Source organism: Tenacibaculum ascidiaceicola (assembly GCF_047470925.1).
GTDB classification, from domain to species: domain Bacteria; phylum Bacteroidota; class Bacteroidia; order Flavobacteriales; family Flavobacteriaceae; genus Polaribacter; species Polaribacter discolor.
This window is the reverse complement of record NZ_JAZKJP010000012.1, coordinates 57672-115342: the sequence shown is the minus strand read 5'-3', so window position 1 is coordinate 115342 and position 57671 is coordinate 57672. Positions and strand designations below refer to the sequence as shown.

Genomic DNA, 57671 nt, shown 5'->3' with positions numbered 1-57671 from the left:
GTTCTGAAGCCGAATTATTTCTTTTAAAGTGGATAAAGAAAACATCTTTTTTTCTTTTAAAGTTAGCAGGTTTAAATTTATCATATCCAGTTTTTGGTTCAACAGCTTCTATTAATTCTATTTCTTCTTTCACCATAAGAGTTACTTTTTTTCCACTAAAAGTAATTAAAAAAAAGCCAATTTTTCCGTCACTGTGTTTAAAAGCTTTATATACTTTCTTGTTCAAGAAAACTTCTCTATTTAGCGCATTTTCATTAGGTAAAAATGATTTTATACTATTACCTGTCCTTATTTCAAAATAATCCCTATGGGCATTATACCTACCAGTTAACAAATCGTCCTTAAAGTCTGAAATTTTAAGAGGTAAATATTCATCAGTTATAAAAGGAGTTCCTTTTATCTTGGAATAATCAAAACTATTGAATGTGCTCAAAGTACTAACACCTCTGTTATTGTAGACGTCACCATCTTGCTGAGCAACAAGATTACAAGTGATAAAAAAACTAAATACTAAAAAAGAAAATTTTTTTTTAAATTTCATAATAATTTATTTAGATAAATAATAATAGATGTACAAAGTACAAATTATTTATGAATTTCCACAGAGTGAGGGTAAGGAATTTCAATTCCAGCTTTATCTAAGGCAATTTTAGTGTTTTCAGTTATATCAAAGTATACAGCCCAATAATCTTCTGTTTTAGACCAAGGTCTCACCGCAAAGTTCACAGAGCTATCTGCTAATTCAGATACATTTACTGTAGGTGCAGGGTCTTTTAATACTTTAGGGTGAGATGTAATAACATTCATTAGTATTTCTTTAGTTTGTTTAATATCTGCATCATATGAAACACCAAAAGTTAAATCCACTCTACGAGTTCCTTCCGAAGAATAATTAACAATATTTCCATTAGATAAAGAACCGTTAGGAATAATTATTTCTTTATTAGATAATCCTGTAAGCTTGGTAGTAAAGATTTCAATCTCCTTTACAACACCAATTTCTCCTTGAGCTTCAATTAAATCTCCAACTTTAAAAGGTTTAAAAAGCATAATTAAAACACCACCAGCAAAATTACCTAATGAGCCCTGTAAGGCTAAACCAACAGCTAAACCAGCAGAAGCTAAGATGGCAGCAAAAGAAGTAGTTTCAACACCTAGCTTAGCTATTACCGTAATAATTAAAATGATCTTTAAAGACCAGTTTAAAAGGTTTACTAAGAATTTTTGTAATGTAATATCTACATCTCTTTTAGACATTACTTTTTTAGCTGCTCTAAGAATTAAGTTAATAATATAAGAACCTACAATGTAAATAATAATAGCAACAATAGCTTTTGGAGCATATGTAACTATCAGTTCTTGAAATTTTTCTAAATACTTTTCCATTTCTTATGGTAAATTTTAGTTGTTAATAAATGATTTTAGTTAGTAGTGGTTAGGTTTTATAGCATTAAACTGATTAATCCTAATAAAGCAGGTATAGACTGAATGACAAAAATACGAGGTTTTTTTGTAGAAAAAGAACCATAAAGTCCAGCAATAAAAACACAAGCCATAAAAAATATACCAACATCAATTTTTTGTGATATAATAGACCAAATTAAACCAGCCGCAAGAAAACCGTTATATAAACCTTGGTTGGCAGCCATAACCTTAGTTTCTTCAGCAAAAGATTTAGATTTTAAACCAAAAGTTTTTATTCCTTTAGGTTTAGACCATAATAACATTTCTAGTATAAGAATATATAAATGAATAAAAGCTACAAAGCCTAAAAGGATGTATTGTGTAGTGTTCATAATAATTTAAAGATAAAATATGCGGCTTAGATAATTATCAAAACCGCACATAGTAAGTAGTTAGTTTATATTAAGGTTAGTTTACTTCAAAGGTTACTTTAAGGTTTACTCTAAATTCAGTTACCTCATCATCATTGACAACGACACTTTGTGATTGTACAAAGGCAGATTTAATACCCTTTACTGATTTTGAAGCTTGTTTAATAGCTTTTCTTGTGGCATCTTCCCAACTTTTCTCAGAATTAGCTAAAATTTCAATAACTTTCATTACTGCCATAATAATTTTTTTTAAAGATTAATACATGTAAATATAAGGTTTTTAAACTTTTTTATATAGATAAATAGATTTTAAAAAACCTTCAATGTTAATTTAATGTTACGTAAACGTTTTAAATATGTAAATTTTTTGTATATTTGTGTTAACAGGTATTAACTTTAAAAGATTTAGATTATGAAAAAATTAATAATAGCAGCTTACGTGTTATCAGTATCGTTTTTACAAGCTCAAGATGTAGAACCAAAATATGAAGTTGAAGGTAATTTGGTAAAAGCCACTTATTTTTATGAAGATGGTACTATTAAAGAGCAAGGTTTTTTCAAAGATAAAAAGTTAACCGGTACTTGGACTTCTTTTGATAAGAAAGGAAATAAAGTGGCTATTGGTCATTATGAAGCAGGAAAAAAAGTAGGTAAATGGTTTATGTGGAAAGAAGATGGATTGAAAGAAATCGATTTTAAAGATAATGCCATAGCAAGCGTACAAACTTGGAAGGAAGAGACCAAAATGGCAGTGAAATAAGTTAATATTTTGCAGAATAAGAGAATTAAACCGAGTATTTTAAATACTCGGTTTTTTTATTTTCTGCCAAAATCAGCAGGGATTTCGCCCCAAGCTTTAGTTTCCCACTTTAATAATGGGTTTTTAAATGAGTTTTGTTGTAACCAGGTTTCAGCACGTTTAATTAAGTCTAAGATCTCTTTATTAGAGCTGTCAAATGTAATGTTGGTTCTACATTGCTTCTTTTTAACCCAACTCATGGCTATCTTTGAATCCGAATAAATAGGGAGAGAATTCATGTTTTTACTTTTTAACAAAGCAAGTCCATGTACAAGGGCTAAGAACTCACCAATATTATTAGTACCATTCTTAAATGGTCCCATTTTAAATATTTCTTTTTTATTATGAGTTAAAACACCTCTGTATTCCATTAAACCAGGGTTTCCAGCACATGCAGCATCAACAGAAATACTTTCTAGAATAGGAGAGCCGTATTTGGCTTTTTCTTCTGCGGAAAGGCTTATTTTTTTAGTGTCTTTTCCCTTATAGTCGTTATAGCTTTTTTTTAAAGCTAATTCAGCTTCATTTTTATCAGCAAATGCTTTGTATTGTGCACCTGTAAAACCATCAATTTGCTTTTTACATGCCGCCCAAGACGAAAAAACACCTGTTTTTTTTCCTTTCCAGACTACATAATATTTTTTCTTTTTACTCATTCTGTAATATTACCTCTTCAATAATCTTAGGAAAATGTTCATACTCTAATTCATGAACTTTTTGAGCTATAGTTTCTGGAGTGTCTTCTGAAGAAATAGGCGTTTTAGCTTGGAAAATAATTGCTCCTTCATCATAATTTTCATTTACATAATGAATGGTAATACCAGTTTCAGTTTCATTGTTTTCTTTTACAGCATTGTGTACATTCATGCCATACATTCCTTTTCCTCCATATTTTGGTAATAGAGCAGGGTGTATGTTTATTATTTTATTTGGAAAAGCGTCAACAATTTTAGAAGGAATACGCCATAAAAAGCCCGCTAATACAATAATATCAGCTTCAGCGAGTAAAAAATTTAACACAGTATCATCTTTAGAAAAACTCTCTCTGTCAAATAATGAAGCATCAATATTTAATTTTTCACAACGATCAAAAACTTTGGCATGCTGGTTGTTAGAAAGCACATGAGTAACAATCGCAGTTTTAGTAGAATTGAAGTATTTTATGATGTTTTCGGCGTTAGAACCAGAACCAGAAGCAAAAATTACGATGCGTTTCATGTTAAAATTTAGTTGTTTTGTTACTACAAAAAAAAGAATAATTATTAACAATGGTGGTGTTTGTAGCAAAATATTCAGGTATTTTTTTTATTTTAGACATCACATTTTTGAGCAAAAGTTAGAATTAATAGCTAAGATTTGTATTTTTGCCTCGATTTTAAATTTTAAAACAAACAAATTATGTCAGACATTGCATCAAGAGTAAAAGCAATTATCGTAGACAAATTAGGAGTAGACGATAACGAAGTAACTAACGAAGCAAGCTTCACAAACGATTTAGGAGCAGATTCTTTAGATACAGTTGAGTTAATCATGGAATTCGAAAAAGAATTTGATATTCAAATTCCAGATGATCAAGCAGAGAATATTGGTACTGTAGGTCAAGCGATTAGCTATATTGAAGACGCAAAAAAATAAGATTATATGCAATTAAAACGAGTTGTAGTAACTGGACTTGGCGCATTAACGCCAATAGGAAACAATAAAGAAGAGTATTGGAATAGCTTGGTTAACGGAGTTAGCGGAGCAGCACCTATAACGTATTTTGATGCTGCCAAGTTCAAAACTCGTTTCGCATGTGAGCTTAAAGATTTCAACGCGACCGATTTTATTAATAGAAAAGAGGCGCGTAAAATGGATAGATTTACGCAGTACGCAATGGTTGCTTCTGATGAAGCAATTGCTGATGCGAAGTTAAACCTTGATGACGTTGATAAATTAAGAGTTGGCGTTATTTGGGGAGCAGGTATTGGAGGGCTAGAAACATTTCAAAATGAGATGTTAAACTATGCTGAAGGAGATGGGTCTCCTCGTTTCAATCCGTTCTTTATCCCAAAAATGATTGCAGATATTGCTCCTGGAAATATTTCTATTAAAAATGGATTTATGGGGCCAAATTATACTACGGTATCTGCTTGTGCATCATCAGCTAATGCAATGATTGATGCTTTAAATTATATTCGACTAGGTCATTGTGATGTAGTTGTAACTGGTGGTAGTGAAGCTGCTGTTACAATTGCTGGTATGGGTGGTTTTAATGCTATGCATGCCTTATCTACTAGAAATGAAAGTCCGGAAACAGCTTCAAGACCTTTTGATGCTGAACGTGATGGATTCGTTTTAGGAGAAGGAGCAGGTGCAATAGTCTTAGAAGAATATGAACATGCTAAAGCTCGTGGAGCTAAAATTTATGCAGAAGTTATTGGTGGAGGATTATCTTCAGATGCTTACCACATGACAGCACCGCATCCTGATGGAATTGGTGTAATTGCAGTAATGAAAAACTGTCTTGAAAACGCTGGAATAAAACCAGAAGACGTAGACCATATCAACACTCACGGTACTTCAACCCCCCTAGGAGATGTTGCAGAATTAAAAGCAATCTCTGAGGTTTTTGGAGATCATGCTAAAAACATTAATATCAACTCAACAAAGTCTATGACAGGACATTTGTTAGGTGCTGCTGGTGCTATTGAAGCAATTGCTTCTTTATTAGCAATGGAGCACGGTGTTGTTCCCCCAACAATTAATCACACTAACGTTGATGAAAACATCAACCCAGAGTTAAATTTAACATTAAATAAAGCTCAAAAAAGAGAGATTAAAGTTGCCATGAGCAATACATTTGGTTTTGGTGGTCATAATGCTTGTGTAGCCTTTAGAAAACTAGATTAATCTTTTATGAACTTTCTTCGTAGAATTGTTAAACCCCAAAACAAAGCGGATGAAAACTTCTACTACGAATTAAAAGAACTGCTTAATTTTAAACCAATTAAGTTATCGTATTATAAAAAAGCTTTTACGCATAGATCTTTAAAATTGGTAGATAGTAATGGGCGTCCTATTAACTACGAACGTTTAGAGTTTTTAGGAGATGCCATTTTAGGTACTGTAATTGCTTCTTACCTATTTAAAAAAGTACCTGAAGGGGACGAAGGGTATTTAACTCAAATGCGATCTAAAATTGTAAGTAGAGAGCATTTAAATAACTTAGGAAAAGATCTTGAGTTAATTAGGTTTGTGAAAAGTAATATTTCTAAAGAACATGTTAGTAATAATATTCATGGGAATATTTTTGAAGCTTTAATAGGAGCAATATACTTAGATAGAGGCTACAATTATTGTCATCAGTTTATTTATGAACAAGTAATAATGCCTTATGTGGATATTGAGCGATTAGAAGGTAAAATATCTAGCTACAAAGGTTTTGTTATAGAATGGTGCCAAAAGCAGAAAAAGAAGTACAAGTTTGAATCATACGAAGATTCAGGTAACCAAAGTAAAAAACACTTCAGTGTACGTGTTAGTATTGATGGAAACATCATAGCTAAAGGTAGAGCAACATCTAAGAAAAAGGCAGAAGAAATTGCTGCTAAAAGAGTATATTTTGCTATGCAAAATCAAATGCTAAAATCTTAACACGTAAACAAAAACGTTTTCGTAAATTTTACATAGTATTTTCTATACATTCATTAATTTAGCAAAAACAAATAATTGTTTATATGCCAATTTATGAGGTGAATATAAATGAATTTTCCAATGATGATTATACATTAATTGGAATTCATACTACTTTAAACGAGTATAAATTAGCATATCTATTAAACGAACATTTACAAATTAAGTTTAATAGAGCAGGTTACGATTTAGACTTTATTAAAAAAGGTAGTCAATCATCATATACAGTATATGAATATACTAATGCAAAACTATGTCAAGATTGGTTTTTAATAGCAAATGTATTTAAGTCAACTCTTGAAGCAGAATCAATAAGTCTTTTTAATCAAAGTGATTCAATTACACGCTTGATACCAGAAAAGAAAAAAGTTGATTTTTTTTTAAAGTTAGAAGGAGATTTTGATTACGAATCAATTGTAAAAATTATAGAAGTAATAAAACAAATCCCTCAAATAATAACCTCTTATGAAATAGAGGTAAACTCATTAAAATCGAAAGATTTTTTAATTTTTTAATTATATGCCACACAACAAGAAAACAAAAATTGTAGCAACATTAGGTCCAGCAACAAACACGAAAGAAATTTTAGCTGATATGGCTGCAGCTGGTGTAAATGTTTTTAGAATTAATTTTTCACATGCCGATTATGAAATAGTAAAAGAGCGTGTACGCCAAATACGTGAAATAAATGAAGAAAGAGGCTATAATGTAGCCATTTTAGCAGATTTACAAGGTCCAAAGCTAAGAGTTGGTGTAATGCAAGAAGGAGTAGAATTAAAAGCGGGAGATACCTTTACTTTTACTACTGAGAAATGTGAAGGAACACAAGAAAAAGCATATATGACTTACCAGCGTTTTCCAAAAGACGTAAAGGTAGGAGAGAAGATTTTAGTTGATGATGGCAAGTTACTATTTGAAGTAACAGCAACTGATAAAGAAAGTGAAGTTGTTACTAAAGTAGTTGTTGGTGGAGCTTTAAAATCGAAAAAAGGAGTTAATCTGCCAAATACTAAGATTTCGTTACCAGCTTTAACAGAAAAGGATAAAAAAGATGTAGTTTTTGCACTAGAGCAAGAAGTAGACTGGATTGCTCTTTCATTTGTAAGAACTCCTGAAGACTTGCGTATTTTGCGTGATATAATTAAACAGAAATCACGATATAGAGTTCCAGTAATAGCAAAAATAGAAAAACCAGAAGCTGTTGAAAATATTGATGCTTTAATCCCGTATTGTGATGGGTTAATGGTAGCACGTGGAGATTTAGGAGTAGAGGTACCTATGCAAGATGTGCCTTTAATTCAAAAGATGTTGGTTCGTAGAGCGAAACAGGCAAGAATTCCTGTAATTATTGCTACACAAATGATGGAAACTATGATTGAAAACTCTGTACCAACAAGAGCAGAGGTAAATGATGTAGCAAACTCTATTATGGATGGAGCAGATGCTGTAATGCTTTCAGGAGAAACTTCTGTAGGGAAGCATCCTGTAAGAGTTATTCAAAAAATGACTGAAATTATTGGTAGTGTTGAGTTTTCAGATTTAATTGAAGTTCCACAAGAACCACCTCATATTCGTACGAAAAGATTTATAACCAAATCGGTATGTCATCATGCAGCGTTAATGGCTGATGATATCGATGCGGCAGCAATCTCAACTTTAACAAATAGTGGGTACACAGCCTTTCAAATTTCTGCATGGAGACCAAAATCACATGTATTAGCATTTTCATCAGAAAAGAGAATTCTAGGAAAGTTAAATCTTTTATGGGGTGTAAGAGCTTATTTCTACGATAGAGAATTAAGTACTGATGATACTATTGAAGATATTAATGAAATAGCTAAAGAAAAAGGATATGTAAAATCGGGAGATTTTATAATTAACCTTTCTTCAATGCCTGTAAAAGCAAAAGGTATGGTAAACACGTTACGTGTTTCTCATATTGACTAAATAAAGACAACAAAAAATAAACAAGCTCAACTTTTAAAGTTGAGCTTGTTTATTTTATAGTTTAAGTTTTCTTGTACAAATAATAGCATCATTAACCACAAAAGGCATTGGCATCATTATTTCACTTCTAGGTCGTATGGTAAACTTAGGATGCGATAATAAATCGTTTGATATCTCATTAATTACAATATCAGGCTCGGTGTTTTTATCAATTGTAAAAGAAATAGTCAAGTCTTTATCAGTATTTGCCATTTGATAAATTAACAAGGTTCCTTTATCAGCAACAAAAGCCTTTCCTTTATCGTATAAAGTTCCGTTAACAGTAAAATTAGTTAACTCTATTTGAGTGTTTGTATATAACTCGTATTTATCAATGTTACGAGTAGGAGTGATTGTAAAAGAAATACTTCGCTGGTTATTAATAATTGTATCTTGATTAATTTTGATGTTAGAAATATGGATATTTTTATTTTCAGCTTTTTGATAATAATTAAAAGAAGTGTTGTATTTACTTTTTCCTGCAATTAAATCAGCCCCACCTTGTTTAGAATCATCGCTAAAATACTGTTTTGTGTACCCGTCCAATGTTTTATTGTGACTTGCCCAATATGAAGTGTTAGTATCAGAATTTTGAATAAAAACTAAGCTATTAGGCTTTTTCTTTTCAATTGAAAAACCGCTGTTAAAAGTTGCATAACCAAAAAATAATAACGCAAGAAAACCAGTTAATGTTTGCCATCCGTTTTTAGTTTTTTCTTGATAAAAAACAGGAAGCATTAATCCGAAAATAAACACCAAAAGTATGGCAGAAATAAATAATGTTTTTAAACCTAAGGCTACAGGAAATAATTGAATCATAGGAGCAATCATATATACTGTTGGAATAGATATAATTGCAAATAGCGTAGCTCTAGATGCCTTATTTATATTCATGAACAGTAAGATTGCTAAAATAAATAAAGAAGCAAAAACAGGAATAATAAAGAAGCCGGCTCCTGGTAAATTCATGTAAATTATAACATTTATAAACAATCCAAAAGTTATAGGAGCGACTAGTAAATCGATAGCTTTAGCTTCTTTTAGTTTATTATATACTTTAAAAAGAATCCAAAGATTTAAAAGTACAAAAGCAATAATGTATTGATATCCATTATAGGTAAAACCATGAAGCATGTCGATATATTGTGGATGGATAATCAACAACAGTTGCCATAATCCGTATGAAATACCTATACATAATACTAAAGACAGTATGTAAGGAATAAAACCTTTTAATACACTTATTACTGTCATCTTCTTCTTATATATGCCTACTACAATCAGCGCTATAAATAACAAAAAGGCAATGATTAGCATTGGTAGCACCCAAGAAAATGGATATGTTAACAACTTAGTAAAAGGAAAGTTTACATAAATATAATCTGTATCGCTATTTAAGTTCGTTAAATCAGCATTTGTAAAGTAATTTAATGAAGTGGTAAAGTAATCAGCTTGATGTAATAATGTTTCTCTATTTAATCTTTCGTATGAATCTTGTTCAGTATGGTAATCAAAATGATCATCAATAAAGGCAAAATTAAATCCGTTAATATTGCCTTTTTCTCTAAAAACAGTTAAATCGGTATCGTTAGGAAGCTTTTTATATACACCATACATTAAAGAATTGGCAGCTGGGTAATTTGGGTTAGCATTTAAAAATTCGGTTAATAATGTTTTATTTTTTCCGTTAGTCTCCATCAACATATAACTTGAACCACCGCTACCACGAGCTTCAAAGTTCAGTACTAACCCAACGTCTTTTGCCCATGGATGATTTTCAACAAAAGCTTGTGCTCCTAAAAGACCTAACTCTTCAGCATCTGAAAAAAGTATAATAATATCGTTTTTAGGCGCTTTATTTGTTGCAAGGTAAGCTCTTATACCTTCTAAAATAGTTACTACACCAGAGCCAGCGTCACTTGCTCCTAGTGATGAGTGAGGGTTGGAATCGTAGTGAGTTAGAAGTAATAAGGCTTTTCCGTTTTCGGTACCCTTAATTCTAGTAATTATATTTTCAGTAGTAGTAGCTGCTCTCCATTTTTTATTAATAGCAGTTTGATATTGAATTTCTGGCTCTAAATTTAGTTTCTTTAACTCCTTAACCAGGTAATCTTGTACTTTTTTGTGTTCTTCAGATCCAGTATGATGCGGCTTTTGAGAAATGTTTTTTAAATGATACAGTGCATTATCAATTGAAAATTCGGTAGCACTAATTTCTTTTTTTGAAGAGGTTACACTGGGTATTATATCGTTAAAGCTCCAATAAACAGTTAAAATAATGATGAGAACTGCAAGGTAATTTCTTGATGATTTCATAGTTGGATTTTAGTACTTATAAAAGTAAGTAATTTATTTTTTAAGAAGAGTAAATTGTAATCGATTAAAAATCAGTATATTTAAGAGTAAATTTTAGTATTATGGCAATTAAAAGTTTTCAAGGAAAAAGGACGAATACACCTCAAGAAGAGGGTGTACCGATCTTGGTATCAGATTACATGACAAAAAAATTAATAACATTTAGAGAAGAACAACCTATTGAAGATGCAATAGATATACTTATAAAGCATAAAATATCTGGTGGACCTGTTGTTAATGAAAAAAATGAATTAATAGGAATTATTTCTGAAGGAGATTGTATAAAGCAAATATCAGAAAATAGGTATTATAACTCAACAATTGGTAAGAGTAACACGGTTGGAAAAGCCATGGTTAGAGAAGTTGAGACAATTGATGCAAATATGAATATTTTAGATGCTGCTAATAAATTTTTAAAATCACGTAGAAGACGTTTCCCTATAGTTCAAAATGGTAAGTTAGCAGGACAAATTAGTCAAAAAGATGTACTAATTGCAGCCATGAAGTTAAAAGGGAATACGTGGAAGTAATTAATCTTGTTTAACCAGTAAATAAATTTCGTTTTCTAGCTCTAAATATCCTTGGTCATACACATAAAAATAGGTACTTCCTGCTTTTGTAGTGTAAAGAGACGTGATGAATTTAAAATCAAAACCTCTATCAAATAACTTACGACGAGTTACTTTAGTTTTACCAGAAGTATTCAACTCAGAAAGAATTTTATAATTCTTTCGTAAGCGGTTGTTGGTATTTCTAATTAGGTTTTTACTCTCCTTGTTAACTTTGTTATTATATGCATTTCTACAATAATCAGAACAAAACTTTTTATCAACCCTACCAATAACTCTATCTCCACATTCTAAGCATTTTTTATCGTTCATAGTCTAATTTTTTAAGTTCGTACCAGTTAACATCAATTCCCTTATAATCAAATTCATTTATAAAGTGTAGCCCTATTTTTTGTAGAATTTTGTTAGAACCAATATTTTCTACATCGGCAGCACCATAAATAAAATCATAATTCATTTTTTTAAAACCAAAGTCTAAACAAGCAAAAGCAGATTCTGAAGCATAACCTTTACCCCAAAAGCGTGGAATTAAACGATAACCAATGTCAATAAAATTGATAAAGCCGTTCAAGGTTTCTTTTTCTCCTTGATTAAGCTTTAATCCAGACCAACCAATAAAGTCACCAGAAGCTTTTTCTATACAAGCAAACCTACCAATGCCCCTCTCTTTATACTGTTCTTGTATAAAAGCGATACTATCTTCAGCTTGTTTGTGTGTCGTAATAGGATTGTTTCCTAAATATTTATGGACCTCTGGGTTAGAATCTAACTCAAACATACCTTCCAAATCACTTTCTTGGAATTCTCTTAAAATTAGCCGTTCGGTTTCTAAATAAAATTTCATTTTGAAAGTAGGATTAATTATGTATTTTCATTAAACCATTTCTATATCGATAATCATTTGTTTGATAATACGATATTATTTCTTCTAATTGAGTTTTGTTTTCGTTACTAGGGGTTAAGGTGTTTGTAGACTTGTCATAGTTATAATAGTATGATTTTTTTTGATCTCCTAAAATAGTCAATTGATTACCTTTTAATAAACCGAGCTTTCTATAATTACCAATAAATACTCTTTGTTCTTTTGTGTCAATCGTATTTATATCTTTTCCATAAAAATTAGAACTGTAATTCCAGCCTAAATAACCGAAAAGAGTAGGGAAAAAATCTATCTGTGATGCTTGTTTTTCTATTGAAAGAGAAGAAGTATTTGGGAGGTTATAAATTAATGCAGGTATGTGGTATTTTCCTACATTTAATTCCCATTTACCAGCAGAACTAGCACAATGGTCGGCCATTATTGCAATAACAGTATTGTTAAACCAAGGTTTTGATTTTATAGAATTAATAAATTTACCAATAGCAAAGTCAGTATATTTTACTGCCCCATTTCTACCTGTTCCAGAAGGAATATCTATTTTGTTGTCAGGATAAGTATAGGGTCTATGGTTTGAGGTTGTCATAATAAAGTTAAAGAAAGGTTTTTTAGATGCATGACTTTTGTCTGCTTGTATAATTACCTGTTTATATATATCTTCATCACAAACACCCCAAGCGTTTTCAAATTGAACATCTTTGGTGTCAATATTTGTTCTTTTAGCAGTAAACATATCACCAAACAAATAACCTCTTCCTCTATCTACTATATCAAAACCATTATTTCCAAAAAAAGTATTCATGTTGTCAAAATAACCATCACCACCATAAAAAAAAGTTTTAGAATACCCTTTTTCTTCAAAGATAGAACCAATATTGTACAAATTAGCATTGTCAACTCGTTTAACAATACTTCTTCCAGGAGAAGGAGGAACAGACAATGCAATTGCTTCCATACCTCTTACTGTTCTAGTTCCGGTAGCATATATGTTTTCAAAGTATACGCTTTTACTTAATAAAGAGTCTAAATTAGGTGTAATGTTATTTTTATTACCAAAGTGTTTTAAAAAATTAGCACTAAAGCTTTCTAAACAAATAAAGATTACATTTGGTTTTATAGTGGGGTTGTAACTTTTTACATTTCGTGCAATTACAAATGCTTCTTTTGAGGTTAAACTATCGTTTTTAGTGATTAATTCTTTTTTAAGTTTTTTAAAAGATAAAGCCAAATCTTGTGTTTTATAAAAATCAGTATAACTTAATTCGTTGTTTCTAAAGGCAGAAAAAAAAGAATAAATTCCGGCCTTTGAGATTTCGTTTTCATACCTGTTTTTAGACCACTCAGCCATGTTGTTTTTGATAAAAAAAACAAAAATCAAAGGTATTAATAGACCTAAGTATAGTATTATTTGCTGTTTAGAGTTTTTCTTAGAGTTGAAAGAACTTTTAAAAGCCGTAAGCTTTTTTAGTATGTAATATTGTATAAATAGCAAAAGAAATATAATGGCTAAAAGTAAGGGGATAGGATACGATTCATTAATATTTTGTATTACTTCGTAGGTATATATTAAATAATCTACGGCAATGAAATTAAATCTATTCTGAAACTCTTCCCAAAAGGTTATCTCAGCAAAAAATGAAAAAGTTAAAATAAGGGTTGATATAAAATAGAAGGCATAAGTAGCTACTCTATCAAAAGTACTTCCAATCCATTTGTCTGGATATACTATTAGATATATAAGATAACTAAATGAGAAAAATGAGATGACGCCTATATCAAAAAAGGAACCAATAATAATTGTTTTAAGTAAGTTAATTATTGAAAAGTCTATTTCAGAAAATGACCAAAAATAAAAAACCAATCTCAAAATAAAAGATATAGAAAGAAACTGTAGTACAAAAAATATGAGTACAGAAAGACGATTGTTAGTTGCTTTTTTAAACATGATATAGAATTATATTGGGTAGTGTAACTTTTTAATAATTAGAGAGAAACAAATGTAAATTTAATTTAAAAAAAATAGTAGTAATAATATTTTTTTTACACTTATTAAGTCAAATATAAACGATTACATTCAATTACAAACGAAAACAAATGATTACTAACCGATTTTAATTTGCATACTGTTTCATCTTTGCAGTGTTAATTCGATTGAATGACAAAGTCTTAACTGTTTAACAATAAAAATAAATATTATGAACGCACTAAAAAACAGAGTACAGTTAATTGGAAACTTAGGAAATACCCCAGAAATCATCACTTTGGAAAGTGGGAAAAAACTTGCAAAGTTTTCTATTGCAACTAATGAAACGTATAAAAATGCTCAAGGCGAAAAAGTAACCGATACACAATGGCACAATGTAGTTGCTTGGAATAAAACAGCAGAAATTGTTGAAAAATACTTAGAAAAAGGAAAAGAAGTTATGATAGAAGGTAAGTTAACTTCTCGCTCTTTCGACGATAAAGAAGGTAATAAACGTTATATAGCAGAAGTAATTTGTAACGAATTACTAATGTTAGGAAACAAATAAGTGGGTAAGTTGCTGAAAAAGAATTTAAAAAGAATCTTATTTTTTTAAGATTCTTTTTTTGTGAAAAGAAAAAAAAACTTACTTTTGCCAGCTAACTACCCCCGGCCAAATTTCTTAGAATACTATACTACAGTTTTTTAATTTATGTAATTATTTATATGAGAAAGTATTTTTTAGTGGTTTTTTTGTTGTCATTTTTTAATTTTTATGCTCAACAAGAAGTATGTGAATCTCCTGATGAGTCTGTATTGGATGTTAATAGTATAACAAAATGTACTATTGAGCCTGTAAAAAATTCAAAGAAAAAAGGAGATCGACAAATTAAAGTTAAAATTTCTGCAAGTAAAAGGTATCTTAAGAAGAGAGTTGTTAAGAAAAAAGCGGCTCAAGCCCTAAGTTCAGTTAGCACTTTGAAAGTTAACGATGTTTCAGCTTCTGAAGAGGTTAAGATAGAAAAAGTAAAAGAAGTTAAGGAAGAAATAGGTTATAAAGATAACTTAACAAGAATTACTGAGAAATTATCAAAAGAAGAACTATCAAAAGCAAAAAAGCTTTACTACGTAGAAAAAGTACCATCTTTTGATAAATGTAAAAACTCAAAGAAAAAAGAAAGGCTTGATTGTTTTAACTTAGAAATGGTTAAGCATATTAATAAACATTTCCGTTACCCAGGAGAAGCAGTAAGAAATCATATTGAAGGAGAAGTATGGATTCGATTTGTGATAGACCGAGATGGTTATGTAACTAATATCAAAACTTTAGGTCCTGACGGAGGAGAAATCCTTAATGAAGAAGCAAGAAGAGTAGTATCTAAGCTACCACGCTTTGAGCCAGGTAAAAATAAAGGAAAACGTGTACCTGTAAAGTATGGTTTTCCAATTAACTTTTCATTAGAAGAATAAAAATCAATTAAATTTAAAATGTTAAAAAAACAATTAGTAATGATTGTTTTTACCTTAGCTGCTATAACAAGTTATGCGCAGGTAAAAATATCAGGTTCGGTATATGACGAATATTTAGAGCCGTTTTACAATGCAAAAATTTCAAGTGGTGATAATTTTGCAATTTCGGACGAAGAAGGAAATTTTACAATCGTTTTATCAAGTAACACGTTACCTCAAACATTAGTAGTATCTGCCTTTGGTTTTAAAACAGAAGAGGTGTCAGTGATATCTTTTGAAAAAAGGGTAAACGTAGTTCTAAAAGAAAACTTGTTATTAGATCAAGTAATTATTTCAGCCTCAAGGGTTCCTGAAAGAATTATAGAATCTCCAGTAACAGTTGAAAGATTAGGTCTTGCTGATATAAGAAAGAACACTTCTAACTCTTTTTACGATGGGTTAACTAATTTAAAAGGAATTAACTCAAGGGAAGGTAGTTATGGTTTTAAATCAATAAATACGAGAGGATTTGCTGATTTTGCTAACACACGTTTTGTTCAAATGATTGACGGAATGGATACAGCAGCACAGGCTTTGAGTTATAGTACAGGGAATTTTTCTGGAGTTTCTGAATTAGATATTCAAAGTGTTGAAATTTTACCAGGAGCATCTTCTGCATTATATGGAGCCAATGCCTATAATGGTATCATGCTTATGAATACTAAAAACCCTTTTTATCATACTGGAATAACAACTATGTTCAAAAGTGGTTATACAAGTCAAGAGGCTGGAGGAAATAATCCTTTTTATGATGTTGCAGTAAGAATGGGATATAAGTTTAACGAGGTTTTTGCCGCAAAAGTTAACTTTTCATACTATGAAGCTGAAGAATGGCATGCTAATGACTTAAGAAATAAAGAAATTGATACCAATGAATTAATAGACGGGACAATAAACTCAACTGTTAATTATAATGGGGTTAATACTTATGGAGATGAGAGTTACCGTGACTTAAACTTCTATGACAGTGATAATATAGCTTGGGGTACACTTTTAAGAAGAACAGGGTATACAGAAGCTGAGCTTGTTAGAAATAATTTTAAATCGAAAAATGCTAGATTTTCAGGGTCTTTATATTTTAGACCTTTTAAAGATGAATCATTAGAGATTCAACTTACCTCAAGATTATCATTACGAGATAACCTTTTTCAAGGAACAAGTAGGTTAGCTCAACGTAATTACTTTATTGGACAACATAAATTAGAAGTAAAGGGTAATGACTTTTACATAAGAGGTTATTATACAAGTAATGATTCTGGAAACTCTTATGATTTAACAAGAACAGGAAACGCGTTAAATGATGTAGTTAAGTCAATGAGGGTTTACACTGATGAATTTTATGACCAAAGATATGTACAAGGAAAATCATTAGAGGAAGCAAGAGCGTATGCAGATAGAGATAGGTTAGTACCAAATACTAGTGGGTTTAATAGAGAGTTTAATAGAATAACAGGAACATTGATATCTGATGGAGGAAGTAAACTTTATGAGAAAAGTTCTTATACCCATTTAGATGGTAACTATAACTTTAAAAGATTGTTAAACGATTGGGCAGATGTACAAATTGGAGCTTCTTACCGTGAATATAACCCAAACTCTAAAGGAACTTTATTTAATGATAAAGAAGAAAAAGTTAGTATAGAGGAGTATGGAGTTTATACACAAATTCAAAAAAAGTTTTTTGAAGAAAGATTAAAGTTGACAGGGTCTATTCGTTATGATGAATCAGATAATTTTGAAGGGAATTACTCTCCTAGATTAGCTGTAAATTATGCGTTAGGGGAAGAGAAGAATCATGTTTTAAGAGCATCATACCAAACAGGTTTCCGTAACCCAAGTATACAAGAACAATATATGTTTTTTGATTCTCAAGTAAAAACTAATGTAGGAGCAATAGGAGATAATTTAAGTCGTATTTCTTATCCAGATAGTTTCTTTATAAGATGGGATGATCAACAAAACCAATACGTTTACGATACTAGAACAGTAACAGGAGGTGAGATTCTTGAAAACTCATTATTAACCAGAAGTGTTTATTATGATGAAGCTACATATAATGGAGGCACCTATATCGAATCTCAATATGATGAGTTAGTACCTGAAGTAGTAAAAACAATTGAGTTAGGATATAGAAGTATGTTCCGTTTAAATAACGAAACAAATGTAGATGTAGATATAAATGCTTTTTACAGTACACATGATAATTTTGTGTTTTTCCAAGACGTAACAGTACCTAATGCAGGTAAAGTATACCCTTATGGAAATAGAAAAGCAACGGAAGCTGAGCTAGAAGAACCACAAAACAAGTATGGATTTATTAGAGATGGTGTAGTTATATTAGATGAGGAAGCTAATCAGGCTTTTAGTTCAGGATTAGTAAGAGATTTTACAATAACTACAAATGCAAACTCACAAGTAGAGTCTTACGGTTTTGGCTTAGGAATGCACACTAAATTATTTAGCAATTTTGATTTTGGTCTTAACTATAACTTTATTGACTTTAAATATGAGGATAAAGATTATGGTTTATTTGAACCTAACTTTAACACACCAAAACATACAGTAAAGGCTCAGTTTGGTAACGAAAACCTTTTTAATAATTTTGGTTTTGGAGTAAGTGCAAGATGGCAAGATAAATACAGATGGGTTTCTACCTTTGTAAAAGGAAATGTTGCTGAAAGAACAGTAATTGATGCACAGTTAAACTATAGAATTCCATCAATTAAGTCTAGAATTAAAGTTGGAGGAACAAACTTATTTGGAAAAGAGTATTATGTTGCTCCAGGATCAGGAAAAATAGGTCAATTATACTATATATCTTGGATTATCAATAACTAAGATATTTTATTATTCTTAATAAATTATAAAGATAAAAGCAGTATAAAGTTTAAACTTTATACTGCTTTTTGAATTAAGAGACAAATGTTAAAAGTTTAATTTTAGTAAGAAATTGGGAGTTGTACCTAATGAATAACGTGCATATTTATTAGCACTATTATTTTCTACCCTATAATAATTATTAAGAGTATTTCGGGTATTAAATAAGTTCCATACTGAAACTCCAACATCTACATTTATCTTATCGGTTATTTGCTTTTTGTACATAGCAGAAGCGTCAGCTCTTAAGTAATTATCAATTTTACTGCTATTAGCTGTATCAAAATTAATCTTATCATTAGTAATTTCACTTCCAAAAATAGGCTGAGTTGTAGGTTTTCCAGAAGTATAATTTAACCCCAAAGAAATATTGAAATACTCGTTAGAATAAGTACTTCCTAATGTAACAGTGTGAGTGATATCAAAATTACTAGGAAATTTTTTCTCTACTAAATTATCAAAAGAATACGTGTTTTTAATAAAAGAATAACTTAACCAAGTGTTCAGATTTTTAAAGTTTTTTCTCAATAAAAAATCAATCCCTAGAGCGTTATAACTCCCTTTATTTTTACTAAACTCATATTTAGTGGTGAAACTTTGACTTTGAGTGGTAATGCCGTCAATAGCCTTGTAATAACCTGTAGCGTCGAGAAGCCATTGTTTCTTTTTATAAGTAAAACCTACAGAGGCTTGTTTACTTCTTATTATAGGAATACTATCATTGTCAGATAGCTGCCATCTACGTTTTTCAATTCCTAAGAAATCATTTTGAAAATTTATTATTTGAGAAACATTTTGATGTTTAAATTCTCCTAAAACTTCTACAGAAAAAGTATCATTTATTTTCTTATGAATATTTAACCGGGGTTCTATGAAAGTTTCTTTAAACTTCTCAATATAATTAACACGTACTCCTGGTTTTATTATAATATTGGCATTTGAGTTTTGATATTGTGTTTGTCCAAACACAGCATGTTCTCTAATAACGTTGGAATATAGTCTTACAAACCTGGGGTTATCAACATCATTAAGGTTGGTAATTTGTGTTTCAGTAAAACTATAACCACTATTGTATTTCCAGCTATTATTGGTATAGTTACCTTCTAGTTTTATGCCTGTTTCAGAAACAATATTCTCTTGTAAAAAACGCTGACTATCTAAAATATTTGCATTAATAGCTTGAAGTGTATAATCAGTCTCATAAATATTTAAGGTTGTGCTAAATTTAGAGTTCCATTTTCGGCGATAATTAATACCACTAGCAATACTTTTTTGTGATAAACTACTTTGTTTGGTTTCTATTGAGTTGCTTACAACAGCTGTTTCATCAAAAGTTAGGCTGTTATCAATTAAAATAAAATTTACCCGAATAAAGTCTTTATCGCTGGGAGTATATAACCATCGTAAAGAAGTGTCGTAAAAATTAAACTCTTGGTTTGAGTTGGTAACATTTTTCTCGTTGTTTTCTATTTCGGTACTTTGTGTAACACGTTTAAAGTAATTGTGATATGTTGGGGTTTTTATCCAGTCGTCAATGGATCTTCTAGCAGCAAGTTGAAGTGAAGACTTTTTACCTAGTGGGATATCGGTAAAAATATTAGCATTTATAAAATTAATACTAAAACTTCCTGTAAAAGCTGTTTGTAATATATCTTCAGTTTTCATGTGTATGGTGCCTGAAACACCATTAGAATAAGACGCAGAAGTACCATTAGTAATCACTTGAACATTTTGTGTGATCTTTGGATTAAAACTAGAAATTAACCCAAAAAAGTGTCCTGTTTGATACATTTTTATATCATCCCATAAAATAAGGTTTTGATCATGAGAACCACCTCTTATAGTTATGTTTGAAACTGTTTCATCAACACTTTGAATGCCCGGTAAAGCTTGAACAGTTTGTAGTACATCAGTTTCTATCAATCCTGGAAGTAGTGTGAATTTAGAAAAATCAATAACGGTATTACCATTAATGGTTTTATCAATCCCTTTTACTAAATATCCGTTAATGGTAACATCAGGAATTAGTTCTTGATGTTCTCTCAAATACAATACGTTACAGTTTTTAGAAAACAAGTCACTTGATAATTTTTTAATTGTGTGATATCCAATAAACCGAATGCTTACTGTTTCTGAAGTTCTCCTAACTTTAAGCTCAAAAAAACCATTATTATCAGTTGTTGTATAGTTAGTTTCAGCTTTAATAGTAGCTCCAATTAAAGCAGTATTTGTAGTAGCATCCTTTAAATAACCACAAATTTTTACTGAAGATGAAACTGCAATTATTTGAGTGTTTAAACGTGTAAAAATAAGATCTGTTTGATCTTCTAATTCTTTAAGTTTTTCTTTTAGACTCAATTTTTTAGGAATAGAAGACACCAATATATTATTGATTGAATTACTATTATAATTGAATTGAATATTGTGTGTATTGGCAATTTGTTTTAATACTTTTTTAAGAGGTATTTTCTCTGTAACTATTTGTGCTTGAAAGCCAAAAGAAAAAGACCAGAAGAATATTAAAAAAAAGAAAAAATTATTGTTATTCATTCCAAATAATGATCTGTTTCTTATTTTTAATTTCGTAAGATAAATTAAAAGGATGAGTAATAGATTTTAGTGCGCTGTCTAGGTTGTTGTTTGTAAATGCGCCTGTAAACTTCATTTGATCATCACCTGTAAGGTTAATATGTATTTTGACGTTATATTGCTGTTCGAGTTCAAAAACGACATCAGTAAACAATACATCTTCAAAAATACTCATGTTTTTTAGCCATTTTGGTTGAGCTAAAACAGTTTGAGTATGCTGTTCAGTTCCTCTAACTATAATAAGTTCTTTTCCAGCTGGTAGTTTTGTAATTTTATTTTTATAATTAACCTTTACTAGTCCTTCGTAACAAGAAACTTTAAAAATGCTATCTCTATCAAGTACATTAAATTCAGTTCCTAAAACACTAACAATTCCATTAGAAGTTTTAACATCGAAACGCATCCCTTTTTCTACATCAAAGTATGCTTCACCATTTAATAGTAAGCTCCTTTGCTTTTTCCATGTACTAGCATTGTATTTAAGACTAGAAAGCTCATTTAATTCTACAATAGAATTATCAGGTAGCACAACGGTTTTGTTTTCACTATATTTAGTTTGAAAATACTCAGACTTTTTATTATTAAAAAAGTAGAAAACACCTAAGCTAATAATAACGATTGCTGCAATTTTATAAATTAGTGTCAACCAGCTTGCTGAGGTTATAGTTTTTTTATCAGATAAACGATTTTCTAAAACTTCAAAAGCTGGGATGGAAATATGTTTATCAGCTTTAAAGCGCTGACTTTCTTCAATAATTTCTTCATAGAGCTTAGCTTCCTTTAGTGCGTTAAAGGCTGCTTGTTCTTCTTTAGTTAACTCGTTACGTAACCATTTTTGTATTAAATAATCCTTCTCCATGAGTGATTGCCTGTATTAATAAAACACTTTACTTTGAGAAAATCCCAAAACTTTTATTTAAAATCGCCTAATTGATCTTTTAATTTTTTAAATGCCGAATAAATCCTATGTTCGGCAACCTTTTTGGTAACCCCCAAAATTTCTCCTATTTCTTTATGAGTCTTACCTTCTATTTTACTCAACATAAAAGCTGCACGTTCTTCTTCCTTTAAATTTGATAGTGCTTTTTCATAACGCTGTAAAAACTCTTTTTTACGAAGTATAAACTCAGGTGACTCGTTGGTGTAATCCTTTGGTTTTATTTCTTGATGTTTAAAAACCACCTTCTGATGTTTTACCGCATTTAACATTAAGTTATTAGCTACAGTATAAAGAAAAGATTTGGCTTTTTCAGGAAGTACTTTTGCACAGTTTTCCCATAACTTTATAAAAGCATCCTGAGTTTTGTCGCTAGGGTTTAAAGTATTTCCATATTTATAGTAAAGGAAATTACTCAATTCTTGGGCATACTTTTCATAAAGTAACGAAAACCTTTTTTTATCACAAATGTTATTATGTAGAGGCTTAGACAAATTAAAATAAGTTTTTTAGGTTTAGAAAGGTATAAAAAAAAATTTTCGGGATATTAAAGAAGTTAGTTGTTTTATAATAAAGGCAATTGCAATAATAAGTTAAACTAAAACAAATAAATTACCCTGAAATTATGAAACTTTTAAAATCCACCCTATTAGTATTAAGTATTATACTATTTCTATCTTCATGTAGAACAGAAGAGATTCAAATTATAGATCCACCAATACAAAATGCCCTTGCAGCAAACTCTAAAGTAGCTAACTTAATGAAAAGTACCGTTACAAAAGATGGTTCTGACGATAATATTATAGATGGTGCTAGTTGTTTAAGCGTAAAATTACCAGTAACAGTTACCGTAAATTCAAAAGAAATAACGGTAAATGATGAAGATGGTTATGAAGAAATTGAAGATCTTTTTGATCTTTTTGATGATGATGTTGATTCTATTGTTATTTCTTATCCTATTGAAGTAATACTAAGTGATTATACTGTAAAAACGGTTAATTCTGACGAAGAATTAGAAGCTTTAGCACAAAACTGTAAAGGAGATAATGAAGAAGATGATGATATTGAATGTCTAGATTTTTACTACCCACTTACAGCATCTGTATTCGATTCTAATTACGAACTAGTACTTACAATCAAAGTTAATAATGATGAAGAGATGCATGAGTTAATTGAAGATTTAGAAGACTACACTGCTGTAACCATTAATTTCCCTTTTAAAGTGATTTTAAATGGTGATACTTATGTGTATATAAACAATATGCAAGAATTAGAAGAAGCTATTGAAGCAGCAAAAAACAGTTGTGACGAAGATGATGATAATGATTATAATGATGATGATTGTGATGATTGTTCTATAGAAGCAGTAAAAGAAATATTTGCAAATTGTAATGAATGGATAGTAGAGAAATTATACATCAACGAGCAATATCTTACAGAGGAGTTTAAAATGTTTGTTTTTTCTTTCACAGAAAATGGTGTAATTAAAGTAAATAATAACGGAAATATTTCAGAAGGAACCTGGGAAGCATCAGGTAGTGAAAACGATATTAAATTTACAATAAATATCCCCGATTATCCAGATTTCAATGCAATGTGGTACTTACATGAAGTCAAAGAAGATTCAGGGGAAGTAAGTATACGTTTATTACTTGAAGGAAACCATCTTCGTTTTAAAAGTCAATGCTCTATTGTAAAAGATGAATTAAGTGATATTTTATTAGCTGATGGAAGTGTATGGGCAGTTGAAAGCTATAAAAATAATGGAGTAGACGAAACAGAAAATTATGCAAATTATCAACTTTATTTTTATTCAGATAATATTGTTAAAGCAAAAAAAGATGGAGTTATTATTGAAGGTACCTGGGAAGTATCGAGTGATGCTAATGTGTTAGCATTAAATTTTTCTGATGCTCCTGTAAATGAATTTAATAAAGAATGGGCAGTTGCTACAACTTCTGAAACAGAGGTGGTTTTAGAAGCAAATGATAGAAGGTTGGTTATAAAACGTGTCAATTAAAGGAAGCCATATTCCTTTTGTTGATTTTGATTGGGAAAAACGAGCTAATTAATTAGCTCGTTTTTTTATTTAATAATTCATACTTAATTGAATACGTTTTCTTGTAGCATCAACTTCTAATACTTTAACTTGAACGTGTTGATGCAAGCTTACATGCTCATTTACATCTTTAACAAAAGTATCAGATAGATTAGAAACATGCACTAAACCACTTTCTTTAATTCCAATATCAACAAAACAACCAAAATTGGTAATGTTGTTTACAATGCCTGGAAGTATCATACCTTCTTTTACATCATCAATCGTTTTAATATGTTCGTTAAAGCTAAAAGCTTTGGCTTTTTCACGAGGATCTAACCCTGGTTTTTCCAATTCTTTTACAATATCCTGTAGTGTAGGTAGTCCGTAAGAATCAGTTACGTATTGTTGTAATTTAATTTGTTTTAATGCAGAAGAGTTTCCAATTAAATCATCTACTTTTTTACCAGCATCTTTTGCTATTTGTTTTACTAATGCATAGCGTTCAGGGTGTACTGCTGAATCATCTAAAGAATTGTCACTATTTTTTACCCTAAGAAACCCAGCTGATTGTTCAAAAGCTTTTCCTCCCAAGCGAGGCACTTTTTTAATAGCGGTTCTGTTAGTAAAAGCACCATGTTCATTTCGGTAATTCACGATGTTTTCTGCTAGCTTAGGACCAATACCTGAAACATAACTCAATAAAGAAGCACTAGCTGTATTAACATTTACACCAACTTTGTTTACACAGTGTTCAACTACGGTATCTAACGATTTTTTTAGTTGTGTTTGATCTACATCGTGTTGATATTGCCCAACGCCGATTGATTTAGCTTCAATTTTAACCAATTCAGCTAAAGGATCAGCTAATCGACGTCCGATTGAAACTGCACCACGAACTGTTACATCATAATTAGGAAATTCATCTCGTGCAATTTTTGAAGCAGAATAAATAGAAGCTCCTGCTTCACTTACTACAAATACTTCTACAGGATTTTTAAAATACACACGTTTCACTAATTGCTCTGTTTCTCTGGAAGCAGTTCCATTACCAATCGCAATAGCTTCGATTTTATAAGCATCGGCTAAAGAGCTAATTTTATTCATTGCTTCTTTAGATTGATGTTGAGGAGCATGAGGGAAAATAGTTTCGTTATGTAGTAAATCTCCTTGAGCACTTAAACACACTACTTTACAACCTGTTCTAAATCCAGGGTCAATGGCTAAAATTCGTTTTTCACCCAAAGGTGACCCTAATAGTAATTGTTGTAAGTTTTTAGTAAATACTTTGATAGCACTTTCGTCAGCTTTCTCTTTGGCAAGAGACAAAGCTTCATTAGATAAAGCAGGAAAAAGTAAACGTTTATAAGCGTCAGCAATTGCTATTTCAATTTGTTCAGCACATTCGTTGTGTGAGCGAATAATTCTGTCTTCTATTTTTTGAAGCGTTCGTTCATCATCAATAATAATCTTAACACGAATAAAACCTTCTTTTTCGGCACGTAAAATAGCTAATAATCGGTGAGAAGGAATACGACTTAGGTTTTCTTCCCAATCAAAATAATCTTTAAATTTTTGAGCTGCTTCCTCGTCTTTTTTAGTTTTGATAATCTTGGTTGCAATGGTAGCAAAACGTTCTAATTGGTAACGAATGTTATTACGGATATCAGTTCGTTCATTAATCCATTCCGCAATAATATGACGAGCGCCTTCTAAAGCTTTTTCTTCAGATTCAACTTCGTTATTTATATATTTTGAAGCCGTGTAGTCTAAATCGTTTACACGTTGACTCATAATCATTTTCGCCAAAGGTTCTAAGCCATTTTTACGAGCGGTTTCTGCTTTAGTTTTACGTTTCTTTTTATAGGGAAGGTAAATGTCTTCTAAAGTGGTTAAATCTTCAGTTTTTTCAATTTTAGCTTTCAACTCGTCTGTTAAAGCATCTTGTTCTTCAATAGCTTTTAAAATGGCTGCCTTTCGTTTTTCTAAGGCTTCAAATTGCTCTTTAAGTTGAACTATTTGTCCAATTTCAACTTCATCTAAATTACCTGTTTTTTCTTTTCGGTAACGGGCTATAAAAGGAACTGTACAATCCTCGTTTAATAATTCAATCGTATTTTGAATTGATTTTTGTGAAATTTGAGTACGAGAGGTTATATATGAGATGAGTTGCATTGAAAGTTATTTTAAATAAAAAAAACTCGCATGAATAGCGAGGTTTCAAATATAGTAAAAGGTTAATTTATCTTGTGAATTTTCTTAAGTGATATGTTTTGTCACTAGGGGTATAATCACTTCTGATATAAAAATCTTTATATTTAAAAATAGTGTAACCAATATCACTTTTTTTAGGAGTGCTTTTTATTTTTTGACAAGTCTCTCTGTCTTATTTATTAGAATCAATATTTAATATTTTTTTAGCTACAATATATTTTCCGTCTTGGGTAATCCCTTCTATAAAAAGAAGGATGTTTGTATTAGCAGGGTTGTGTATTTTAAAACTTAAATTTCCTTCATTGTCTAACATAACATTAGGAATCCAGTTTATTACACCATATTCTTTGTAAAAAGAAGTGTTGTAAGTCGTGTATTTAGGAGTGTAAAACTTTTTGTTACTTGAAAAGGTTAATGGAAAATCAAACTTCCTATTATTGTCAATTTTTCTTTTTATGTTTGAAGTTTTTCGAGTGTAAATTTTTAAAACTCCATTAGATCCACGCATGCCCTCACCAAATCCATGTCGATTTGCAATCAGATAATCTATGTCATCCATACTGAAATGATGTAAAAAGTCAAGATTTGACTGAATCACATCGTCTAAGTAAACGGTTGGAGGAGCGGAGCTGAAAGATGATTTTCCTGAACTTTTACTTAAAATAAATTGCCCCATATATTCAGTAACTGTAAAACCCATTACATATGAAGTGATATAGTTAGATAATCTTAAATTAAACCTTCTATGAGAGTCATCTATTAAATAAATATCACCCCAATTTTTAGATTGAATCTTATCGATTCTTTGTTGTCTTAAATTTACATTAATAATGGCTTCGTCTAGGTTTTGATATTCATCAAGATTAGAGTATGAAAAAGGGCTAGTCTTAAACTCATAAGAATAATAACTGTTTTTGGGAGGTAAAGATGTTTTTAAATAGTTATTAATTAAAGGAATTTTATTAGGAGAAAATTGAACATATAAATTAGGTTTAATTAGTTTCCCCTTTTTATTTAGTACACTTAATTTTAAAGATTCTTCTTCTAATGGATACAAGCCGTCTTCAATAAAATACTTTTTATTTTCTTGGATGTTTATAATACTTGGATTACTAAGCTTTAATGGAGAAATAAAAAATTCAGAGTTATTAATATTGTTTTTATTTACTTTAATGGTAATACCATTTTCAAAAGCAAATCGACTTGAAGTGTTGTTTTCAAAAATAGAGTTCCAATCATAACTACTCCAACCTTGAGTGAGGAGTAAATTGTCTAAATGATATTTCTTTTTTCTATTAATATTAGTGAAATAATACCCCGCATTTTCTACATATCCTTTAACATATGGTTGTAGGTGTGTGTAAGAAATTATATTATGGTTTTTTTGATAAGCTTTAGTTTCTTTTGGTAGTACAGATACACTTAGGTGTAAATCGTTTTTAGTATTGTAAGATGGTTGAGAAAAGGGAACGTTAATTTGTAAAGAATCTTCTTTTCTTGAAAACTTAGCCTCCTCTAAACTTAACGTTTCAATACCTTTATAATTAAAAAATAGACGTTCTAAAATAGGATTGTTGTTCTCGTCAAAAAGAGTAAAAATATTTATACCAGGAAGTAAGTTTTTTTGATCAATTATTTTAATAAAACCAGTTTTGTTAAATTTAACTACACCTTCTTTTATAATATCTCCATTATGTATAATTAATTTAAAAGGTTTGTTTTTAATGTTTTTTAATGTTTCTTGATTTGTATTTAATTCTACAAGAACTTTGTTGTTTACTTGGCTTAGTTTAATCGAAACTCCTTTGCTTTTAGCTCCTGTAATAGTGTGTTTGTATTCTTTATCTAAATGAGTAATTTTAACTATGTAATTTTGTTTCGTCTTTGGAAGTAAAGAAAAATTACAAATACCTACAAAATTTGTTTTAAAAGTGGCAATAGAGGTGTTGTTAGAATCGTATACTTCGCCTACAACATTCGGAATACCATATCCGTTATTATCCTTTATAGTAACTCCTACTTTGGTTTTTATATTATTAACAAAGTGACCTCCTTCGGGTAAAAATTGGGCATCTATTGAGTTGGAAAGAGTACTTCTTTTTAAGTAAGATTTTTTTTCTGGATCTATAACTTTAAAAGATTCAATAAAAGCATTGGGCTCATTAAAGTTTTTCATCCAGTTTGTATATGCTTTAAAAGTATATTTTCCACTAGAAAAAAGACTGTCGATTCCAAACGAGTTATATGCAATTCCTCGATTAACTTTAATTAATTTGCTCTTAATAATTTGGTTGTTTTCATCTGTAATAACACAATACAGGTTTTTAGTTAAGAGTGAAGGTGTTTTTTTAGCTTTATCAATTATATAACTACAAAATCCCAAAGTTTCTCCTTTTATGTAGGTAGATTTATTAAGTTGAGAATAGGCTAGTTCTCTATATTCAGAAGCATAGTTTTGAAAATTATTGATTATTAAATTGCTTTTTTGTTTTTGTGCAAAGGAGAAGGTTTTAATAAAAAGGAGATTAATAAATAAAAATAATTTAAAGATTTTGATTAGCTTTTTTTTGTAGAATATGACTTCAGTTTTCATGTAATTTTTTTAGCAATGAATTCAGAATTCTTCAAAAATGATGCCTTAAATTAAGTGTGTTATAAGATAAATTTGAAATTTAATGAAGCTGTAGCTTTAAAATGCTTTATGATAGATAAGTAAGGGGTTAAAATTTCTTTAATAAAGATATAAAAAAAACAAAACCTCACTTTTTAGCAAGGTTTTGTATATGTAAATAAAAAGAGATTTCGTTTTTAAGCAATAAACTCTCCGTTGTTTACCTTTTCTGAAGGTTGCACAAAGGCTAATTTACCATCAGGAGTATCTGTCATTAAAATCATTCCTTGGCTTTCTACACCACGTAATTTTCTTGGAGCTAAATTACATAGTACAGATACTTGCTGCCCCACGATATCTTCCGGTTTAAAGCTTTCAGCAATTCCAGAAACAATAGTACGTGTGTCAATGCCTACATCTACGGTAAGTTTTAGTAGTTTTTTTGTTTTAGCTACTTTTTCAGCTGCAACAATAGTCCCTATTCGAATATCCATTTTAGTAAAATCATCAAATTCAATAGTATCCTTTTGAGGTTCTACTACCTTATTCTCAGCTTCGTTAGCTTTTTTTGTAGCTTCTAATTTATCTAACTGTGCTTGAATTGCAGTGTCTTCAATTTTAGAAAACAATAATTCAGCTTTATTAATTTGATGATCAGCAGGTAATAAAATATCTTTTTCAGCAATATCATTCCAAGAAAGATTGTCGTCAATATTTAAAATTGACTTTAATTTACCTGAGGTAAACGGTAAAAACGGTTCTGATACTACTGCTAAACCTGCTGCGATTTGCAAGGCAATATTCATAATGGTTTTGGTTCGCTCTTCATCAACCTTAATTACCTTCCATGGTTCCTCATCAGCTAAATATTTGTTACCTAAGCGAGCTAAATTCATCATTTCTTGAGAAGCCTCTCTAAAACGATAACGTTCTATAGATTTAGCAATTATATCAGGGAACTGTTTTAATTGTTCTAAGGTATCTTTATCAACTTCTGATAAATCACCAGCTTCAGGAATTACTCCGTTGTAGTATTTGTTTGTTAATACTACCACACGATTGATGAAATTTCCAAAAATAGCAACTAACTCGTTATTGTTTTTTGCTTGAAAATCTTTCCAAGTAAAATCGTTGTCTTTATTTTCAGGAGCATTGGCTGTTAAGGTATAACGCAATACATCTTGCTGATTAGGAAACTCTTCTAAATATTCATGTAACCAAACCGCCCAGTTTTTAGAAGTCGATAGCTTATTTCCTTCTAAATTTAAGAACTCATTTGCAGGTACATTATCTGGTAGAATAAAGTCGCCATGTGCCTTTAGCATTGCAGGGAAAATGATACAGTGAAATACAATATTATCTTTACCAATAAAGTGGACTAATTTAGTGTCGTCTTTTTTCCAATAATCTTCCCAGTTTTTACCTTCTCGTTCTGCCCATTCTTTAGTAGAAGAGATGTAACCAATAGGAGCGTCGAACCATACATATAATACTTTTCCATCAGCACCTTCCACAGGTACAGGAATACCCCAATCTAAATCACGGGTTACCGCACGCGGACGTAAACCGTCATCAATCCAAGATTTACATTGTCCTAATACATTTGGTTTCCAGTCATTTTTATGGCTTTCTAAAATCCATTCACGTAAAAAAGCTTCATGTTTATCTAATGGTAAAAACCAGTGTTTAGTTTCTTTTAAGGTAGGAACATTTCCAGTAATAGCTGATTTAGGATTAATTAAATCAGTAGCATTATGACTTGTACCACATTTTTCACATTGGTCTCCATAACTTTCTTCGTTTCCACACTTAGGGCATGTACCAATCACAAAACGATCTGCTAAAAACTGATTTGCTTCTTCGTCATATAGTTGTTGGGTAACTTCTTCAGTAAACTCACCATCGTTGTATAACTTCGTGAAGAAATCAGAAGCTGTTTTATGATGGATTTCAGCCGAGGTACGAGAATAGTTATCGAAAGAAATACCGAAATCTTCAAATGATTTTTTGATAATTCCGTTATACTTATCAATAATATCTTGTGGAGAAACACCTTCTTTTTTAGCACGCATAGGTATCGCAACTCCGTGTTCATCAGAACCACAAATATATGCTACGTCTTTTCCTTTTTGACGCAGATAACGCGCATAAATATCTCCAGGAACATATACACCTGCTAAATGTCCAATATGGATTGGTCCATTTGTATAAGGTAATGCTGCTGTAATTGTATATCTTTTTGGTGTACTCATGTTTTTTTCTACTAAAATTAAAGCGCAAAAGTACGAAAAAGCAATTTTTTATACTGTTATAAATTAGGTACATTTGATGGATTTTAAACCTTTAAGATCAAGAAAAGAGACTTGTTTATGGAAAAAAGAATTTTCATCTTATTTTTTTTACTGATAATTACATCAGTCTATGCGCAAAATGAAATTATGAAGTTAACCACACCACCATACTTGCAAAAAGGAGATACTATTGCAATTCTTGCTCCTGCTGGAATTTTAAAAAACCGTAAACCTACTATTGATAAAGCTAAAAAATTAGCAGAAAGCTGGGGGTTGAGAGTAGTATATGGTAAATATATGTTTAATCAGAATGATCATTTTGCTGGTACTGATGAAGAGCGATGTCAAGATTTTCAAGATGCATTGGATAATCCTAGTATTAAGGCAATTTGGAGTGCACGTGGAGGATATGGTTCTGTGAGAATTTTGGACAAGTTAGATTTTACTGAGTTTAAAAAGCATCCTAAATGGGTTATTGGTTATTCTGATATTACAGCGTTTCATAATCATATTCATAACTTAGGAGTGGAAACCTTACATGCTATGATGGCTACAAGTATGGAAGAGAGTTCTGAAGATATAGTAGAAACTATTGCAACTTTTAAAAAAGCATTATTTGGAGAAAAATTACGTTATGAGATTCCTGCTTCAAAAAAGAATAGGATAGGAGAGGTTTCAGGAGAGTTAGTTGGAGGTAACATAGCTATTTTGGCTTCTATGTTAGGCTCAGACAGTCAACTTTCCACAGATGGAAAAATTTTGTTTATAGAAGAAATAGGTGAATATAAATATTCAATCGATAGAATGTTGCAAAGCTTAAAACGGGCTGGATATTTCACAAAAGTTAAAGCGATTGTTGTTGGTGATATGACTAAAATTAAGAGAAATACAACACCATGGGGAAGCTCGATAGAACAGTTAATTTTAGAGGTTGTTCCTAAAGATATTCCTGTGCTATTTAATTTTCCTGCAGGTCACGAACCAGATAATAGAGCATTGATAATGGGTAGAGAAGTTAAATTATCGATAAGTAAGGATAAGCAGTGTTTGTTAGAGTTTAATTAGTTGTTTTTTGTTTTACATGTGTTTATTCCTAATAACTTATATAAAGGACAAAAGTTTACCAAACTAGTAACTAAAAGTATAATTGCTAGTACAAGTAAGATATTACCAAAAATTCCTGTAATAAATTCAAAGTAAGACAGCGCAGCTATAATTAGAGCGATTAAAGTTCTAATAGCTTTATCGGTGTTTCCCATGTTTTTTTTCATGATAAAAAGATTTAAGGTTACTCAAATATAAGTTTTTAAATGGCACAACACAATGAACTTGGTAAGAAAGGAGAGCAATTAGCAATGGATTATCTTGTTGAGAATGGGTATACTATTGTTGAAAAAAACTACCGATTTCAAAAAGCTGAGGTTGATATTATTGCTCAAAAGGAAGAAACTTTAGCTGTTGTAGAAGTTAAAACAAGATCAACAGCTTACTTTGGAAACCCACAAGATTTTGTAAATCCGAAGAAAATAAAACTATTAGTAACTGCTATTGATGATTATGTTACAAAAAATGATTTAGATGTAGAGATTCGGTTTGATATTATTGCTGTTGTTAAACAACGAAGCGAGTTTGTAATAAAACATATTGAAGATGCATTTTTGTACTTTTAAAAAGAAAAGCCCAACAAATTTGTTGGGCTTTTCTTTATATTGTTGTTAAAAGTAAATTATTTGTTGTCACCATTAAAATACTTTTCTACATCTTCTTCATGATCAGGCATTGCAATAATGTTCTTATCTTTATCTAATATAAAATAAGAAGGTGTACCAAGTAAGTTATACTTTTTAACTGTTTCGTTATCGAATTTATATTCAGGATGCGTTCCAATAGCATTATGCCATCCAGGTAAGTTTTTAACAAACTCATCCCATTCGTTTTCTTCATTTTCAATACCAAAAGAAACTACAGATACTTCTTTATGAGTCTGCATAAACTTATAAAGTTCAGGAATTTCTTTTACACAGTGTGGACAACCAGTACTCCAGAATACTAGTAAATACTTATTACCATCGTTTAATGTTGATAATTTATATTCTTGACCATCTTCTTCCCAAGAAAAATCAGGAGCTACTCTACCTACAGTTGCAAGTAATATATCCAGTTTTTCCTTCTTAAAATCGGCGTCTTGATCTTTTGCAGGAAGTTTGTCGTAATATTCAGCAAACATCCAATCCACAGCAGGTCCGTTACGCTTATCAGTAAGTGCACTAATTAAATAATCAATTACTGCTTTTTCTAATTTGTCAGAAGAAATTTTCTTCATAACGTTGGTAATAGATTCCTTAATAAGTTTTTGTTGAACTTTTTTATCTTCAGAATAGTTTAAATAGAAAACATAATCGTTAATTCTATCAATTAAAAAAGAAGAGTTGTATAAATCATCGCTTTTAAAGTCAATGTACTCAAAAAAGTTTTCACTAGTAGCAGATAAATAATCTTGTAAATTATTGTGAGGATTGTATGAATTATATCGGCGTGAAGCTTTTATAAAACTATTTACTAACATTCCTTGAGATTTATTTTCATAAATCTCTTGCACGTCTTCAAGTTCTTTAAGCTCTTTTTTATAAGCTTTTTTCGCATCTCTTGATTCTGTTTCTATATAAGAAGCTTGTAAAGAATCTATCTTTTTTTGTACAGCGTTATATGCTTGTAAGTATTCACTATATAGTTTGTTTTCTCTAGAGCTGGTAAAAAGAACTGATTGATCAGGGTATCTTGGGTTGAAAACGAATTCAACATTTTCTTTATTGAAGAAAAAATCAACAAAGCCAGCACCAGTATTTCTATAAGTAGCTCTGTAGGCTCCAGAAGTTGCTGTGTTAGGTAGTTCAAAACTAAACTTTCCTAAAACTTGTTTTTCACCACTTATTGCAACAGTGTCAAACTTAATTGTAGTATTCGCAAGGAACTTTTGCTTTGCACCTTCAATTTTATATAAAATAACCCAGTCTCCTTTATCTGGAGGGGTCATAGTACCTTTAACAGTGTACTGAGCATTTACAAGTGATGTGGTGAATATTAATAGAGCCAGTAATTTTTTCATCATAATATTTTAAAGGGTTATTAATAAGGTTTTAAAACTAGTCATTTACGAACTTCTATCCAAGAAGTGTACCACTTTTATTTTTTCTTACGTATTTTACAAACGATTTTTTAATTATTTGAAAACATGAACTTTAAAGAACAAATATTTTGGGTAACTGGCGCTTCTTCAGGAATTGGTAAATCTCTAGCTGTTGCGTTATCTAATTATGGAGCAAAGTTAATTATATCTTCAAGAAATGAAAGCTTTTTAAGAGAAGTGAAAAAACTTTGTAAAGTTCCTGAAAAAGTTATGATTCTGCCTCTAGATTTAGAAGATTATGAAAACCTTACAAATAAGGTAACCGAAGCTATTTCATTTTTTGGGAGAGTTGATGTTTTAGTAAATAACGGAGGGATAAGTCAACGATCGTTAGTAAAAGATACTTCAATAAAAGTAGATAAACGTTTAATGGATATTAATTATTTAGGAACAGTGTCATTAACAAAAGCTTTACTACCTCATTTTATTGAAAATAAATCGGGACACTTTGTTGTAACTACAAGTATTGTTGGAAAAATAGGAACTCCATTACGTTCTACTTACGCTGCTACCAAACATGCTTTGCATGGTTTTTTTGATAGTTTGAGAGCAGAGCATTACGAAGATAATATTGCTGTTACGTTAGTTTGCCCAGGGTTTGTAACTACGAATGTGTCAAAAAATGCACTGACAGGAAATGGTACTCCACAAAATACTATGGATACAGCCACAGCAAATGGAATACATCCAGATAGGTTTGCCGAGACGATGTTAAAAGCTATAAAAAATAGAAAAGAAGAAGTTTATATTGCAGGAGCAAAGGAAAAACTAGGTGTATATACCAAGCGCTTTTTTCCTAAGTTGTTATCAAAAATGATTAGGAAGTTAAGTGTTACCTAATCAAAAAAGTTAATTACTTCAAAATAATTAATGATAGCTTCTTTCATTAAAACCGATTGTTCACCAGGTCTTAAGTTAGGTAATTCAGTTAGTGTTTTATAATGGGGCCATCCATCATTATCAAAAAAATCGAATTCATAGTATCCGTATGGTTCTAATAATTTACAAATAGCAATATGCATAAGGTTGACTTTTTCATCCTTTTTAAACTTACGATGTCCTTGCCCTAATTCTTGAACACCAATTAAGTAGATGATTCCGTCAATATTCAGTTCATCTCCATCTGCAAATTGTTGTGATAACTGAGTTATTACAAAATCCCATTTTTCTTTTAAATTGGTTTCTTTTGTCATTTGTGTTTTTTGAAAAAGCAAAGATACAAATGAGTTATGTATATTTGAGCATAGATTTTATAGTAGAACGCTTTTATATTTATGAATACTTTTGATATTATTATTGCTGCATTACTACTTTTTGGCTTTGTAAGAGGTTTAATGAAAGGGTTGTTTGTAGAGGTTGCTTCTTTAGTTGCTTTGGTTGCAGGAGTTTATGGAGCTATCCATTTTTCATACTTTATTGGAGATTGGTTAAAAGACAGTGTTACTTGGGATGAAAAGTATATTTCTTTAGCGGCTTTTGCAGGAACTTTTGTGGTAATAATTGTAGCGATAGCACTATTAGGAAAAATTTTAACCAAAATAGCTGATTTTGCTGCTTTAGGAATTTTGAACAAAATTTTAGGTGGTGTTTTCGGAGCTTTAAAAATCGGATTAATTTTAAGTGTAATTTTTATTTTCTTCGGAAAAATGAATGATACTATTCCATTTGTAAAGGAGGAAAGCCTAGAAGAGTCTATTTTATTTAAACCGGTAAAAAAGATTGCTCCAACAATTTTTCCTTCAATTATAAAAGACGAGGATGAGCAAGAGGATAATAATAGTGAAGAGGTAAATCTAACAATATAAAAAAAGCGGATAATTTTTTATCCGCTTTTTTTAGTCTAAATGATAAATTTCCATAATATCTTCTAAAATATGCTCAAAATCGATATTTAAATCGATGAGGTTACCTGTTTTAATATCAAAAACCCAACCATGTACTTTTAAACCTCTATCTCTGTAAGCTTTTTGTACAGCGGCAGTTTTAATGAGGTTAACACATTGCTCTTGCACGTTTAAATCTACCAAACGATCGTAGCGGGCATTTTCGTCTTTTATCTTATTTAATTCATCTTTGTGTAAGCGATATACATCTCTAATGTAACGTAACCATGGGTTTAATAGGCCTAAATCAGCAGATTGCATTGCGGCTTTAACTCCACCACAAGAATAGTGACCACAAACAACAATATGGTTTACTTTTAAATGTTCAACAGCATATTCAATTACTGAAGCGGAATTTAAATCAATTGCAGGTACCATATTAGCAATGTTTCTATGTACAAAAACTTCACCAGGACTTGAACCCATCAAATCTTCTGCGGAAACTCTACTATCAGAACAACCTATATATAACAAGTCAGGACTTTGTCCTTCATTTAATTTTTTAAAGTAATCTTTATTGGTAGAGAGTTTGTTTTTTACCCACTCTTTATTGTTTTCAAAAATTTTAGATAGATTCATTAGTATTAAAATTGTTTGTTAGAAGAATCTTTTACTCTTGCTTTTTTTGTTTAAGCAAGACAACTTCCGAAGTTAATAAAAAAAGAGAACCTAAAACTAAATTTAGATTCTCTTTATAATAATTATAGGTTGTACTCTTTATTCATAAAAAGTAACAGAACCGTCTTTGATATCATACATAGCTCCAACAATCATAATTTCACCGTTTTTATGCATTTCTGCTAATACGTCGCTTTCATTTAAGATTCTATCAATAGTTAATTGTACGTTTTTTTCGGCAACATTATTTACAAATTCTAAATTAGAAGAGTTTCTCAAGCTTTCATCTTTAGGTTCTGTTACAGCTTCTACAGCTGGTTTAATTTTACCTAACATTTTAGTTAAGTTACCTAATTGAGCATTATCACAAGCTCCTTTAACTGCTCCACAACTAGTGTGTCCTAAGACAACAATTAATTTGGTGCCAGCTAATTTACAAGCAAACTCCATGCTACCTAAAATGTCTTCGTTTACAAAGTTACCAGCAATTCTTGCACTAAAAATATCTCCTAAACCTTGGTCGAAAACTAATTCAGCAGAAACTCTTGAATCGATACAGCTTAAAATTGTAGCAAAAGGGAATTGTCCTTCTCTCGTATCGTTAACTTGTTCTAATAAATTACGATTAGCTTTTAAGTTGTTTTGAAATCTTTGGTTTCCTTCTTTTAAGTATTGTAATGACTTTTCAGGAGTCATTGTAGCTTGAGTTTCTTTAGTGTGCGCTTTCATTGTATATATTTTTATAAGTTATGTTATATCGTTTTTATTATTACAAACAATACAAGTTTAAGAATATTGTTTGTAAAGTATTTTAAGGTTTTACGCTGCTTTAGGTCTAAGTTTAAAGAATTTAATAAAGCTTTCAGGGTTTTCTACAACACCGCGTTCTGAAATAAGTTTAATATTGATGTTTTTTTCTTTTGCTTTGAATGCAAAATCCTCTAAAATTTCAATAATATCATTATCTAAGTATCTAGTTTTTCTTACATCTAATTCTAAATGAGTGTCTTCAGGTAAACTATCTAACTCTTTTAAAATAGCTCCTTTATTAAAGAAAGTTACTTCTTCAGCAAGTGTCATTTTTATTTTATGTACACCATTACTTTTATCTTCAATATGTAAAAAGTGAGAGTTTTGGTAGCTTTTTATTAAGATAACAAAAACTCCTACTGCTAATCCTAAAGAAATTCCTGTAAGTAAATCGGTGAAAACAATACCTAAAACAGTTACAATAAAAGGAACAAATTGTTTCCATCCTAAAGAAAACATTTGTTTAAATAAGCTAGGTTTTGCTAACTTGTAGCCAACAACTAATAGTATTGCTGCTAAAACAGATAAAGGTATTTTATTTAATAAGGTAGGAATTAAAATAACTGATAGTAGTAATAATACCCCGTGAATAATTGCTGACATTTTAGATTTACCTCCTGATTGAATATTGGCAGAACTTCTAACAATTACTTGAGTAATAGGTAAACCTCCGATTAAACCAGATAAGATATTTCCTGTTCCTTGTGCTAATAATTCTCTATTTGTTGGAGTTACATTTTTATCTGGATCTAATTTATCTGTAGCTTCAACACAAAGTAAAGTTTCTAAACTAGCTACTAATGCAATTGTAAACGCAGTTACCCAAACTTCATAGTTTGTAATAGCGCTAAAGTCAGGGAATGTAAATTGTGTTAAGAAAGAATCGAAACTTTCAGGAATTGGTACACTTACCAAATGAGAAGCTTGTATTGCTAATGTTTCATTTCCTTGTGTTACTGTAAAAAATATAATTCCTGTTACTACAGCTACTAAAGGTCCTTGAATTAATTGGAATATTTTTCCTTTTTTACTTAAAACTTTATCCCAAAGAATTAAAATAGCTAACCCAATAAAACCAATAACCATTGATCCTATGGTAATATTATCAGTTATACTTAAAATAGCTGAAAAAGTGTTTTCACCTGAAGGTTCTATAAAGCTATCTGCTCCTTCTGGTTCAGCATCATATCCGAAGAAATGAGGAATTTGTTTTAAAATTATAATAATACCAATACCGGTAAGCATTCCTTTAATTACTGATGAAGGAAAGTAGTAACCAATAACTCCAGCTTTAAGAACACCAAAAAGTATTTGAATAATACCTCCTAATACAACAGCTACTAAGAAGTTTTCATAACCACCTAAGGCACCAATAGCAGTTAATACAATGGCAGCTAAACCAGCTGCAGGGCCACTAACTCCAATTTTAGAACCACTTAAGGCTCCGACAACAGTACCCCCTATAATTCCAGCAATTACACCTGAAAAAAGAGGAGCTCCACTAGCTAAAGCAATACCTAAACATAAAGGTAAGGCAACAAAGAATACAACAATACTAGCGGGTAAGTCGCTTTTAATAGTTTTAAACATAATATATGCGTTTGTTTAGACTCCAAATAAAAATTTAGAGCGTATTTAATTTAAATGATTGATTTTAATAAGAGAAACTCAAAATGTCTCAATGAAGCAATGGTGTTATTGCTGCGTATTGAAATATTTTTCCAGGTTTTCTATTTGAGACCTCTAGTAGGAGGTACTTACTTAAATATTATTAAGCAGTAAAAAACTCAGGAGGTGGGGTAAGAATTTTTGGGTATTGTGAAACGTAGTTTTTAGATAGAAAACTAACGTTTTTCTTTTTTTGGATTTTCTTATATAAAAAAGAAGTATAATCTTCATTAGGGTGAGCTTTTAGTTCAGCTACCTTAACGTGTTTAGTGTTTTCTTCTTCTTCACTAAGGTTTAAGAAAATAGTAATATCTTGATCTTTATCAACCAACGTAATTATCGAAGGCGTAACAATAATGCTCGCAAACAGTACGAAAAAAAAGATGGCAATTTTAGATTTCAATATTTTTTTATTTATTTAGAGGCAAAAGTAGTTAATTTTTTAACGCTAAAATGTTATAGTTCTTTTAAAATTTTGGATTTAACCCATCCGACTTTACCATCAGCAAGCTTTATTTTTTTCCAATTATCTACCGAATCTAGCACATTAACCTTGGTTCCTTCGTGTAATGTGAAAATCTCATTTGAGCTATCTGTAGGTTCATTATTAACAGAAACTTCTTCAATGTAAATAATAGCTTCAGTAGTGTTTTTAGCTTGATTGTATTGTGTATATGTAATAACTAAAGAGATACTTAAAAGTAAAAATGATAAAATACTAGTTGTAAAGTAAGTTCTTTTTTTACTTGGTGTATAGGCAAAGTAAAAGAGTAAAAATAAAATAGAGGCAATAAAAGAAAGTACAATGGTAATTACAGCCCAAGTGTTATAGGTAAACTTTTGTAAGTAGCTTTTATTGAATTTTTGAAAAACTGATTTTGGTAATGCCTCAATTCTATCAAGAGTTAAGCGTCTTGCTATAATTAAGTTGTTTTTTGCATCTTCATTTAAAGGGTTTAACTGTAATGCTTTCTCATAATTATAAATTGCAGGAGCTATTTTATTAAGCTTGTAGTAACAATTACCCAAGTTGTAATATACTTCGGAGGATGCTAGATTTTCATCTTCTATTTGCTCGTATAGTTTAATAGCTTCTTCATAATTACCTTCTTTGTATAAAGAATTAGCGTTTGAAAATAAATCGTTGGCATTTTGTGCTAACGTAATTGTTGACACAAATAAGAATAAATATATAATTAGCTTTCTCATTATAACTGTCTATCTAATTGCGTTATTACTTGTTTTGCTTTTTCATATTCCTCTTTCATTTGCACATTAGTAATTGGAGTGTATCTAGCAAAATCACAATCGTTAAATACTTCAATAAAATTATTAATGGTTTCTTTATTAACGTTTTTGTTAGCTAATAAATCAGTAATTTTTTCACGACTTATGTCAGATGTTTCCACACCTAGTTTTGCTTTTAAGTAATTATGTAATGCTCTTTCTAGAGCTTCATAAAAAGCTTCTTTATTACCTAATTGCTTTTGTGCTTCTGATAAGTATTTCTTAGCAAGCTTGTCTGCTTTTCGTAGTTTGTTTCCTAGCACATCGCTATCACGTTCTTCTTTCTTCTTCTGAATAACGATTCCAACGGGAATTGCTAAAATAGGAAGTAGCAAAAGAATATAAAATAGGGTCGATTTAAAGAAATCATCTGTTTTTATAGGTTGTAAATTAGTATTTGTTTGAATATACCTAAAGTCACTACCTGTAACTTTTATATCTTGCTTGACTACTGTATTAGCATCAGAGTTTGTTGGAACTTCTTTTCCTTCTAAAACATCAACGTATAAATCATCTGTAGTGATGGTTTGGTATACTTTTTCTTTAGGGTTAAAGTAAGAAAAGCTAGTTTTTGGAATTCTATATTTTCCTTTAAACTCAGGAACAACAGTGTAGTTATCAGTAATGGAACCAGATAATCCAGTTCCAGTAATACGAACGTTTTCTTTTCTTTCTGGTTGATAAACTTCTAGTTCTTTAGGAGTTTCAATTTTTGGAAGTTCAAAAAGTTTTAAATTTCCTTTACCATTTACCGAAACTTTAATTTGTGATGATTCATTTGATTTTAAGGTATTTTTACTTAAAGAAACATCAAAAGAAAATTCACCAACAGCTCCTGTGAAGTCTTCTGGTTTGTTCTTGAGAGGTAAAGCCTGAGCGTTAACAATCTTCTTAGCAGAAGAAAACTCTTTACGAACTTGACGTGTAATTACATTTCCGAAAAAGTCAGCTCTTCCGGTAGGAACTGCCACAATTATATCCATTTTCATAGGATCGATTGTCAGTTTTCCAGAAGTTGTAGGAATTAATAAGGCTTTATGTAGAACAGCGTAACGATAATTCTCTCCATTATAGGTGCCTGTTTTAACTGGCATTCCGTTACGTTTAATTTCTTGATTCCAGAAACCGTTATACTGTGGGGCTTCGGTTATTGCATTGTCGTAAATACCAACATTATCGCTAAAATATAATCGATATTCTACATAAATTCCCTCGCCAACATAAGGTTTAGATTTAGAAATTTCAGCAACTAAATGAATATTTTGCTCAGCAATATAACTAGGGTCATTTGGGTTTTTGGGAATGTCAACAGCATCTAAAACAATAATTTTAACGGGATTTGATTTTATTGTTTTTCCATCAATTTCAATACTGGCTGAAGGGATGTTAAATTCTCCTTTTCTTTTAGGTTGCAGTATGAAAGTATATGATTGATTAAAAGAGACTTTACCGTTAATCCAGGATTGACTTACTGATTGACTAGGACCACCAACTATTTTAAAATTTGTGAAGTTAGGAGCTTCAAAATTATCTGCTCCTTGTTTGTTGATTGAAAACTCAACACGTAACCGTTGGTTTACACCCAATTTGTTTTTACTAACGGTAGCCGTTAATGCAGCGTCTTGCGCATTAATGGTTAATGTTATAAAACTAACTAATAACGATATGTATATTTTCAACTTCATGTTATTTTTCAAAAATGTCTAAAAATAAATAAGATTTTAAAAACTGTAAAATTACCAGTCTTTTTCTTGTTTTACTTTTCTTCCTTTTGATTTTTTCGCATTCATTTTTTTCTGCGTCTTGTTTTCCTCATTATTTAAACTCTCTAAAAGTTGTTTCATTTGTTCAGGAGTCATTTTACCTTGAGGCTTTTGATTTTGTTTGTCTTTTTGGTCTTGATTAGGTTTTTGTTGATTTTTTTGATCGTCATTTTTCTGATCTTGTTTGTCATCTTTTTTATCCTTATCGTCGCCTTTCTGATCTTTATTTTTGTCGTTCTTTTTGTCTTTGTCGTTTTGTTTTTGTTGATCTTTATTTTTGTCTTTGTTTTTATCCTTGTTGTCCTTCTGGTTTTGTTGTTGCTTTTTAACTTCTTTTTGAGCAACAGCTAAATTATAACGTGTTTCATCGTCATTCGGATTTCTACGTAAGGAATTTTTAAAGGCTTCAACAGCTTGTTCATATTGCTTTTGTTCCATCATAGCATTACCTATGTTGTGATAAGCTTCAGCCTGAGCCATTTTGTCTTTTGAAGTCTCAGTAGTTACTTTAAACTGTTCTATAGCTTCTTTGTATTTCTTTTCTTGGTATAAAGTATTACCAAAATTATAACTTGCTTTTTCGTACTTGCTGTTCTTACCTAAAGCTTTTCGGTAGGCAATAGCAGCATCACTAAACTTTTGTTTATTGTATAGTTTGTTTCCTTCTCGTAACAAAGCACGTGCTTCACGTTGTAGTTTAAGTGTGTCTTGTTGCGCATTTGCCATTGCAGAAACTGCAAAAACTAGAATGAATATTAAATTTTGTAAACTTTTCATACTACACTTTAAGATTCTTCGTTAAACAAATCTACTTTCTTCAACCATTTGGTTTTCTTATCGAACAAAAACATATCTAAAATTAAAAACAGCAGTCCAATTCCTACAAACCATTGAAATTGGTCTTTATAATCAGAAAATTGTTTTGTCTCAAATTCATTTTTTTGTGCATTTCCAATAATCTTCTCAATGGCTTCTACTGGATTTTCAGTTTTATTACCATCAAAATATTGTCCGTCAGAAGCATCAGCAACTCCTTGTAAAACATCAGGCTTTCTTTGGGTAATTACTGTTTCTCCCATTCTGTCTTTTTTATAACCAATAAGCGCGCCATTTAATTTAATAGGAATTGGGCCTCCTTTTTCAGTTCCTACACCTACCGTGTAAACTTTTACTCCTTCGTTGGCGATATTTTGAGCAACTTGTTTAGTTTCTTCTTGGTGATCTTCACCATCAGAAATAATTATTAAAAAACGATTAGTTTGCTCATCGTTATCGTAATAAGTGTTTGCTAGATTTAAAGCTTCATTAATAGCTGTTCCTTGACTTGAAACCATATCTGGATTAGCGTTTTGCAAAAACATTTTTGCTGCAGCATGGTCAGTGGTAATAGGTAGTAAAGGATAAGCGTTACCTGCATAGATAATAATACCAACTCTATCACTTCCTAACTTATCAATAGTTTTAGATATAATTTGTTTTGCTTTTTCTAATCTGTTAGGAGCAATATCTTCAGCTAACATACTTTTAGAAACATCTAATGCAAACACTACATCAACACCTTCTCTTTTAACGGTTTTTAGTTTTGTTCCCATTTTAGGGTTAACTAATGACAGAATTAAAAATGATAATCCTACTAAAAAGAAAACAAGTTTTAATACTGATTTAAAGGTTGATGTGTTTGGTGCTATTTTAGATAAAAGAGCTGGATTAGCAAACTTTTTTTGAGTTCGTTTTTTCCACCATAAAACTAATAGGAAAACCACAATTATTACAGGAATAATTGCAAAAAGATAAAAATATATTGGTTCTTCTAATTTGTACATCTTGCTTAAATAAAACTTTTAAATACTGTGTTTTTTAGGGTGAATTCTAAGAGTAAAAATATTCCTGCTAGAAGAACCAAAAAACGATATTTTTCAGAGTAATTATAATATTTAAACTCTTCGATTTTAGTTTTTTCTAACTTATCAATCTCGTCATAAATTTCTTTCAACTTAGTGTTGTTAGTTGCTCTAAAATATTTACCACCAGTTTCGTTGGCAATATGTTTTAGTAAATCTTCGTCAATTTCTACTTGTTGGTTTTTAAATGAAATTTTCCCTGTTCTTGGGTCTTTAGCCCAAGGAAAAGGAGCCATTCCGTTAGTTCCAATACCAATAGTATAAACCTTAATACCGTTTCCCTTTGCTAAATCAGTAGCAGTTTTAGGATCAACAAAACCAGCATTATTTACACCGTCTGTCAATAAGATAATAACTTTACTTTTGGCTTTACTATCCTTTAGTCTGTTAACCGCAGAACCTAAGCCCATACCTATAGCTGTTCCTCCTTCTAGTTGTCCCCATTTAATTTCTGAAATGGTTCTTTTTACAATAGATTTATCACTAGTTATCGGAGTTTGTGTAAAACTTTCTCCTGCATAAACTACAATACCAATACGATCATTTGGACGTCGGCTTATAAAGTCAGTTGCAACTCTTTTTAAAGCTTCCAGACGGTTTGGTTTAAGGTCTTTTGCTAACATACTGGCTGAAACATCAACAGCCATTACAATATCAATTCCTCGATTCGTCTTAGTTTTTTTACTAACAGCTACATTTCTAGGGCGTGCCAAAGCAACTATTAAGCAGGTTAAAGCTAATAACCTTAAGAATTGTAGTAAAGGTTTTAGTTTAGGTAAAATTGAACCCTGTGCTTTAAAACCTTTAGTACTTGGCATTCTAAGCTGAGCACTATCTTTTTTTCGGGTATAAAAACTCCAAAAAGCTAATAAAGGAATTACTACTAGCAACCATAAAAACTCAGGACTATGAAACTCGAAATTATTCCACTTCATCATCTTCTTCTTGTTTTTTAGGTTTTAAATTGTCTATGATAAGCTTTGCATCTTTTCGATCTTCCTCTATTTCGTGCGATAAAGGCTTAGACTTTGCAAATTTTACTAAGTCAGACTCTTGTAACAGTCCCTTTAATTTGTCAATAATTTCCCTAGAGGTTTCTATTGATTTTGTGTCATTGAAGTCTTTTAAAACGTCAATTAATTCATCAGTAGTACTTTCTAAGGCAGGTACATGTAACTCTCTTTCAATATAACCTCTTATAATGTCTGTTAGTTCACTATAATATTTTTTAACCTGATTATTTTGCCATAATAGTTTTTTGTCAAGTTCCTCCAGTTTTTGTATTGCTTCTTCATAAGGAGGCAATAAAGGGATAATAACCTTTTCTTCTTGTTCTTTTTTCTTTTTGAAAACAAAGAAGTAGAGTAGTAGAGCTATAATAATAAAGGCTATTACAACCCACCAGATGTATTGTTTGAAATCGTCAAACTGATATGGTTCTCCCTTAATTCCTTTAATAGGAAATTTTTTAATTTTAGTAGTGTCAATAGGAACAGTAGCTACGTTAACTAGTAAACTATCGGTTAAATAAGCTTGGTTTCTAATAAATATTTGTTGTTGCGGAATGTAAAAAGCACCGCTATCAAAACCTGTTAAAATATATTTTCGAATGAGTTTGTTTTCAATAGTATCGATTTTGAGTGTATCGATAACCTCTAATCCTTTTAGGTTTTCTAGCTTAGGAACGATAACATTTTCAGTTTCATCAACAGATATTTTATATTGAAACTGTTCACCAATTCTGATGTTTGTTGTGTCAATTTCTGCTTTTACCTGAGGTTGTTGTGCAAAGGCAAAAGAAGTTAAAAACAAGCATATGTAAAGTAGTTTATGTTTCATTGTTTGTTCTTATCCTTTTCGTTTAAAATAACCTAACAATTTTCGTACGTAACTTTCATCAACTCTAGTATTGATAGTTCCTGCACCACTTTTGGTAAAAGTGGATTCAAAGTAATTTGTTAAACGTAAAGCGTTAGCTTTGTAGTGAGTTCTAACTGATTTTGAACTCGTATTAACCAATTGAGTTTTTCCTGTTTCAGCATCCATCATAGGAACCATTCCTAAATTAGGGATTTCCTCATCATGTTTGTCATATACACGTATACCGGTTACATCATGTTTATTACCAACAATTTTTAACGTACGTTCGTAATCATCGTCCATAAAATCAGAAAGCATGAAAACAATCGCTTTCTTTTTCATGATGTTGGATAAAAATTTGAGAGCTTCACTAATGTTAGTTTGTCTGCTTTTTGGTTGAAACTCGATAAGCTCACGAATAATTCGTAATACGTGACTTTTCCCTTTTTTAGGGGGAATATACAGTTCAACTTGATCAGAAAACAGAATTAACCCGACTTTATCGTTATTTTGAATAGCAGAAAATGCCAATGTTGCGGCAATTTCTGTTACGGTATCTTTTTTAAATTGTTCAGAAGTACCAAAAAACTCAGAACCAGAAATGTCTACTACCAACATCATGGTAAGTTCGCGTTCTTCTTCAAAAACTTTTACATAAGGTTCATTGTAGCGAGCGGTAACATTCCAATCAATAGCTCTTATATCGTCTCCATATTGATATTGACGTACTTCAGAAAAAGTCATACCTCTACCTTTAAAGGTTGAGTGATATTCACCTCCAAAAATATGATTAGACAGCCTACGTGTCTTTATTTCTATTTTTCGAACTTTTTTTAGTAACTCTTTTGTATCCATGTTTTCAATTGTCAGTTAACAGTTATCAATAATCAGTAAAGTGTTTTTGGCTGATAATTGCTCATTGATAATTGATTAAGGTACTTGTACTTCGTTAATAATAGAATTGATAATATCTATAGATGTAATGTTCTCAGCTTCTGCTTCATATGTAATACCAATTCTGTGGCGTAAAACATCATTTACTATTGCTCTAACATCTTCAGGGATCACGTATCCTCTTCGTTTGATGAAAGCATAACACTTTGCAGCTTTTGCTAAAGCGATACTACCACGAGGAGAAGATCCAAAACTGATAAGAGGCTTTAATTTCTCTAAATTATATTTTTCTGGATAACGAGTTGCGAAAACAATATCTAAGATATATTTTTCGATTTTTTCATCCATATAAACCTCATTAACTACGTTACGAGCTTTTATAATCTGATCTATAGAAATTACAGGGTTTATCTTTTGAAAACTTCCGTTTAAATTTTGACGCATAATAAGTTGCTCGTCTTGTAATTTTGGGTAGTCAATTACAGTTTTTAGCATAAAACGGTCTACCTGTGCTTCAGGAAGCGGATAAGTTCCTTCTTGTTCTACTGGGTTTTGAGTGGCCATTACCAAGAATGGTTCATCCAATTTAAAAGTTTCATCTCCAATGGTGATTTGACGTTCTTGCATTGCTTCTAATAAAGCAGACTGTACTTTAGCAGGAGCACGGTTAATCTCATCAGCTAATACAAAGTTGGCAAAAATAGGTCCCTTTTTAATAGAGAAATCATTTTCTTTTACATTGTATATCATAGTACCTACCACATCAGCAGGTAATAAATCTGGAGTAAACTGAATACGACTAAAGCTTCCGTCAACTGCTTTTGAAAGTGTGTTAATGGCTAAGGTTTTTGCCAGTCCAGGGACACCTTCTAATAAGATATGTCCATTTCCTAAAAGTCCAATTAGTAATCGCTCAATCATGTGTTTTTGACCCACAATTACTTTATTCATTTCTGTAGTTAATAAATCTACAAAAGCACTTTCTCTTTCTATTTTTTCATTGATGGCTCTTACATCTATATCCATAGTAATTGAAATAAATTAGAATTTATATGTAACAAAGCTACAATAATAGTGTTTTTTTAGTTGTTAAAAGTTGGTTAAACCTTGTATTTACAAGTAGCAAGGTGTTGTGTTTTAAAGTTTAGTTTTTGATAAGTGTCTTTACTTGATTGAAAATAAGTTGTTTATAATTTGCTTTTGTAAATAAAAAAAATGAAATTTAGCTTCTACTAACTTTAAACTTAAATTTTATGAAAAAAATGTCATTTAGCAAAACACTGCTAATTAACGCACTTATTTTCTTGTTTTCTAGTTTTATTTACGGGCAAACAATAAAAGGGAAAATAGTGGGCGTAAATGGAGAAAGTATTCCTTTTGCCAACATTATAGAAAAAGGAACAACAAATGGAACCACTTCTAATGAGAATGGTGAATTTAGTTTAAATGTAAAAAAACTTCCGACGATAGTTACAATATCTTCTTTAGGGTTTGTTACTATAGAAAAAAACGTAGTCAATACAAATACTTTTTTACAAGTAACATTACGAGAAGATTCAGATGTTTTAGAAGAGGTGGTAATTTCGGGTTTAGCATCTACAGTAAAAAGAAAAAATTTAGCAAATTCTGTAGCTACTATTTCTGCTGAAAAACTAGCAGGGGTAGCTCCTCCACAAACACTAGATGGTGCTTTGGCAGGGAAGTTTACAGGAGCTGTGATAACCTCAAATTCAGGAGCGCCAGGAGGAGGGCTGTCTGTAAAGCTAAGAGGTATAACATCAATAAATGGTAATTCCCAGCCTTTATATATTATTGACGGTGTTTATGTTGATAATAGTAGTATTTCTTCAGGAGGACTAAATACAGTTTCTCAAGCTTCAACTGGTGGTAATGCCTCTTCTCAGGATAATGCTACTAACAGGATTGCAGATATTAACCCTAATGATATAGAGAGTATAGAAATATTGAAAGGAGCTTCTGCTTCAGCTATCTATGGATCGAGGGGGGCTGCTGGAGTTGTAATAATAACAACTAAATCAGGAAAAACTGGAAAAGCCAGAGTAAATTTTTCACAATCTGTAGGGTTTAATGAAATAATTAATCTACAAGGACAAAGAAAATGGACAGAAGAATTAGTTGAGTCTCAGTTTCCAGGAGAAGGGGTGCTTTATACAGCAGCAAAAAATGCAGGAAGATTAAGAGATTATGAAAAAGAGTTATTTGGAGAAAAAGGAATAATAACAAAGACTAATTTAAGTTTGTCGGGAGGGTCTGAAAAAACAACTTACTTTGCAGGTTTTTCTAGAAGTCAAGAAAATGGAATTGTAAAAAACACAGGATATGATAAGACTTCGGTAAGATTGAATTTAGGACATCAGTTAAATGAAAAAATGAAAATATCCTTATCAAGTAATTATATAAACTCTTCAGCTGACAGAGGGTTTTTTAATAATGATAATTCAGGGGCGACTGTTGGAGTGGCTCTAACAGCAACAAGACCTTGGGATTATTTATTGCCAGATGCAAATGGTAATTATCCAGATCACCCTAATAATTCTTCAAACCCTCTTCAAACAAGAGATTTAATGACAAATAATGAAAGGATTAAAAGATTCATTGTTGGAGGATCTTATGAATATGACATATATAGAAATGATAATTCAAGTTTAAAGTTTGTGGCTAAAGCAGGTACTGATCATTACACACTTACAGCTACTGTGATATTTCCCAAAGAGTTACAGTTCATGAGGCCTGATAACGGTGGGATAAATGGTCTTACTGCAATTAGTAATACTGTAAACACAAATTCAAATTACTCAGCTTTTTTGGTGCATAATTTTAATACAAAAAACGATCTAAGATTCACTACGCAAGCAGGTCTTACAAATGAACAGTTTTCTCAGAATGTAGTAAGAGTAACGGCAACGGATTTAATTGCTTCAGAAACGAATGTAGATCAAAGTGCTAATCAAAATGTTAATCAATTTAGATTAGAACAAGAAGATTTTGGATTTTATGTTCAAGAAGCTATTAATTATCAAAACAAGATAATTGCAACTTTAGGCATAAGAGGAGATAAATCAACAAATAATGGAGATCCGAACGAATTGTTTTACTATCCAAAAGCATCTTTAGCCTCTAATTTACATAATTTTAAGTTTTGGGGAGAGAAAAAAGGATTCAATAGACTGAAATTGAGAGGGGCTTATGGTGAAGCAGGAACTTTTGCGGCATTTGGTTCTCTATATACTATATATGGAAATACTTCAATAGATGGGAATGTAGGTATTGTTGTACCAATAACTAGAGGAAATGCTAAGATAAAACCAGAAAGGCAGAAGGAATTAGAAGTCGGTTTTGATGCAGGTTTTTTAAATGACAGACTGTCTTTAGAATTTACATATTATAAGAAGGATGTAGAAGACCTGTTGTTAACAGCTAATACTGAACCATCAACAGGATATACTACTGAATGGGTGAATGCAGGAGAACTTCAGAATAAAGGTTTTGAAATAGGATTGAATGCGAAGGTTTTTGATTCTGAGGATTTTACGTGGGATTCTGGAGTAAGTTGGTATAGAAATAGATCTAAAATGACTAAGTTGAATGTTCCAACATTCAATCTTGGGGGATTTGGTAATAGTTTAGGGCAGTTTCAAATTGAGGAGGGAAAAAGTGTAACTCAAATTGTAGGGACTACTGGACCAGGAACACCTGTAGTAAAATTAGGAGATGCAGAGCCAGATTTTCAAATGTCATTTAATAATACTTTAAAATATAAGAATATAAGCTTATCATTTTTATGGCACTGGAAAAAAGGAGGCGATAATATAAATTTATCTAAATTATTGTCAGATTTTGGAGGAACTAGTAATGATTATGATGAAATTACTTTAGATCCAGATGGGGTTATACCAAATGGGACTTATAGGATTAATAATGGTTTGTTTGCTGGTAATGCAAGACCTTTTGTAGAAGATGCTTCTTATCTAAGACTTAGAGAGGTAGGGTTGTATTATAGTTTTGATAAAGAAGTATTAGATAATGTTTTTAGTGGAGCGGTTTCCAGTTTAAAAATTGGCTTTTCTGGAAATAATTTAGTTAATATTTTTGATTATAATAGCTATGATCCAGAAGTGTCTAACTTTGGAGGAAATGGGCTTTCTACTGGGGTTGAGGTGACTCCTTTTCCATCTTCTAAAAGATATATGTTCCATCTATCAGCACAATTTTAATTTTAAAAAAAGTATAACAATGAAAATAGCAAAAAAAATAGGTATAGTAGCTTTAGCAATAACCTTACTAGGACTTACATCATGTCAGTTAGATGGGGGAGAAAGTTTAAATGGAGCAAGTACAGGGTCTATATCTTCGGATTTATCTAGGGGAGAGCTGCCTCAAGCTGTTTCAGGGGTTTTGTCGGATATGAGAGTTCGTCTAGCTACACAGGTTGATGTACAGAGTATATTAGGTAGAGAGTATTATTATTTTACAAATTCAGATCCAAGGTTTGAAGGTGATGTTGTTACTGGAAATTTAGACAATAACACTTTTTATACTACTGCTCCTTGGGGTGCAAGGTATGCAGCTATAAAGGATATTAATTTAGCTTTACAAGGATTGGAAAATACTACATCTGACTTTTCAGCTGAAGAAATAGCAGCTACTAGAGGGGTGTTAAATACATTAAAGGCTCACGAATTTTTAATGCTGTCAAATAATCAAGCAGGTAATGGAATACGTTTAGATGTTAGTGACCCTGATAATTTGGGACCAATTGTTGATTATACAAGTGCTTTGACAGCAATTTTTAATCTATTATCAGAAGCAGCAACGGATCTTGAAAATGGTGGTTCTGATTTTCCGTTTGAATTAGGAAGTGGATACACTGGTTTTAACACACCTTCTTCTTTTTTAAAGTTTAATAAAGCTCTCAATGCAAGAGTAGAGGCATATAGGGGAAATTACGCAAATGTCTTAACCTTATTAGCTGATTCTTTTATTGATATGAATGGAGATTTAAACCTTGGAGCATATCATACTTTTTCATTAGCAGGAGCAGATTTAGCTAATCCATTATTCATAGCATTAAATCAGGAAGCAAATGTAAGGGTTGCTCATCAAAGTTTTGTTGCTGATGCTGAGGCAAATGATAGTAGAGTTGACAAAGTTGTGTTAAGAGATAGTCCGAGAGAAGCTTCAGGTTTAATAGGGACTCATGATGTATGGATTTATCAATCTAATACTCAAAGCGTACCAATAATTAGAAATGAAGAATTAATATTGTTATATGCAGAAGCAAATATGGTTAGCTCGCCAAGTGATGCTGTAATGGCAATCAATGTCATTAGAAATGCAGCAGGATTGGCAGCGTACACAGGAGGAACTTCAGAAATGGAATTAACTAATGAAATTTTAATGCAGAGAAGATATTCTCTTTTTGGTGAAGGGCATAGATGGGTTGATATGAGAAGATTTAATAAGTTGGATGAATTACCTAACGATAGAAGTACTGATAATGTACCTTCAGCAGTACCAATACCAGCAAATGAAAATATTTAGAGTTAATATTTGAATTAATTATAAATTAAAAGGTTGAGATAGTAATATTTTTCAACCTTTTTTTTATGGTCTATTTCTTTATTGCTATAAGGTTTTTGAATAAAAACTCAATAAGTAAAAACAACAACCCAATCACTAAAAATTATATATGAGTTCATATGTAATAATAAAGCTTCTATAATAAACATATTAAAAGAATATGCTATAAGATGGTTGTAGGTAAATAAGAGATTTTAAAAGAAAAGGAGATATAGGATACTTTTATGAGGTCATAAAATAAGATTGCTTTACTGGTTTTGATAAATAGTAGTTTTTGTGTTAATGTGTTGGGAGTGATTTAATTACGGATATATTTGTTATGGAGTTTAAATATTAGTATGTTTATAATAAATTAACTTTTTTAACAAAAAAAAATAAAATAGCAATATGATTATGAAACAAAAAATGAAATTATTTGTTTGTGTTTTGTTGATGTCGTTTACATCAATGATTGGTCAGACGATAAAAGGAAAAATTACAGATACGAATGGAGCACCTTTGCCTTTTGTAAATGTAATAGAGAAAGGAACCACTAATGGTGTAACAACTGATGATAATGGAGAATATTTTTTAAAAGTAAGTCAGTTGCCTGTTATGGTTATAGTCTCTTCAGTAGGATTTAGAACGAAAGAAGTAAAAGTTACTGATAGCTCTTTTATTACAATTGTAATAGATGAATCGAGTGAGGCCTTAGAAGAGGTGGTAATTGTAGGTTCTCGTAATAAAGGTAGAGTTGCAATAGATTCTCCTGTAGCTATTGATGTGTTAGATGTTTCAAAGCTTACTCAATCAGCACCTCAAGTTACAGTGACAGAAATTCTAAATTATGCAGCACCGTCTTTTAATTCCAATCCTCAATCAATTTCAGATGGTACGGATCATATTGCGCCAGCAGCATTAAGAGGATTAGGTCCAGATCAGGTATTAGTGTTGATTAATGGGAAAAGACGTCACAAAACTGCTTTGGTAAACGTAAATGGTACTTTTGGTAGAGGTTCAGTGGGTACAGATATGACAACAATTCCATCAATTGCTATTGAAAGAATTGAAATTCTTAGAGATGGTGCAGCGGCTCAATATGGTTCTGATGCTATTGCAGGAATAATAAATATCGTCTTAAAGAAATCTACGAATAAGTTAGAAGTTAACTTAACAACAGGTGCAAATTTTACAAGTAAAAGTAGTCCTGAGAGAGATATAGACGGAGAAAAATTAAACTTAGGGTTAAATTATGGACTACCAATTGGTAAAGATGGTGGATTTATAAATTTTACTGGAAATTTTGATTTTAGAGGATGGACTAATAGAATGCAAGAATGGGAAGGTTCTATATTTAATGCTTACAACTCTATTGAAAGAGTTGCAGCAGCAGATGGGTATAATATTTCAAACCTATTAGATGATGATTTAGATGATATTTTTAATTATGCAGGTGATGCAGGAATTACATTGAATGGTACTGAAACAAAAGAAGAATTGCGAACAATCTTAGGAGCTGATGTCACTGAAGCAGAGTTGTTAGCTCGTGGCTTGAAAAGAAGTGATTTTAACATGAGAGTGGGGCAATCAAGGGTAAGAGGAGCGCAGTTTTTTGCAAACATGGAAATTCCGTTAGGAAATGAAACCTTTATTTATGGTAATGCTGGTTTAAGTTATAAGAATGGTAATGCAGCAGGTTTCTATAGATTACCAAATCAATCTAGGGCATATACTCCAGCGTATATGAACGGATTCTTACCAGAGATAAACTCTAATATTCAAGACAAATCGTATGCGGTTGGAATAAAAGGAAAGTTAGGTGATTGGAATGTAGATTTTTCAAATACATTTGGTAGAAATGAGTTCAATTATTTGATAAGTAATTCAAGTAATGCTTCTTTAGGTAATTCAACGCCTTTTGAAGCGAATTCAGGTGGGTTTTACTCAAGTGAAAATACAACAAACATTGACCTTAGTAAGTTTTACGAAGATGTAATGTCTGGTTTAAATATCGCTTTTGGAGCTGAATACCGTTTAGAAAATTATGGTATTGTAGCAGGAGAGGAAGCATCGTATGCACAATATAATACATTGGGGAATGTACATGACCCAACAGACCCTAACTCAATGGTTCCTGAAGACTTTTTTGGTAATTCAAGGCCTGGAGGTATTCAAGTGTTTCCTGGGTTTAAACCAGAAAATGAAGTAAATTCATTCAGAAACTCTATAGCTGGTTACATAGATGTAGAAGCAGATTTTACAGAGTCTTTTTTATTAAGTGGAGCTGTACGTTATGAGAATTTCTCAGATTTTGGAGGTACTTTAAATGTAAAAGTAGCATCTAGGGTAAAAGCTTCTAAAAATTTTAATTTAAGAGCTAGTTTACAAACAGGGTTTAGAGCGCCATCATTGCATCAAATATCTTACAGTTCAACCAGTACCTTGTTCGTTGATGGTATACCAAATGAAGTTGGGGTATTTTCAAATACTTCGAGAGTTGCAAGAATTTTAGGAATAGGTAAATTAAAAGAAGAAACTTCTTTTGGGTTTTCAGCAGGTTTTACAGCAAAAGTGCCAAGTGCAAACTTAAAGTTTACGGTTGATGGATATCTTATAAATATTGATGACAGAGTAATATTAACAGGGAGTTTTGATGATAATGGAGATGCTGAGCTGGAAAGATTGTTCCAACAAGCAAATGCTACACAAGCAGCATTTTTTGCAAATGCTGTAGATACTCAAACAAAAGGAGTAGATATTGTTGTAGATCACAAAGCAGATCTTTCTGATAAAATGAGGTTAACTAACACTTTAGCGTTTACATTTTCGAAAACGAATGTAGAAGGAGTGAATATTCCAGCTGCTATAGAAAACGCGGGATTGTCTGATACTTATTTTGACCCAACAAGTAGAATTTATTTAGAGTCTTCGGTTCCTACAACAAAAGGGAATTTATCACACAATTTAAGTGTTAATGACAAATGGAGTATCTTTTTAAGAAATAGTTATTTTGGAGAAGTTGAAGAAGCAACTAACAGTAACGATCCTTCTATAGATACTACTTTTGGAGGAAAAGTAATTACAGATCTTTCTTTTGGATACAACTTTAATAAGAACCTAAGTTTAACATTAGGAGCAAATAATTTATTAGATGTTTATCCAGATGAAAATGATCCTGCTTTTAGATCTAGTGGACGCTTTATCTACTCTAGACGTTCTGTACAGTTCGGAACTAATGGTAGACATTTATTTGCTAGATTACGTTTTGTGTTAGATTAAGACTGAAATAATTCATAAAAAAAGCACCTCAAAAAGGTGCTTTTTTTTTATTGTTTATATTCTTTTAAAAATAGTTTATCGTTTTCAAAAACCGCATAGGTATAATACTGAATCCAATCACCTGTATTAAAGTAAACACTGTTCTCTTTAAGTTGAATTTCTAAAGGAAGATGTCTGTGTCCAAAAACAAAATAATCGTAGTGTTTGGTTTCTAATTTACGTTTACAATATTGTACTAGCCATTCATTGTCTTCGCCTAAAAATTTAGCATCCTCATCACCAGAAATCAATTTGTTTTTAACCGACATGTATTGTCCTAATCTAACTCCTAAATCTGGATGTAGCCAACGAAACATCCATTGAAATAGCGGGAATGTAAACACTTTTTTCATACGTTTATACCCTTTGTCTCCAGGTCCTAACCCATCACCATGGCCTATTAAAAATAATTTATCGTTGATTTTAAATTCTTGAGGTGAATGAAATACAGGAATGTTTAATTCCTTTTCAAAATAATCATGCATCCATAAATCATGATTTCCAACAAAAAAGTAAATCGGAATACCACTATCTTTTATTTCAGCAAGTTTACCTAAAACACGAACAAAGCCTTTTGGAACAACAGTTTTATACTCAAACCAAAAATCGAATAAATCACCTAGAATAAAAATTGCTTCAGCATCTTTTTTAACTTCGTTTAACCATGTAACAAACTTTTGTTCACGAGGAAAACTAGCTTCAGGAGTTGGAGCTCCTAAATGTTGGTCAGAAGCAAAATAGACTTTTTTATTCTCAGAAGTATTGATTGAAATCAAATCGTAAATTTTGGTAAAAATAAGTATTTTACCTAGAGTTTACACAAACAAATTTTGGCTACATTTGTTTTCGTATTTACAAAAACTCTTGTTGATGAATCCATTTGATGATGCCTACTTTATGAGAAAAGCTTTACAAGAAGCTGAGTTAGCTTTTGATAAAGGAGAGGTTCCTGTTGGTGCAGTTATTGTTTTTAAAGATCAAATAATAGCACGAGCACATAACTTAACAGAGTTGTTAAATGATGTTACCGCACATGCTGAAATGCAAGCGTTTACTGCAGCAGCAGATTTTTTAGGTGGAAAGTATTTAAAAGACTGTACTTTGTATGTTACGCTAGAGCCTTGTCAAATGTGTGCGGGAGCGAGTTACTGGACGCAAATAGGTAAAATAGTGTACGGAGCTAGTGAACCTAAACTTGGTTTTTCTGTTTTACAAACTAAAATACATCCAAAAACAAAAGTAATATCAGGAGTTTTGGAAGAAGAGTGTAGCTTTTTGTTGAAGAAATTCTTTATTGAAAAACGCAACTTAAATTGACGATAGTCATTCCGAACTTGTTTCGAGACCTTATAAAAAGAAATTAAAACAAAGTCTGTTGTTTGGCTCCACTTTCGTGTTCCAATAACCATTTTTTACGCCAAATACCTCCTGCATATCCAGTTAGAGAGCCATCAGAACCCACAACTCTATGACAAGGTATGATAATCCAAATAGGGTTTTTACCGTTAGCAGAAGCTACCGCACGAATTGCTTTTACATCTCCTAATTGTTTGGTTTGTTCTAAATATGTTCTGGTGCTACCAAAAGGAATATGTAATAACTCATTCCAAACAGATTGTTGAAAAGCTGTTCCTTGCGGATTCAACTTTAGGTTGAACTCTTTTCTGGTACCAGTAAAATATTCATTTAGTTGAGTAACGCAATCTTGTAAACAAGTTGGAGTTTCATTTGAGGTAATTAGGCTAGTGGAAGTATCATCATTTAATACAGAAATTGA

Annotated in this window: 52 protein-coding genes (2 of these 52 cut by a window edge); 19 read left to right on the top strand and 33 right to left on the bottom strand. The window is 31.1% G+C overall.

Going from position 1 to position 57671, the window contains the following annotated elements; translation table 11 throughout:
- From VBY68_RS12550 to VBY68_RS12535, 4 genes are all read right to left on the bottom strand, one after another.
- Window positions 1–541, bottom strand: partial view of a hypothetical protein gene (locus VBY68_RS12550; protein ID WP_415269928.1) — the 5' portion only. Its footprint begins 140 nt before the window's first position; 541 of the gene's 681 nt are visible here — the first part of the coding sequence; it begins with the start codon at window positions 539–541; its stop codon lies beyond the left edge, outside the window.
- A 44-nt stretch (window positions 542–585) separates the two neighbouring features.
- A complete protein-coding gene (locus VBY68_RS12545; protein ID WP_415269927.1) occupies window positions 586–1386 on the bottom strand; it encodes a mechanosensitive ion channel family protein in 801 nt (266 codons plus the stop codon).
- Between the two features lie 56 nt (window positions 1387–1442).
- Entirely contained in the window at window positions 1443–1796 is a 354-nt protein-coding gene (locus VBY68_RS12540) for a DUF1304 domain-containing protein (RefSeq protein WP_415269926.1), read from the bottom strand.
- Between the two features lie 76 nt (window positions 1797–1872).
- Entirely contained in the window at window positions 1873–2073 is a 201-nt protein-coding gene (locus tag VBY68_RS12535; RefSeq protein ID WP_047788376.1) for a dodecin family protein, read from the bottom strand.
- Window positions 2074–2247: 174 nt separating this feature from the next.
- On the opposite strand from VBY68_RS12535, the gene VBY68_RS12530 reads away from it, so the two are divergent.
- Window positions 2248–2595 (top strand): toxin-antitoxin system YwqK family antitoxin, encoded by a 348-nt coding sequence (locus VBY68_RS12530; RefSeq protein WP_415269925.1) that lies wholly within the window; start codon window positions 2248–2250, stop codon window positions 2593–2595.
- Between the two features lie 56 nt (window positions 2596–2651).
- Here VBY68_RS12530 and VBY68_RS12525 read toward each other — a convergent pair whose 3' ends face one another.
- Together VBY68_RS12525 and purN are read right to left on the bottom strand one after the other, a co-directional pair.
- The gene (locus VBY68_RS12525; protein WP_415269924.1) at window positions 2652–3290 is read right to left on the bottom strand and encodes a ribonuclease H1 domain-containing protein; all 639 of its coding nucleotides are present in this window, start codon (window positions 3288–3290) and stop codon (window positions 2652–2654) included.
- Window positions 3283–3852: a phosphoribosylglycinamide formyltransferase gene (gene purN / locus VBY68_RS12520; protein WP_124588151.1), complete on the bottom strand. Its 570-nt coding sequence runs from the start codon at window positions 3850–3852 to the stop codon at window positions 3283–3285. Before purN ends, VBY68_RS12525 begins: the two co-directional genes overlap by 8 nt.
- A 180-nt stretch (window positions 3853–4032) precedes the next feature.
- Between purN and VBY68_RS12515 the strand changes: the two genes are divergently transcribed.
- The 5 genes from VBY68_RS12515 to pyk all read left to right on the top strand — a co-directional run bounded on the left by VBY68_RS12515 (window position 4033) and on the right by pyk (window position 8256).
- Window positions 4033–4269, top strand: coding sequence for an acyl carrier protein (locus tag VBY68_RS12515; RefSeq protein WP_028891431.1), 237 nt, complete (start codon window positions 4033–4035; stop codon window positions 4267–4269).
- A 6-nt stretch (window positions 4270–4275) separates the two neighbouring features.
- Window positions 4276–5526: a beta-ketoacyl-ACP synthase II gene (gene fabF, locus VBY68_RS12510; protein WP_121146610.1), complete on the top strand. Its 1251-nt coding sequence runs from the start codon at window positions 4276–4278 to the stop codon at window positions 5524–5526.
- Between the two features lie 6 nt (window positions 5527–5532).
- The gene (gene rnc, locus VBY68_RS12505) at window positions 5533–6270 is read left to right on the top strand and encodes a ribonuclease III (RefSeq protein ID WP_099215130.1); all 738 of its coding nucleotides are present in this window, start codon (window positions 5533–5535) and stop codon (window positions 6268–6270) included.
- Between the two features lie 83 nt (window positions 6271–6353).
- Window positions 6354–6824 (top strand): IPExxxVDY family protein, encoded by a 471-nt coding sequence (locus tag VBY68_RS12500; protein ID WP_099215131.1) that lies wholly within the window; start codon window positions 6354–6356, stop codon window positions 6822–6824.
- 4 nt (window positions 6825–6828) lie between these two features.
- Window positions 6829–8256, top strand: a complete 1428-nt coding sequence (pyk, locus tag VBY68_RS12495) for a pyruvate kinase (protein WP_415269923.1) — start codon at window positions 6829–6831, stop codon at window positions 8254–8256.
- 54 nt (window positions 8257–8310) lie between these two features.
- On the opposite strand, the gene VBY68_RS12490 is transcribed toward pyk, so the two are convergent.
- On the bottom strand, window positions 8311–10611 hold the full coding sequence (locus VBY68_RS12490; RefSeq protein WP_415269922.1) for a M20/M25/M40 family metallo-hydrolase: 2301 nt from the start codon (window positions 10609–10611) through the stop codon (window positions 8311–8313).
- 101 nt (window positions 10612–10712) lie between these two features.
- Between VBY68_RS12490 and VBY68_RS12485 the strand changes: the two genes are divergently transcribed.
- Window positions 10713–11180: a CBS domain-containing protein gene (locus tag VBY68_RS12485; RefSeq protein WP_415269921.1), complete on the top strand. Its 468-nt coding sequence runs from the start codon at window positions 10713–10715 to the stop codon at window positions 11178–11180.
- On the opposite strand, the gene VBY68_RS12480 is transcribed toward VBY68_RS12485, so the two are convergent.
- Genes VBY68_RS12480 through VBY68_RS12470 form a run of 3 tightly spaced genes read right to left on the bottom strand, consistent with a single transcriptional unit; the run spans window position 11181 to window position 14041 of the window.
- The gene (locus tag VBY68_RS12480) at window positions 11181–11531 is read right to left on the bottom strand and encodes a hypothetical protein (protein ID WP_099215135.1); all 351 of its coding nucleotides are present in this window, start codon (window positions 11529–11531) and stop codon (window positions 11181–11183) included.
- Entirely contained in the window at window positions 11521–12063 is a 543-nt protein-coding gene (locus VBY68_RS12475; RefSeq protein ID WP_415269920.1) for a GNAT family N-acetyltransferase, read from the bottom strand. Before VBY68_RS12475 ends, VBY68_RS12480 begins: the two co-directional genes overlap by 11 nt.
- A gap of 13 nt (window positions 12064–12076) precedes the next feature.
- The gene (locus tag VBY68_RS12470) at window positions 12077–14041 is read right to left on the bottom strand and encodes an LTA synthase family protein (protein ID WP_415269919.1); all 1965 of its coding nucleotides are present in this window, start codon (window positions 14039–14041) and stop codon (window positions 12077–12079) included.
- 250 nt (window positions 14042–14291) lie between these two features.
- Between VBY68_RS12470 and VBY68_RS12465 the strand changes: the two genes are divergently transcribed.
- From VBY68_RS12465 to VBY68_RS12455, 3 genes are all read left to right on the top strand, one after another.
- A complete protein-coding gene (locus VBY68_RS12465) occupies window positions 14292–14627 on the top strand; it encodes a single-stranded DNA-binding protein (protein WP_121146615.1) in 336 nt (111 codons plus the stop codon).
- A gap of 158 nt (window positions 14628–14785) precedes the next feature.
- The gene (locus VBY68_RS12460; protein WP_124588160.1) at window positions 14786–15529 is read left to right on the top strand and encodes an energy transducer TonB; all 744 of its coding nucleotides are present in this window, start codon (window positions 14786–14788) and stop codon (window positions 15527–15529) included.
- A gap of 18 nt (window positions 15530–15547) precedes the next feature.
- On the top strand, window positions 15548–18406 hold the full coding sequence (locus VBY68_RS12455; protein ID WP_415269918.1) for a TonB-dependent receptor domain-containing protein: 2859 nt from the start codon (window positions 15548–15550) through the stop codon (window positions 18404–18406).
- Between the two features lie 87 nt (window positions 18407–18493).
- On the opposite strand, the gene VBY68_RS12450 is transcribed toward VBY68_RS12455, so the two are convergent.
- Genes VBY68_RS12450 through VBY68_RS12440 form a run of 3 tightly spaced genes read right to left on the bottom strand, consistent with a single transcriptional unit; the run spans window position 18494 to window position 22465 of the window.
- Window positions 18494–20995 carry a TonB-dependent receptor gene (locus tag VBY68_RS12450; RefSeq protein ID WP_415269917.1) on the bottom strand — a complete coding sequence of 834 codons (2502 nt, stop codon included), beginning with the start codon at window positions 20993–20995 and terminating at the stop codon, window positions 18494–18496.
- Window positions 20988–21893 (bottom strand): FecR family protein, encoded by a 906-nt coding sequence (locus tag VBY68_RS12445; protein WP_415269916.1) that lies wholly within the window; start codon window positions 21891–21893, stop codon window positions 20988–20990. The genes VBY68_RS12450 and VBY68_RS12445 overlap by 8 nt, the downstream gene beginning before the upstream one ends.
- Window positions 21894–21946: 53 nt before the next feature.
- On the bottom strand, window positions 21947–22465 hold the full coding sequence (locus VBY68_RS12440) for an RNA polymerase sigma factor (RefSeq protein WP_415269915.1): 519 nt from the start codon (window positions 22463–22465) through the stop codon (window positions 21947–21949).
- Between the two features lie 131 nt (window positions 22466–22596).
- On the opposite strand from VBY68_RS12440, the gene VBY68_RS12435 reads away from it, so the two are divergent.
- A complete protein-coding gene (locus VBY68_RS12435; RefSeq protein WP_415269914.1) occupies window positions 22597–23991 on the top strand; it encodes a hypothetical protein in 1395 nt (464 codons plus the stop codon).
- 69 nt (window positions 23992–24060) lie between these two features.
- Here the strand turns inward: VBY68_RS12435 and VBY68_RS12430 are convergent, their stop codons facing one another.
- The 3 genes from VBY68_RS12430 to metG form a co-directional block, all read right to left on the bottom strand.
- Complete coding sequence (locus VBY68_RS12430; RefSeq protein WP_415269913.1) at window positions 24061–26184, bottom strand: Tex family protein; 2124 nt, start codon at window positions 26182–26184, stop codon at window positions 24061–24063.
- 211 nt (window positions 26185–26395) lie between these two features.
- Window positions 26396–28816, bottom strand: coding sequence for a collagen binding domain-containing protein (locus tag VBY68_RS12425; protein WP_415269912.1), 2421 nt, complete (start codon window positions 28814–28816; stop codon window positions 26396–26398).
- A 215-nt stretch (window positions 28817–29031) separates the two neighbouring features.
- Window positions 29032–31086, bottom strand: a complete 2055-nt coding sequence (gene metG / locus VBY68_RS12420; protein WP_415269911.1) for a methionine--tRNA ligase — start codon at window positions 31084–31086, stop codon at window positions 29032–29034.
- A gap of 117 nt (window positions 31087–31203) precedes the next feature.
- On the opposite strand from metG, the gene VBY68_RS12415 reads away from it, so the two are divergent.
- Window positions 31204–32190, top strand: coding sequence for a S66 peptidase family protein (locus VBY68_RS12415; RefSeq protein ID WP_415269910.1), 987 nt, complete (start codon window positions 31204–31206; stop codon window positions 32188–32190).
- Here the strand turns inward: VBY68_RS12415 and VBY68_RS12410 are convergent.
- Window positions 32187–32396, bottom strand: coding sequence for a YgaP family membrane protein (locus tag VBY68_RS12410; protein ID WP_099215148.1), 210 nt, complete (start codon window positions 32394–32396; stop codon window positions 32187–32189). The genes VBY68_RS12415 and VBY68_RS12410 overlap by 4 nt on opposite strands.
- Before the next feature lie 39 nt (window positions 32397–32435).
- On the opposite strand from VBY68_RS12410, the gene VBY68_RS12405 reads away from it, so the two are divergent.
- Entirely contained in the window at window positions 32436–32795 is a 360-nt protein-coding gene (locus VBY68_RS12405) for a YraN family protein (protein WP_415269909.1), read from the top strand.
- 56 nt (window positions 32796–32851) lie between these two features.
- Here VBY68_RS12405 and VBY68_RS12400 read toward each other — a convergent pair whose 3' ends face one another.
- Window positions 32852–34234, bottom strand: coding sequence for a TlpA family protein disulfide reductase (locus VBY68_RS12400; RefSeq protein ID WP_415269908.1), 1383 nt, complete (start codon window positions 34232–34234; stop codon window positions 32852–32854).
- Between the two features lie 123 nt (window positions 34235–34357).
- Between VBY68_RS12400 and VBY68_RS12395 the strand changes: the two genes are divergently transcribed.
- A complete protein-coding gene (locus VBY68_RS12395) occupies window positions 34358–35152 on the top strand; it encodes an SDR family oxidoreductase (protein ID WP_415269907.1) in 795 nt (264 codons plus the stop codon).
- Here the strand turns inward: VBY68_RS12395 and VBY68_RS12390 are convergent.
- Window positions 35149–35505, bottom strand: a complete 357-nt coding sequence (locus VBY68_RS12390) for a hypothetical protein (protein ID WP_124588187.1) — start codon at window positions 35503–35505, stop codon at window positions 35149–35151. The genes VBY68_RS12395 and VBY68_RS12390 overlap by 4 nt on opposite strands.
- 81 nt (window positions 35506–35586) lie before the next feature.
- Between VBY68_RS12390 and VBY68_RS12385 the strand changes: the two genes are divergently transcribed.
- Window positions 35587–36117 carry a CvpA family protein gene (locus tag VBY68_RS12385; protein WP_121146626.1) on the top strand — a complete coding sequence of 177 codons (531 nt, stop codon included), beginning with the start codon at window positions 35587–35589 and terminating at the stop codon, window positions 36115–36117.
- Window positions 36118–36147: 30 nt separating this feature from the next.
- On the opposite strand, the gene VBY68_RS12380 is transcribed toward VBY68_RS12385, so the two are convergent.
- The 12 genes from VBY68_RS12380 to VBY68_RS12325 all read right to left on the bottom strand — a co-directional run bounded on the left by VBY68_RS12380 (window position 36148) and on the right by VBY68_RS12325 (window position 48022).
- Window positions 36148–36774, bottom strand: coding sequence for a carbonic anhydrase (locus VBY68_RS12380; RefSeq protein ID WP_099215154.1), 627 nt, complete (start codon window positions 36772–36774; stop codon window positions 36148–36150).
- 138 nt (window positions 36775–36912) lie between these two features.
- Window positions 36913–37542 (bottom strand): carbonic anhydrase family protein, encoded by a 630-nt coding sequence (locus VBY68_RS12375; RefSeq protein ID WP_121146627.1) that lies wholly within the window; start codon window positions 37540–37542, stop codon window positions 36913–36915.
- A gap of 90 nt (window positions 37543–37632) precedes the next feature.
- The gene (locus VBY68_RS12370) at window positions 37633–39213 is read right to left on the bottom strand and encodes a SulP family inorganic anion transporter (RefSeq protein WP_099215156.1); all 1581 of its coding nucleotides are present in this window, start codon (window positions 39211–39213) and stop codon (window positions 37633–37635) included.
- Between the two features lie 181 nt (window positions 39214–39394).
- Window positions 39395–39694 carry a hypothetical protein gene (locus VBY68_RS12365; RefSeq protein WP_415269906.1) on the bottom strand — a complete coding sequence of 100 codons (300 nt, stop codon included), beginning with the start codon at window positions 39692–39694 and terminating at the stop codon, window positions 39395–39397.
- A 53-nt stretch (window positions 39695–39747) separates the two neighbouring features.
- On the bottom strand, window positions 39748–40500 hold the full coding sequence (locus VBY68_RS12360; protein WP_415269905.1) for an SH3 domain-containing protein: 753 nt from the start codon (window positions 40498–40500) through the stop codon (window positions 39748–39750).
- The gene (locus VBY68_RS12355; protein WP_273694658.1) at window positions 40500–42263 is read right to left on the bottom strand and encodes a BatD family protein; all 1764 of its coding nucleotides are present in this window, start codon (window positions 42261–42263) and stop codon (window positions 40500–40502) included. The genes VBY68_RS12360 and VBY68_RS12355 overlap by 1 nt, the downstream gene beginning before the upstream one ends.
- A gap of 51 nt (window positions 42264–42314) precedes the next feature.
- Window positions 42315–43118 carry a tetratricopeptide repeat protein gene (locus tag VBY68_RS12350; RefSeq protein ID WP_415269904.1) on the bottom strand — a complete coding sequence of 268 codons (804 nt, stop codon included), beginning with the start codon at window positions 43116–43118 and terminating at the stop codon, window positions 42315–42317.
- Window positions 43119–43126: 8 nt separating this feature from the next.
- Window positions 43127–44164, bottom strand: a complete 1038-nt coding sequence (locus VBY68_RS12345; RefSeq protein WP_176550561.1) for a VWA domain-containing protein — start codon at window positions 44162–44164, stop codon at window positions 43127–43129.
- Window positions 44165–44169: 5 nt separating this feature from the next.
- Window positions 44170–45177: a vWA domain-containing protein gene (locus tag VBY68_RS12340; protein WP_415270149.1), complete on the bottom strand. Its 1008-nt coding sequence runs from the start codon at window positions 45175–45177 to the stop codon at window positions 44170–44172.
- Window positions 45164–46081 carry a hypothetical protein gene (locus VBY68_RS12335; protein ID WP_415269903.1) on the bottom strand — a complete coding sequence of 306 codons (918 nt, stop codon included), beginning with the start codon at window positions 46079–46081 and terminating at the stop codon, window positions 45164–45166. Before VBY68_RS12335 ends, VBY68_RS12340 begins: the two co-directional genes overlap by 14 nt.
- Window positions 46082–46090: 9 nt before the next feature.
- Window positions 46091–46957 (bottom strand): DUF58 domain-containing protein, encoded by an 867-nt coding sequence (locus VBY68_RS12330; protein WP_099215162.1) that lies wholly within the window; start codon window positions 46955–46957, stop codon window positions 46091–46093.
- Between the two features lie 75 nt (window positions 46958–47032).
- The gene (locus tag VBY68_RS12325; RefSeq protein ID WP_099215163.1) at window positions 47033–48022 is read right to left on the bottom strand and encodes an AAA family ATPase; all 990 of its coding nucleotides are present in this window, start codon (window positions 48020–48022) and stop codon (window positions 47033–47035) included.
- A 227-nt stretch (window positions 48023–48249) separates the two neighbouring features.
- Here VBY68_RS12325 and VBY68_RS12320 point away from each other — a divergent pair, with 227 nt between their 5' ends.
- From VBY68_RS12320 to VBY68_RS12310, 3 genes are all read left to right on the top strand, one after another.
- Window positions 48250–51231, top strand: coding sequence for a SusC/RagA family TonB-linked outer membrane protein (locus VBY68_RS12320; protein ID WP_415269902.1), 2982 nt, complete (start codon window positions 48250–48252; stop codon window positions 51229–51231).
- A gap of 19 nt (window positions 51232–51250) precedes the next feature.
- Complete coding sequence (locus tag VBY68_RS12315; RefSeq protein ID WP_415269901.1) at window positions 51251–52558, top strand: RagB/SusD family nutrient uptake outer membrane protein; 1308 nt, start codon at window positions 51251–51253, stop codon at window positions 52556–52558.
- 444 nt (window positions 52559–53002) lie between these two features.
- Window positions 53003–55855, top strand: coding sequence for a TonB-dependent receptor (locus tag VBY68_RS12310; protein ID WP_415269900.1), 2853 nt, complete (start codon window positions 53003–53005; stop codon window positions 55853–55855).
- Between the two features lie 47 nt (window positions 55856–55902).
- Here VBY68_RS12310 and VBY68_RS12305 read toward each other — a convergent pair whose 3' ends face one another.
- Window positions 55903–56670, bottom strand: coding sequence for a UDP-2,3-diacylglucosamine diphosphatase (locus VBY68_RS12305; RefSeq protein WP_415269899.1), 768 nt, complete (start codon window positions 56668–56670; stop codon window positions 55903–55905).
- Between the two features lie 91 nt (window positions 56671–56761).
- Between VBY68_RS12305 and VBY68_RS12300 the strand changes: the two genes are divergently transcribed.
- Window positions 56762–57211, top strand: a complete 450-nt coding sequence (locus VBY68_RS12300) for a nucleoside deaminase (RefSeq protein WP_124588208.1) — start codon at window positions 56762–56764, stop codon at window positions 57209–57211.
- A gap of 43 nt (window positions 57212–57254) precedes the next feature.
- Here the strand turns inward: VBY68_RS12300 and VBY68_RS12295 are convergent, their stop codons facing one another.
- Window positions 57255–57671 carry the 3' portion of a methylated-DNA--[protein]-cysteine S-methyltransferase gene (locus VBY68_RS12295; RefSeq protein WP_415269898.1) on the bottom strand. The gene runs 78 nt beyond the window's last position, so only the last 417 of its 495 coding nucleotides appear in the window; the start codon falls outside the window, past its right edge — the gene reads right to left on this strand; it ends in the stop codon at window positions 57255–57257.

Coding starts and splice junctions, on each gene's coding strand:
- VBY68_RS12545 (WP_415269927.1), bottom strand. CDS start 1,386: ATGGAAAAGTATTTAGAAAAATTTCAAGAACTGATAGTTACATATGCT.
- VBY68_RS12540 (WP_415269926.1), bottom strand. CDS start 1,796: ATGAACACTACACAATACATCCTTTTAGGCTTTGTAGCTTTTATTCAT.
- VBY68_RS12535 (WP_047788376.1), bottom strand. CDS start 2,073: ATGGCAGTAATGAAAGTTATTGAAATTTTAGCTAATTCTGAGAAAAGT.
- VBY68_RS12530 (WP_415269925.1), top strand. CDS start 2,248: ATGAAAAAATTAATAATAGCAGCTTACGTGTTATCAGTATCGTTTTTA.
- VBY68_RS12525 (WP_415269924.1), bottom strand. CDS start 3,290: ATGAGTAAAAAGAAAAAATATTATGTAGTCTGGAAAGGAAAAAAAACA.
- purN (WP_124588151.1), bottom strand. CDS start 3,852: ATGAAACGCATCGTAATTTTTGCTTCTGGTTCTGGTTCTAACGCCGAA.
- VBY68_RS12515 (WP_028891431.1), top strand. CDS start 4,033: ATGTCAGACATTGCATCAAGAGTAAAAGCAATTATCGTAGACAAATTA.
- fabF (WP_121146610.1), top strand. CDS start 4,276: ATGCAATTAAAACGAGTTGTAGTAACTGGACTTGGCGCATTAACGCCA.
- rnc (WP_099215130.1), top strand. CDS start 5,533: ATGAACTTTCTTCGTAGAATTGTTAAACCCCAAAACAAAGCGGATGAA.
- VBY68_RS12500 (WP_099215131.1), top strand. CDS start 6,354: ATGCCAATTTATGAGGTGAATATAAATGAATTTTCCAATGATGATTAT.
- pyk (WP_415269923.1), top strand. CDS start 6,829: ATGCCACACAACAAGAAAACAAAAATTGTAGCAACATTAGGTCCAGCA.
- VBY68_RS12490 (WP_415269922.1), bottom strand. CDS start 10,611: ATGAAATCATCAAGAAATTACCTTGCAGTTCTCATCATTATTTTAACT.
- VBY68_RS12485 (WP_415269921.1), top strand. CDS start 10,713: ATGGCAATTAAAAGTTTTCAAGGAAAAAGGACGAATACACCTCAAGAA.
- VBY68_RS12480 (WP_099215135.1), bottom strand. CDS start 11,531: ATGAACGATAAAAAATGCTTAGAATGTGGAGATAGAGTTATTGGTAGG.
- VBY68_RS12475 (WP_415269920.1), bottom strand. CDS start 12,063: ATGAAATTTTATTTAGAAACCGAACGGCTAATTTTAAGAGAATTCCAA.
- VBY68_RS12470 (WP_415269919.1), bottom strand. CDS start 14,041: ATGTTTAAAAAAGCAACTAACAATCGTCTTTCTGTACTCATATTTTTT.
- VBY68_RS12465 (WP_121146615.1), top strand. CDS start 14,292: ATGAACGCACTAAAAAACAGAGTACAGTTAATTGGAAACTTAGGAAAT.
- VBY68_RS12460 (WP_124588160.1), top strand. CDS start 14,786: ATGAGAAAGTATTTTTTAGTGGTTTTTTTGTTGTCATTTTTTAATTTT.
- VBY68_RS12455 (WP_415269918.1), top strand. CDS start 15,548: ATGTTAAAAAAACAATTAGTAATGATTGTTTTTACCTTAGCTGCTATA.
- VBY68_RS12450 (WP_415269917.1), bottom strand. CDS start 20,995: ATGAATAACAATAATTTTTTCTTTTTTTTAATATTCTTCTGGTCTTTT.
- VBY68_RS12445 (WP_415269916.1), bottom strand. CDS start 21,893: ATGGAGAAGGATTATTTAATACAAAAATGGTTACGTAACGAGTTAACT.
- VBY68_RS12435 (WP_415269914.1), top strand. CDS start 22,597: ATGAAACTTTTAAAATCCACCCTATTAGTATTAAGTATTATACTATTT.
- VBY68_RS12430 (WP_415269913.1), bottom strand. CDS start 26,184: ATGCAACTCATCTCATATATAACCTCTCGTACTCAAATTTCACAAAAA.
- VBY68_RS12425 (WP_415269912.1), bottom strand. CDS start 28,816: ATGAAAACTGAAGTCATATTCTACAAAAAAAAGCTAATCAAAATCTTT.
- metG (WP_415269911.1), bottom strand. CDS start 31,086: ATGAGTACACCAAAAAGATATACAATTACAGCAGCATTACCTTATACA.
- VBY68_RS12415 (WP_415269910.1), top strand. CDS start 31,204: ATGGAAAAAAGAATTTTCATCTTATTTTTTTTACTGATAATTACATCA.
- VBY68_RS12410 (WP_099215148.1), bottom strand. CDS start 32,396: ATGAAAAAAAACATGGGAAACACCGATAAAGCTATTAGAACTTTAATC.
- VBY68_RS12405 (WP_415269909.1), top strand. CDS start 32,436: ATGGCACAACACAATGAACTTGGTAAGAAAGGAGAGCAATTAGCAATG.
- VBY68_RS12400 (WP_415269908.1), bottom strand. CDS start 34,234: ATGATGAAAAAATTACTGGCTCTATTAATATTCACCACATCACTTGTA.
- VBY68_RS12395 (WP_415269907.1), top strand. CDS start 34,358: ATGAACTTTAAAGAACAAATATTTTGGGTAACTGGCGCTTCTTCAGGA.
- VBY68_RS12390 (WP_124588187.1), bottom strand. CDS start 35,505: ATGACAAAAGAAACCAATTTAAAAGAAAAATGGGATTTTGTAATAACT.
- VBY68_RS12385 (WP_121146626.1), top strand. CDS start 35,587: ATGAATACTTTTGATATTATTATTGCTGCATTACTACTTTTTGGCTTT.
- VBY68_RS12380 (WP_099215154.1), bottom strand. CDS start 36,774: ATGAATCTATCTAAAATTTTTGAAAACAATAAAGAGTGGGTAAAAAAC.
- VBY68_RS12375 (WP_121146627.1), bottom strand. CDS start 37,542: ATGAAAGCGCACACTAAAGAAACTCAAGCTACAATGACTCCTGAAAAG.
- VBY68_RS12370 (WP_099215156.1), bottom strand. CDS start 39,213: ATGTTTAAAACTATTAAAAGCGACTTACCCGCTAGTATTGTTGTATTC.
- VBY68_RS12360 (WP_415269905.1), bottom strand. CDS start 40,500: ATGAGAAAGCTAATTATATATTTATTCTTATTTGTGTCAACAATTACG.
- VBY68_RS12355 (WP_273694658.1), bottom strand. CDS start 42,263: ATGAAGTTGAAAATATACATATCGTTATTAGTTAGTTTTATAACATTA.
- VBY68_RS12350 (WP_415269904.1), bottom strand. CDS start 43,118: ATGAAAAGTTTACAAAATTTAATATTCATTCTAGTTTTTGCAGTTTCT.
- VBY68_RS12345 (WP_176550561.1), bottom strand. CDS start 44,164: ATGTACAAATTAGAAGAACCAATATATTTTTATCTTTTTGCAATTATT.
- VBY68_RS12340 (WP_415270149.1), bottom strand. CDS start 45,177: ATGAAGTGGAATAATTTCGAGTTTCATAGTCCTGAGTTTTTATGGTTG.
- VBY68_RS12335 (WP_415269903.1), bottom strand. CDS start 46,081: ATGAAACATAAACTACTTTACATATGCTTGTTTTTAACTTCTTTTGCC.
- VBY68_RS12330 (WP_099215162.1), bottom strand. CDS start 46,957: ATGGATACAAAAGAGTTACTAAAAAAAGTTCGAAAAATAGAAATAAAG.
- VBY68_RS12325 (WP_099215163.1), bottom strand. CDS start 48,022: ATGGATATAGATGTAAGAGCCATCAATGAAAAAATAGAAAGAGAAAGT.
- VBY68_RS12320 (WP_415269902.1), top strand. CDS start 48,250: ATGAAAAAAATGTCATTTAGCAAAACACTGCTAATTAACGCACTTATT.
- VBY68_RS12315 (WP_415269901.1), top strand. CDS start 51,251: ATGAAAATAGCAAAAAAAATAGGTATAGTAGCTTTAGCAATAACCTTA.
- VBY68_RS12310 (WP_415269900.1), top strand. CDS start 53,003: ATGAAATTATTTGTTTGTGTTTTGTTGATGTCGTTTACATCAATGATT.